The organism is Klebsiella sp. P1927, assembly GCF_018204675.1.
In the GTDB taxonomy this organism is placed as follows: Bacteria; Pseudomonadota; Gammaproteobacteria; order Enterobacterales; family Enterobacteriaceae; genus Klebsiella; species Klebsiella pneumoniae.
Window position 1 is genome coordinate 4,987,042 of record NZ_CP073377.1, and the last position, 57,671, is coordinate 5,044,712.

48 protein-coding genes, 2 tRNA genes, 2 rRNA genes and 1 riboswitch (2 of these 53 only partly in view) are annotated in these 57,671 nt (G+C 57.4%); of the genes, 25 read left to right on the forward strand and 27 right to left on the reverse strand.

Going from position 1 to position 57,671, the window contains the following annotated elements:
- From KB892_RS24855 to btuB, 6 genes are all read right to left on the reverse strand, one after another.
- Positions 1-1,427, reverse strand: a 23S ribosomal RNA gene (locus KB892_RS24855) (it extends 1,475 nt beyond the left edge of the window).
- Between the two features lie 169 nt (positions 1,428-1,596).
- A tRNA-Ala gene (locus KB892_RS24860) sits at positions 1,597-1,672 on the reverse strand.
- Between the two features lie 36 nt (positions 1,673-1,708).
- Positions 1,709-1,785: transfer RNA gene (locus KB892_RS24865), tRNA-Ile, on the reverse strand.
- Between the two features lie 69 nt (positions 1,786-1,854).
- A 16S ribosomal RNA gene (locus tag KB892_RS24870) occupies positions 1,855-3,394 on the reverse strand.
- The 16S and 23S rRNA genes sit together here with 2 tRNA genes alongside, the layout of an rRNA operon.
- A 396-nt stretch (positions 3,395-3,790) precedes the next feature.
- The gene (murI, locus tag KB892_RS24875) at positions 3,791-4,642 is read right to left on the reverse strand and encodes a glutamate racemase (RefSeq protein ID WP_002883026.1); all 852 of its coding nucleotides are present in this window, start codon (positions 4,640-4,642) and stop codon (positions 3,791-3,793) included.
- Positions 4,587-6,425: a TonB-dependent vitamin B12 receptor BtuB gene (btuB, locus tag KB892_RS24880; RefSeq protein WP_002883025.1), complete on the reverse strand. Its 1,839-nt coding sequence runs from the start codon at positions 6,423-6,425 to the stop codon at positions 4,587-4,589. The genes murI and btuB overlap by 56 nt, the downstream gene beginning before the upstream one ends.
- A gap of 64 nt (positions 6,426-6,489) precedes the next feature.
- A riboswitch (cobalamin riboswitch) is annotated at positions 6,490-6,677 on the reverse strand.
- Positions 6,678-6,791: 114 nt separating this feature from the next.
- Here btuB and trmA point away from each other — a divergent pair.
- Positions 6,792-7,892: a tRNA (uridine(54)-C5)-methyltransferase TrmA gene (gene trmA, locus KB892_RS24885; RefSeq protein WP_002883023.1), complete on the forward strand. Its 1,101-nt coding sequence runs from the start codon at positions 6,792-6,794 to the stop codon at positions 7,890-7,892.
- A gap of 51 nt (positions 7,893-7,943) precedes the next feature.
- On the opposite strand, the gene KB892_RS24890 is transcribed toward trmA, so the two are convergent.
- A complete protein-coding gene (locus KB892_RS24890) occupies positions 7,944-8,303 on the reverse strand; it encodes a YijD family membrane protein (protein WP_002883021.1) in 360 nt (119 codons plus the stop codon).
- 15 nt (positions 8,304-8,318) lie between these two features.
- Positions 8,319-8,954: an HTH-type transcriptional repressor FabR gene (fabR, locus tag KB892_RS24895; RefSeq protein ID WP_004151856.1), complete on the reverse strand. Its 636-nt coding sequence runs from the start codon at positions 8,952-8,954 to the stop codon at positions 8,319-8,321.
- Between the two features lie 196 nt (positions 8,955-9,150).
- On the opposite strand from fabR, the gene sthA reads away from it, so the two are divergent.
- Entirely contained in the window at positions 9,151-10,551 is a 1,401-nt protein-coding gene (gene sthA, locus KB892_RS24900; RefSeq protein ID WP_002883016.1) for a Si-specific NAD(P)(+) transhydrogenase, read from the forward strand.
- On the opposite strand, the gene oxyR is transcribed toward sthA, so the two are convergent.
- The 4 genes from oxyR to argC form a co-directional block, all read right to left on the reverse strand.
- The gene (oxyR, locus tag KB892_RS24905; protein ID WP_002883015.1) at positions 10,534-11,451 is read right to left on the reverse strand and encodes a DNA-binding transcriptional regulator OxyR; all 918 of its coding nucleotides are present in this window, start codon (positions 11,449-11,451) and stop codon (positions 10,534-10,536) included. The genes sthA and oxyR overlap by 18 nt on opposite strands.
- A gap of 258 nt (positions 11,452-11,709) precedes the next feature.
- Positions 11,710-13,083, reverse strand: coding sequence for an argininosuccinate lyase (gene argH, locus KB892_RS24910; protein WP_004146283.1), 1,374 nt, complete (start codon positions 13,081-13,083; stop codon positions 11,710-11,712).
- A gap of 99 nt (positions 13,084-13,182) precedes the next feature.
- Positions 13,183-13,959 (reverse strand): acetylglutamate kinase, encoded by a 777-nt coding sequence (gene argB, locus KB892_RS24915; protein ID WP_085955164.1) that lies wholly within the window; start codon positions 13,957-13,959, stop codon positions 13,183-13,185.
- Between the two features lie 6 nt (positions 13,960-13,965).
- The gene (gene argC, locus KB892_RS24920; RefSeq protein ID WP_002883013.1) at positions 13,966-14,970 is read right to left on the reverse strand and encodes an N-acetyl-gamma-glutamyl-phosphate reductase; all 1,005 of its coding nucleotides are present in this window, start codon (positions 14,968-14,970) and stop codon (positions 13,966-13,968) included.
- Positions 14,971-15,083: 113 nt separating this feature from the next.
- Here argC and argE point away from each other — a divergent pair, with 113 nt between their 5' ends.
- Together argE and ppc are read left to right on the forward strand one after the other, a co-directional pair.
- On the forward strand, positions 15,084-16,235 hold the full coding sequence (gene argE / locus KB892_RS24925; protein ID WP_002883011.1) for an acetylornithine deacetylase: 1,152 nt from the start codon (positions 15,084-15,086) through the stop codon (positions 16,233-16,235).
- Between the two features lie 258 nt (positions 16,236-16,493).
- A complete protein-coding gene (gene ppc, locus KB892_RS24930) occupies positions 16,494-19,145 on the forward strand; it encodes a phosphoenolpyruvate carboxylase (RefSeq protein WP_004151857.1) in 2,652 nt (883 codons plus the stop codon).
- Between the two features lie 43 nt (positions 19,146-19,188).
- Here the strand turns inward: ppc and zinT are convergent, their stop codons facing one another.
- Positions 19,189-19,839, reverse strand: a complete 651-nt coding sequence (gene zinT, locus KB892_RS24935) for a metal-binding protein ZinT (RefSeq protein ID WP_002882986.1) — start codon at positions 19,837-19,839, stop codon at positions 19,189-19,191.
- Between the two features lie 24 nt (positions 19,840-19,863).
- On the opposite strand from zinT, the gene KB892_RS24940 reads away from it, so the two are divergent.
- The 3 genes from KB892_RS24940 to gldA all read left to right on the forward strand — a co-directional run bounded on the left by KB892_RS24940 (position 19,864) and on the right by gldA (position 22,876).
- The gene (locus KB892_RS24940; RefSeq protein ID WP_004220885.1) at positions 19,864-20,850 is read left to right on the forward strand and encodes an AraC family transcriptional regulator; all 987 of its coding nucleotides are present in this window, start codon (positions 19,864-19,866) and stop codon (positions 20,848-20,850) included.
- Positions 20,851-21,055: 205 nt separating this feature from the next.
- The gene (gene fsa / locus KB892_RS24945) at positions 21,056-21,718 is read left to right on the forward strand and encodes a fructose-6-phosphate aldolase (RefSeq protein ID WP_002882982.1); all 663 of its coding nucleotides are present in this window, start codon (positions 21,056-21,058) and stop codon (positions 21,716-21,718) included.
- A gap of 54 nt (positions 21,719-21,772) precedes the next feature.
- Positions 21,773-22,876, forward strand: a complete 1,104-nt coding sequence (gene gldA, locus KB892_RS24950; protein ID WP_004146274.1) for a bifunctional L-1,2-propanediol dehydrogenase/glycerol dehydrogenase — start codon at positions 21,773-21,775, stop codon at positions 22,874-22,876.
- Between the two features lie 63 nt (positions 22,877-22,939).
- Here gldA and KB892_RS24955 read toward each other — a convergent pair whose 3' ends face one another.
- The 3 genes from KB892_RS24955 to KB892_RS24965 all read right to left on the reverse strand — a co-directional run bounded on the left by KB892_RS24955 (position 22,940) and on the right by KB892_RS24965 (position 25,989).
- A complete protein-coding gene (locus tag KB892_RS24955) occupies positions 22,940-23,821 on the reverse strand; it encodes a DMT family transporter (RefSeq protein WP_002882956.1) in 882 nt (293 codons plus the stop codon).
- Positions 23,822-23,964: 143 nt separating this feature from the next.
- The gene (gene metF, locus KB892_RS24960; RefSeq protein WP_002882952.1) at positions 23,965-24,852 is read right to left on the reverse strand and encodes a methylenetetrahydrofolate reductase; all 888 of its coding nucleotides are present in this window, start codon (positions 24,850-24,852) and stop codon (positions 23,965-23,967) included.
- Positions 24,853-25,080: 228 nt separating this feature from the next.
- Positions 25,081-25,989: a LysR family transcriptional regulator gene (locus tag KB892_RS24965; protein WP_002882948.1), complete on the reverse strand. Its 909-nt coding sequence runs from the start codon at positions 25,987-25,989 to the stop codon at positions 25,081-25,083.
- Between the two features lie 91 nt (positions 25,990-26,080).
- On the opposite strand from KB892_RS24965, the gene KB892_RS24970 reads away from it, so the two are divergent.
- The gene (locus KB892_RS24970; protein WP_002882947.1) at positions 26,081-26,452 is read left to right on the forward strand and encodes a carboxymuconolactone decarboxylase family protein; all 372 of its coding nucleotides are present in this window, start codon (positions 26,081-26,083) and stop codon (positions 26,450-26,452) included.
- Positions 26,453-26,489: 37 nt separating this feature from the next.
- Here KB892_RS24970 and KB892_RS24975 read toward each other — a convergent pair whose 3' ends face one another.
- Entirely contained in the window at positions 26,490-28,046 is a 1,557-nt protein-coding gene (locus KB892_RS24975) for a bifunctional metallophosphatase/5'-nucleotidase (protein ID WP_002882946.1), read from the reverse strand.
- 138 nt (positions 28,047-28,184) lie between these two features.
- Between KB892_RS24975 and KB892_RS24980 the strand changes: the two genes are divergently transcribed.
- A complete protein-coding gene (locus KB892_RS24980) occupies positions 28,185-29,321 on the forward strand; it encodes an IS1/IS1595 family N-terminal zinc-binding domain-containing protein (protein ID WP_002882945.1) in 1,137 nt (378 codons plus the stop codon).
- Here the strand turns inward: KB892_RS24980 and KB892_RS24985 are convergent.
- Both KB892_RS24985 and metB read right to left on the reverse strand, forming a co-directional pair.
- A complete protein-coding gene (locus tag KB892_RS24985) occupies positions 29,296-31,728 on the reverse strand; it encodes a bifunctional aspartate kinase/homoserine dehydrogenase II (protein ID WP_002882944.1) in 2,433 nt (810 codons plus the stop codon). The two genes, KB892_RS24980 and KB892_RS24985, sit on opposite strands and share 26 nt — an antisense overlap.
- Positions 31,729-31,730: 2 nt before the next feature.
- Positions 31,731-32,891, reverse strand: coding sequence for a cystathionine gamma-synthase (gene metB / locus KB892_RS24990; protein WP_002882943.1), 1,161 nt, complete (start codon positions 32,889-32,891; stop codon positions 31,731-31,733).
- Positions 32,892-33,158: 267 nt separating this feature from the next.
- Between metB and metJ the strand changes: the two genes are divergently transcribed.
- On the forward strand, positions 33,159-33,476 hold the full coding sequence (metJ, locus tag KB892_RS24995) for a met regulon transcriptional regulator MetJ (protein WP_002882924.1): 318 nt from the start codon (positions 33,159-33,161) through the stop codon (positions 33,474-33,476).
- A 101-nt stretch (positions 33,477-33,577) separates the two neighbouring features.
- Here metJ and rpmE read toward each other — a convergent pair whose 3' ends face one another.
- Positions 33,578-33,790 carry a 50S ribosomal protein L31 gene (gene rpmE / locus KB892_RS25000; protein WP_002882922.1) on the reverse strand — a complete coding sequence of 71 codons (213 nt, stop codon included), beginning with the start codon at positions 33,788-33,790 and terminating at the stop codon, positions 33,578-33,580.
- Between the two features lie 252 nt (positions 33,791-34,042).
- On the opposite strand from rpmE, the gene priA reads away from it, so the two are divergent.
- From priA to rraA, 7 genes are all read left to right on the forward strand, one after another.
- Positions 34,043-36,238: a primosomal protein N' gene (priA, locus tag KB892_RS25005; protein WP_004151858.1), complete on the forward strand. Its 2,196-nt coding sequence runs from the start codon at positions 34,043-34,045 to the stop codon at positions 36,236-36,238.
- 150 nt (positions 36,239-36,388) lie between these two features.
- The gene (gene cytR, locus KB892_RS25010; RefSeq protein ID WP_002882921.1) at positions 36,389-37,417 is read left to right on the forward strand and encodes a DNA-binding transcriptional regulator CytR; all 1,029 of its coding nucleotides are present in this window, start codon (positions 36,389-36,391) and stop codon (positions 37,415-37,417) included.
- A gap of 93 nt (positions 37,418-37,510) precedes the next feature.
- Positions 37,511-38,479, forward strand: a complete 969-nt coding sequence (gene ftsN, locus KB892_RS25015) for a cell division protein FtsN (RefSeq protein ID WP_002882919.1) — start codon at positions 37,511-37,513, stop codon at positions 38,477-38,479.
- 91 nt (positions 38,480-38,570) lie between these two features.
- A complete protein-coding gene (gene hslV, locus KB892_RS25020; RefSeq protein ID WP_002882918.1) occupies positions 38,571-39,101 on the forward strand; it encodes an ATP-dependent protease subunit HslV in 531 nt (176 codons plus the stop codon).
- Between the two features lie 9 nt (positions 39,102-39,110).
- Positions 39,111-40,445 carry an HslU--HslV peptidase ATPase subunit gene (gene hslU / locus KB892_RS25025; protein ID WP_002882917.1) on the forward strand — a complete coding sequence of 445 codons (1,335 nt, stop codon included), beginning with the start codon at positions 39,111-39,113 and terminating at the stop codon, positions 40,443-40,445.
- Between the two features lie 69 nt (positions 40,446-40,514).
- Complete coding sequence (gene menA / locus KB892_RS25030; protein ID WP_002882914.1) at positions 40,515-41,435, forward strand: 1,4-dihydroxy-2-naphthoate polyprenyltransferase; 921 nt, start codon at positions 40,515-40,517, stop codon at positions 41,433-41,435.
- A 92-nt stretch (positions 41,436-41,527) separates the two neighbouring features.
- Positions 41,528-42,013: a ribonuclease E activity regulator RraA gene (gene rraA, locus KB892_RS25035; RefSeq protein WP_002882913.1), complete on the forward strand. Its 486-nt coding sequence runs from the start codon at positions 41,528-41,530 to the stop codon at positions 42,011-42,013.
- Between the two features lie 61 nt (positions 42,014-42,074).
- Here rraA and pfkA read toward each other — a convergent pair whose 3' ends face one another.
- The 3 genes from pfkA to cpxP form a co-directional block, all read right to left on the reverse strand.
- Positions 42,075-43,037, reverse strand: a complete 963-nt coding sequence (gene pfkA, locus KB892_RS25040) for a 6-phosphofructokinase (protein WP_002882911.1) — start codon at positions 43,035-43,037, stop codon at positions 42,075-42,077.
- Between the two features lie 196 nt (positions 43,038-43,233).
- Entirely contained in the window at positions 43,234-44,136 is a 903-nt protein-coding gene (gene fieF / locus KB892_RS25045; RefSeq protein ID WP_002882907.1) for a CDF family cation-efflux transporter FieF, read from the reverse strand.
- 158 nt (positions 44,137-44,294) lie between these two features.
- Complete coding sequence (cpxP, locus tag KB892_RS25050) at positions 44,295-44,798, reverse strand: cell-envelope stress modulator CpxP (RefSeq protein ID WP_002882903.1); 504 nt, start codon at positions 44,796-44,798, stop codon at positions 44,295-44,297.
- 149 nt (positions 44,799-44,947) lie between these two features.
- Between cpxP and cpxR the strand changes: the two genes are divergently transcribed.
- The gene (gene cpxR / locus KB892_RS25055) at positions 44,948-45,646 is read left to right on the forward strand and encodes an envelope stress response regulator transcription factor CpxR (RefSeq protein ID WP_002882901.1); all 699 of its coding nucleotides are present in this window, start codon (positions 44,948-44,950) and stop codon (positions 45,644-45,646) included.
- Positions 45,643-47,016, forward strand: a complete 1,374-nt coding sequence (gene cpxA / locus KB892_RS25060; RefSeq protein ID WP_002882898.1) for an envelope stress sensor histidine kinase CpxA — start codon at positions 45,643-45,645, stop codon at positions 47,014-47,016. Before cpxR ends, cpxA begins: the two co-directional genes overlap by 4 nt.
- A 66-nt stretch (positions 47,017-47,082) precedes the next feature.
- On the opposite strand, the gene yiiM is transcribed toward cpxA, so the two are convergent.
- A complete protein-coding gene (gene yiiM, locus KB892_RS25065) occupies positions 47,083-47,757 on the reverse strand; it encodes a 6-hydroxyaminopurine reductase (protein WP_002882896.1) in 675 nt (224 codons plus the stop codon).
- Positions 47,758-47,829: 72 nt separating this feature from the next.
- Positions 47,830-48,450, reverse strand: a complete 621-nt coding sequence (gene sodA, locus KB892_RS25070) for a superoxide dismutase [Mn] (protein WP_002882894.1) — start codon at positions 48,448-48,450, stop codon at positions 47,830-47,832.
- A 289-nt stretch (positions 48,451-48,739) separates the two neighbouring features.
- Between sodA and rhaT the strand changes: the two genes are divergently transcribed.
- A complete protein-coding gene (gene rhaT, locus KB892_RS25075; protein ID WP_002882892.1) occupies positions 48,740-49,774 on the forward strand; it encodes an L-rhamnose/proton symporter RhaT in 1,035 nt (344 codons plus the stop codon).
- A gap of 32 nt (positions 49,775-49,806) precedes the next feature.
- Here the strand turns inward: rhaT and rhaR are convergent, their stop codons facing one another.
- Together rhaR and rhaS (KB892_RS25085) are read right to left on the reverse strand one after the other, a co-directional pair.
- Positions 49,807-50,652, reverse strand: a complete 846-nt coding sequence (rhaR, locus tag KB892_RS25080; protein WP_002882891.1) for an HTH-type transcriptional activator RhaR — start codon at positions 50,650-50,652, stop codon at positions 49,807-49,809.
- A gap of 73 nt (positions 50,653-50,725) precedes the next feature.
- Positions 50,726-51,562: an HTH-type transcriptional activator RhaS gene (gene rhaS / locus KB892_RS25085; protein ID WP_002882888.1), complete on the reverse strand. Its 837-nt coding sequence runs from the start codon at positions 51,560-51,562 to the stop codon at positions 50,726-50,728.
- Between the two features lie 310 nt (positions 51,563-51,872).
- On the opposite strand from rhaS (KB892_RS25085), the gene rhaB reads away from it, so the two are divergent.
- The 5 genes from rhaB to KB892_RS25110 all read left to right on the forward strand — a co-directional run.
- The gene (gene rhaB / locus KB892_RS25090; RefSeq protein WP_002882885.1) at positions 51,873-53,339 is read left to right on the forward strand and encodes a rhamnulokinase; all 1,467 of its coding nucleotides are present in this window, start codon (positions 51,873-51,875) and stop codon (positions 53,337-53,339) included.
- Positions 53,336-54,595: an L-rhamnose isomerase gene (rhaA, locus tag KB892_RS25095; protein WP_004150375.1), complete on the forward strand. Its 1,260-nt coding sequence runs from the start codon at positions 53,336-53,338 to the stop codon at positions 54,593-54,595. The genes rhaB and rhaA overlap by 4 nt, the downstream gene beginning before the upstream one ends.
- Before the next feature lie 149 nt (positions 54,596-54,744).
- On the forward strand, positions 54,745-55,575 hold the full coding sequence (rhaD, locus tag KB892_RS25100) for a rhamnulose-1-phosphate aldolase (RefSeq protein WP_002882882.1): 831 nt from the start codon (positions 54,745-54,747) through the stop codon (positions 55,573-55,575).
- An 81-nt stretch (positions 55,576-55,656) separates the two neighbouring features.
- Positions 55,657-56,643 carry a rhamnose ABC transporter substrate-binding protein gene (gene rhaS / locus KB892_RS25105; protein WP_002882880.1) on the forward strand — a complete coding sequence of 329 codons (987 nt, stop codon included), beginning with the start codon at positions 55,657-55,659 and terminating at the stop codon, positions 56,641-56,643.
- Positions 56,644-56,788: 145 nt separating this feature from the next.
- Positions 56,789-57,671, forward strand: the 5' portion of a protein-coding gene (locus KB892_RS25110; RefSeq protein ID WP_004151860.1) for a sugar ABC transporter ATP-binding protein. It continues 629 nt past the right edge of the window; the window shows 883 of its 1,512 coding nt (coding positions 1-883); the start codon lies at positions 56,789-56,791; the stop codon falls past the right edge of the window.

Below are 57,671 nucleotides of genomic sequence, written 5' to 3' on the forward strand. Positions count from 1 at the left end.
CCGTCCCCCCTTCGCAGTAACACCAAGTACAGGAATATTAACCTGTTTCCCATCGACTACGCCTTTCGGCCTCGCCTTAGGGGTCGACTCACCCTGCCCCGATTAACGTTGGACAGGAACCCTTGGTCTTCCGGCGAGCGGGCTTTTCACCCGCTTTATCGTTACTTATGTCAGCATTCGCACTTCTGATACCTCCAGCATGCCTCACAGCACACCTTCGCAGGCTTACAGAACGCTCCCCTACCCAACAACACATAGTGTCGCTGCCGCAGCTTCGGTGCATGGTTTAGCCCCGTTACATCTTCCGCGCAGGCCGACTCGACCAGTGAGCTATTACGCTTTCTTTAAATGATGGCTGCTTCTAAGCCAACATCCTGGCTGTCTGTGCCTTCCCACATCGTTTCCCACTTAACCATGACTTTGGGACCTTAGCTGGCGGTCTGGGTTGTTTCCCTCTTCACGACGGACGTTAGCACCCGCCGTGTGTCTCCCGTGATAACATTCTTCGGTATTCGTAGTTTGCATCGGGTTGGTAAGTCGGGATGACCCCCTAGCCGAAACAGTGCTCTACCCCCGAAGATGAGTTCACGAGGCGCTACCTAAATAGCTTTCGGGGAGAACCAGCTATCTCCCGGTTTGATTGGCCTTTCACCCCCAGCCACAAGTCATCCGCTAATTTTTCAACATTAGTCGGTTCGGTCCTCCAGTTAGTGTTACCCAACCTTCAACCTGCCCATGGCTAGATCACCGGGTTTCGGGTCTATACCCTGCAACTTAACGCCCAGTTAAGACTCGGTTTCCCTGCGGCTCCCCTATACGGTTAACCTTGCTACAGAATATAAGTCGCTGACCCATTATACAAAAGGTACGCAGTCACACCCGAAGGTGCTCCCACTGCTTGTACGTACACGGTTTCAGGTTCTTTTTCACTCCCCTCGCCGGGGTTCTTTTCGCCTTTCCCTCACGGTACTGGTTCACTATCGGTCAGTCAGGAGTATTTAGCCTTGGAGGATGGTCCCCCCATATTCAGACAGGATACCACGTGTCCCGCCCTACTCTTCGAGTTCACAACCTGTGCATTTTGGTGTACGGGACTATCACCCTGTACCGTCGGACTTTCCAGACCGTTCCACTAACACACAAGCTGATTCAGACTCTGGGCTGCTCCCCGTTCGCTCGCCGCTACTGGGGGAATCTCGGTTGATTTCTTTTCCTCGGGGTACTTAGATGTTTCAGTTCCCCCGGTTCGCCTCGTTAACCTATGTATTCAGTTAACGATAGTGCAACGAATTGCACTGGGTTTCCCCATTCGGACATCGCCGGCTGTAACGGTTCATATCACCTTACCGACGCTTTTCGCAGATTAGCACGTCCTTCATCGCCTCTGACTGCCAGGGCATCCACCGTGTACGCTTAGTCGCTTAACCTCACAACCCGAAGATGTTTCACTTCTGATTGCGAAAATTTGAGAGACTCGAACACACATTAACTGTGTGTCGTTTCAATTTTCAGCTTGATCCAGATTTTTAAAGAGCAAAACTTCGCAGTGCACCTTTTCAGGTTCACTCTGAAGTTTTCTTGTGTTCGCAGTAAAGATGGTGGAGCTATGCGGGATCGAACCGCAGACCTCCTGCGTGCAAAGCAGGCGCTCTCCCAGCTGAGCTATAGCCCCATCGTTTGCAACCTCTTCAAATTTGCTTCGCAAATTTGGTAGGCCTGAGTGGACTTGAACCACCGACCTCACCCTTATCAGGGGTGCGCTCTAACCACCTGAGCTACAAGCCTGTAGAGGTTTTTACTGCTGTTTTTCATCAGACAATCTGTGTGAGCACTGCAAAGGCAGGTTCTTTAAGGTAAGGAGGTGATCCAACCGCAGGTTCCCCTACGGTTACCTTGTTACGACTTCACCCCAGTCATGAATCACAAAGTGGTAAGCGCCCTCCCGAAGGTTAAGCTACCTACTTCTTTTGCAACCCACTCCCATGGTGTGACGGGCGGTGTGTACAAGGCCCGGGAACGTATTCACCGTAGCATTCTGATCTACGATTACTAGCGATTCCGACTTCATGGAGTCGAGTTGCAGACTCCAATCCGGACTACGACATACTTTATGAGGTCCGCTTGCTCTCGCGAGGTCGCTTCTCTTTGTATATGCCATTGTAGCACGTGTGTAGCCCTGGTCGTAAGGGCCATGATGACTTGACGTCATCCCCACCTTCCTCCAGTTTATCACTGGCAGTCTCCTTTGAGTTCCCGGCCGAACCGCTGGCAACAAAGGATAAGGGTTGCGCTCGTTGCGGGACTTAACCCAACATTTCACAACACGAGCTGACGACAGCCATGCAGCACCTGTCTCACAGTTCCCGAAGGCACCAATCCATCTCTGGAAAGTTCTGTGGATGTCAAGACCAGGTAAGGTTCTTCGCGTTGCATCGAATTAAACCACATGCTCCACCGCTTGTGCGGGCCCCCGTCAATTCATTTGAGTTTTAACCTTGCGGCCGTACTCCCCAGGCGGTCGATTTAACGCGTTAGCTCCGGAAGCCACGCCTCAAGGGCACAACCTCCAAATCGACATCGTTTACGGCGTGGACTACCAGGGTATCTAATCCTGTTTGCTCCCCACGCTTTCGCACCTGAGCGTCAGTCTTTGTCCAGGGGGCCGCCTTCGCCACCGGTATTCCTCCAGATCTCTACGCATTTCACCGCTACACCTGGAATTCTACCCCCCTCTACAAGACTCTAGCCTGCCAGTTTCGAATGCAGTTCCCAGGTTGAGCCCGGGGATTTCACATCCGACTTGACAGACCGCCTGCGTGCGCTTTACGCCCAGTAATTCCGATTAACGCTTGCACCCTCCGTATTACCGCGGCTGCTGGCACGGAGTTAGCCGGTGCTTCTTCTGCGGGTAACGTCAATCGCCAAGGTTATTAACCTTAACGCCTTCCTCCCCGCTGAAAGTGCTTTACAACCCGAAGGCCTTCTTCACACACGCGGCATGGCTGCATCAGGCTTGCGCCCATTGTGCAATATTCCCCACTGCTGCCTCCCGTAGGAGTCTGGACCGTGTCTCAGTTCCAGTGTGGCTGGTCATCCTCTCAGACCAGCTAGGGATCGTCGCCTAGGTGAGCCGTTACCCCACCTACTAGCTAATCCCATCTGGGCACATCTGATGGCATGAGGCCCGAAGGTCCCCCACTTTGGTCTTGCGACATTATGCGGTATTAGCTACCGTTTCCAGTAGTTATCCCCCTCCATCAGGCAGTTTCCCAGACATTACTCACCCGTCCGCCGCTCGTCACCCGAGAGCAAGCTCTCTGTGCTACCGCTCGACTTGCATGTGTTAGGCCTGCCGCCAGCGTTCAATCTGAGCCATGATCAAACTCTTCAATTTAAGTTTGATGCTCAAAGAATTAAACTTCGTAATGAATTACGTGTTCACTCTTGAGACTTGGTATTCATTTTTCGTCCGAGGACGTTAAGAATCCATGTCACTTTGAGTGCCCACACAGATTGTCTGATAAATTGTTAAAGAGCAGTTGCAACGCGGCTTTCAGCTCACCGTTGCGAGGTCCCGTATAATACGTTTTCCTCATTCAGAGTCAAGCCCTTATTTTGCTTTTCTCTGTCAGTTTTTAGCGCTGAACTTCACCGCTAAAATCCTGCTGACCCGGCGGCTTGCTTGCCGTTGTTCCGTGTCAGTGGAGGCGCATTATAGGGAGTTCTGAGACGTTGACAAGCCCTGTTTTCAAAAAATTATTCAACCGTCTCTTTTTTGTGCAAAACGCCCTTAGAGCGGTAATTTTTCCAGCGTCGAGAAGCCATAGCGACGCAGAACGGGTAAAAGCTGTTCTGTTTCTGCCGTCAGCGCCATGCAGAATGCTTTATTCTCGTCGCTGGACTTCGCATCCGGCGCTTCATGCTCTAACAGCCAGGCGGTGCGACGGGCAATCGCCGCGCCAGAATCGATCAGCCGCGTGCCTTCCGGCAGAACGCGCTGCAGCTCCTCCTGTAAAAGAGGAAAATGGGTGCAGCCCAGCACCACCGTATCCGGCGGCTCCTGCATCCGCAGCCACGGGCGCAGGATACGGCGCAGCTCTTCTAACGGCACAGGCTCGCCGTGCAGCTTCGCTTCCGCCAGCTCCACCAGCTCCGCCGACCCCAGCATTTCAATCCGACATTCATTGGCAAAGCGGTCGATCAGCTCACGGGTATAAGGACGCTTTACGGTACCGCGCGTCGCCAGCAGGCCAACAATGCCGTTCGCCGTTAAACGGGCGGCGGGCTTGATCGCCGGCACCACGCCAACGACGGGGAAAGCGAACTTTTCACGCAGGGCAGGCAGGGAGACGGTACTGGCGGTATTGCAGGCGATCACCGCCAGCGCCAGGGGATAACGCTGCTGGACAGCGGTGACGATTTCCACAACGCGCTCAACGATAAACTCCTCGCTCTTCTCGCCATAGGGGAAGGCAACGTTATCGAAAGCATAGATGTAATGCAGATTCGGCAGCAGCTGCCGAATCTCATTATAAACCGACAACCCACCGACGCCGGAATCAAACACCAGCACGGTGGGACGTGGATCAGAAGGTGTAGCTGCCAGACAAGGTGTATTCCCGTCCTGCAGATTGGTAGCCATAAACTGTCTCGTAATCTTTATCGAACAGGTTGGCTATTTTACCACGAACTGTCAGGTGTGAGGTGACGGGATACGATAAACCGACATCCCAGAGGCTCAACCCACCCATATTGACGGTACGCGAGTTGTCGTAGTCATAATCGTAACGCTTGCCGATGTAGTGATACGTCACATCCCACCCCAGATCGTAGACCTGGCCGTTCAGCTCGTATTTCACCTGCTGCTTCGCCCGGCGATAGAGGATCTTATTGGTTTCATCATCGCGAGGGTCAACATACTGCAGCGTCAGATGGTGCTCCACCGGCCCGGTGGTTATATTCCCCGTCCACTCGAGCCCCTTAATCGTTGCCGACTTGACGTTGTAATAGGCGTTGTTGTCGTAATCGATGAGGTTTTGAATCTCATAGCGATACGCGGAGAGGCGCCAGTCGACCGGCCCCGTTAACCCTTCAAGGCCCGCTTCCCATTGCTTCGACTCCTCTGGCTTCAGATTCGGGTTAGAGGCGATGCCAAAGCGTTCTGCGCCGTACTGCTGCCCGAGGGAGGGGGCGAGGAATCCTGTGCCGTACGAGAGCGTTGTCCGATAACCGTCGATAAATTCCCAGCCTGCGGCCGTCTGCCAGGTACCGTGCCAGCCAAACTGCTCGTCATGATCCTCACGGCCGGAAGCTTCCAGCGTCACGCTGTCAATCTGCTGCTGTCCCGTCAGATAAAGACCGGTGGTGTCACGCTTATACACGTCGGTACTGGTCGTTCCGCTGGATTTCAGCTTCTCTTGTTTCCAGTCAACGCCGCCGCTCACTGCCCCATGGCCTACCACAACATTATTTCCCCACTGGATATAGCGCTGTTCCATATCATCCAGGGTGGTGCCCGCGGCATAGCGGCCAGCGTCGCTGCTGTAGTTGTAATCTTTGATGCGCTGATAGTTAGCAATCAGCTGGGAGGAGTAAATTCCGGAGTGGTAGTGCAGACCGGTATCCCAGGATTGGGTATAGGATTGATCTTCATCGTTTCCACCTGCGTAGCCCCAGTTACCCTGGTCATAGTCAGCGTTGGCGGAATAACCATAGCCGCGGAAGAACCCCGAGAAGTTGTCATCGAACTGATGCTGTACCCCGCCCCACAGCATTTTATTGCGGTAGCCGTCGCGATCGCTGTCGCCGCTGTAAGAGGAATTCGGCTGGACGTTAAACCCTTTGGTGGTCTGATAGGCGCCAGCAGCGGTAACCAACGTATCGCCAAACCGCTTGTTAAAGGCGCCGTCATAGGACTGATAGCCGTTCGTACCCGCGCCGGCGTTGATCTGCGAACGCTCAGCGTCGGTCATGGTGATGATGTTCACCACCCCGCCGATCGCTCCGGAGCCGTACACCGCGGAGCGCGGGCCGCGGATGTATTCCACCCGCTGGACCAGTGAGATAGGGATCTGACTGATATCTACGCCGTTGGAGATCCCAGGACGCGCCATCGGCACACCGTCGATCAGCACCAGCACGTGGCGAGCCTCCGTCCCCCGGACATACAGCGAAGCACTCTGCCCCATGCCGCCGTTGCGGGAAATATCAACCCCGGGAAGACGACGCATCACATCGTTTAAATCTTTGGACTGCCAGCGGTCGATATCATCGCGCGTCACAATGTCGGTCGGCGCCAGCACGGTATTGACCGGTTGTTGAAAACGGTTTGCTGTCACCACTAACGTATCTGAATTGCTATCCTGCGCCCAGCCGGAAAATGCCGTGACGGATAAGGCCGTCATCAGCGAAGCTTTTTTAATCATTGTAAAAGCATCCGAAACAGAAAAAGGATGCCGCAGGTTTTATCATTTGCTCGCGACGATAAAACCCAGTGCGACGTATTCCGGCAGGTCTTCGGGCTTGGAGGCTGTTTCAAGAAATAATGACTTCCCACGGCTAGCCGCAGTGTCTGCACCGAGTGCGCTCATTTCTCACCTTCCTTACCGCTGCGCGTCAGCCCCAGATTTCCACTGGGTTCCCTTTTAACTCACAGGACCGGTAGGCGAATGCTACAATTAGACTCATATAGATGTCCAGACTGCTAATTATATTTCCCGCCACATTCGAGGCTGGACATCCCCGGCGCTTTCCCTACAATCCCCGCGTACTTATTTTATTCAGGATGCATCATGACCCCCGAACACCTTCCTACCGAACAATACGAAGCGCAGCTGGCAGAAAAAGTCGTCCGTTTGCAAACCATGATGGCGCCTTTTGCCGCGCCGGTTCCGGAAGTGTTTCGTTCGCCGGTCAGCCACTACCGCATGCGCGCCGAGTTCCGTCTGTGGCACGATGGCGACGATCTGTACCATATTATTTTCGATCAGCAGACCCGGTCGCGGATTCGCGTTGACAGCTTCCCGGCCGCCAGCGCGCTGATCAATCAGCTGATGACCGCCATGTTGGAGGGCGTACGCAACAATCCCGTGCTACGCCAGAAGCTGTTCCAGATTGACTATCTGACCACCCTCAGCAACCAGGCGGTCGTGTCGCTGCTGTATCATAAAAAGCTGGACGATGCCTGGCGTGAGCAAGCGGAGGCGCTGCGTGACGCCCTGCGAGCCCAGGGGCTCAATGTGCATCTGATTGGGCGGGCGACCAAAACCAAAATCGAGCTCGATCAAGACTATATAGATGAACGCCTGCCGGTTGGCGGGCGGGAGATGATCTACCGTCAGGTGGAAAACAGCTTTACCCAACCGAACGCGGCCATGAACATTCAGATGCTGGAGTGGGCACTGGATGTCACCAAAGGGGCGACTGGCGACCTGCTGGAATTGTACTGCGGCAACGGTAACTTCTCGCTGGCGCTGGCACGTAATTTCGATCGCGTATTGGCCACCGAAATCGCCAAACCGTCGGTGGCGGCGGCGCAGTACAACATCGCCGCTAACCATATCGACAACGTGCAGATTATCCGCATGGCGGCGGAAGAGTTTACTCAGGCGATGAACGGGGTGCGGCAGTTCAACCGGCTGCAGGGTATCGATCTGCATAGCTATCAGTGCGAAACCATCTTCGTCGATCCACCGCGCAGCGGGCTGGACAGCGAGACGGAAAAAATGGTGCAGGCCTATCCGCGTATTTTGTACATTTCGTGCAACCCGGAAACGCTGTGTCGCAATCTGGAAACGCTAAGCCAGACGCACAACGTTACCCGGCTGGCGCTGTTCGACCAGTTCCCGTATACCCATCACATGGAGTGCGGCGTCCTGCTGACCCGCAAATAGGCCCAAAAAAACCGGCAACGTCATATTGCCGGTTTTTTTACCACTGGCGGCTTACTCGGCTGCGGTATCTTTGCGGTTACGCATCTTGTAGCCGATCCAGAAGACCATCGCGACGGACAGAACGGCCGGGAAGAAGTTAGAACCGATATCCGGGTACTCCGCACGCACGACGGTGCTGTACAACAGCACCCCGAGAATAAAAAAGGCGGCGGCCAGGCCCGGTAGCCCAACGGGCATACTGCGATTCTGATAGCGCTGATGCAGACAGTAGACCGTCAGCAGCAGGGATAAAATGGGGAAGACGGAAAACGGAACTATCGAACTGAACAGCGCCGCAAAGGCGCCATTAATGGATAACCCGGCAATCAGCGCCAGCAGCAGCGTACCTTTATCTTGAACTGAGTGTTTCATTGCTCGTCCTTCACGTTATTCGGAATGATGTGACATTTTTTCTTGTTCACGGCGATACCAGTAATACGCGCCTTTCGAGATCATTCGAAGCTGCAGTACCAACCGTTCCTCCAGCTGCCGGCGCTGCTCAGGGCCGACATCCAGCGCTTCCGCGCCAGCGCTAAAAACGATGGTGACCATAGCTTCAGCCTGCGCTTCGGTAAAGGCGCGCGGCATATGGTTTTCGAGTTCTAAATAGTCGGCGAGTTCCGCAATAAAGTGCTGGATCTCGCGTGCGACGGCGGCGCGAAACGCCGCAGAAGTTCCCGAGCGCTCGCGCAGCAGCAGGCGGAAGGCGTTCGGGTTGTTACCGATAAATTCCATAAAGGTGGAGACCGAGGTGCGGATCACGCTGCCGCCTTTGGCTATCCGCTGGCGCGCCTGGCGCATCAGCTGGCGCAGCATCAGTCCGCTCTCATCGACCATCGTCAGGCCCAGCTCATCGACGTCGCGAAAATGACGATAAAAGGACGTCGGCGCGATCCCTGCTTCCCGGGCCACTTCACGCAAGCTCAGGCTGGCGAAACTCCGCTCAGCGCTAAGTTGACTGAATGCCGCTTCCACCAGCGAACGGCGGGTTTTTTCTTTTTGTTGTGCTCTTACGCCCATCACGATGTATGAATCCTTCCAATAGCCCTGCTGGCACTATACCAGAGATTAAAACTAATCGGTTTGCCCTGGATTGTGAATGATTGTTTACGAGCCGTTTCTGCTTTTATGCTGCAAAAAAGCACAACGATAATTGGGTTAAAGCGCAGCGAATGTTATCATCGTGTTTATTTTATGTATAAAACAGGTGAGTAATGCCATGTCACACTCTTGGGATTATGATGCAATAGTGATTGGTTCCGGTCCTGGCGGGGAAGGCGCCGCCATGGGACTGGTGAAACAGGGAGCACGCGTTGCCGTCATCGAGCGCTACCATAATGTCGGCGGCGGTTGCACCCACTGGGGCACCATCCCGTCGAAAGCCCTCCGCCATGCCGTCAGCCGTATTATCGAGTTTAACCAAAACCCCCTCTACAGCGACCACTCCCGCCTTCTTCGCTCTTCTTTCGCCGACATCCTTAACCATGCCGACAGCGTCATCAACCAGCAGACTCATATGCGCCAGGGATTCTATGAGCGCAACCACTGTGAAATTCTGCAGGGCAATGCCCACTTCGTGGATGAGCATACTCTGGCGCTGGAGTGCCATGACGGCACGGTCGAGACTGTGACCGCGGAGAAATTCGTTATCGCCTGCGGATCGCGCCCCTACCATCCGGCGGATGTCGATTTCCACCACCCGCGCATCTATGACAGCGATTCGATTCTCAGCCTGCAGCATGAGCCGCGCCATGTGATCATTTACGGCGCCGGGGTGATCGGTTGTGAATATGCGTCGATCTTCCGCGGCATGGAGGTGAAGGTCGATCTGATCAACACCCGCGATCGTCTGCTGGCCTTCCTCGATCAGGAGATGTCAGACTCGCTCTCTTATCACTTCTGGAACAGCGGCGTGGTTATTCGCCACAACGAGGAGTATGAGAAAATTGAAGGGGTGGATGACGGGGTGATCATGCACCTGAAGTCCGGCAAAAAGCTGAAGGCCGATTGCCTGCTGTACGCTAACGGCCGCACCGGCAACACCGACACCCTGGCGCTGGAAAATATCGGTCTGCAGACCGACAGCCGCGGTCAGCTGAAGGTCAACAGCATGTATCAGACCGCCCTCCCGCACATCTATGCGGTTGGCGATGTCATCGGCTATCCAAGCCTGGCTTCTGCCGCTTACGATCAGGGACGCATTGCCGCCCAGGCGCTGGTGAAAGGCGAAGCCTCAGCGCATCTGATTGAAGATATCCCGACCGGGATCTATACCATTCCGGAAATCAGCTCCGTCGGGAAAACCGAGCAGCAGCTGACGGCGATGAAAGTGCCGTATGAGGTGGGCCGCGCCCAGTTTAAACACCTGGCGCGGGCGCAAATCGTCGGTATGAGCGTTGGTACGCTGAAGATCCTGTTCCATCGTGAAACCAAGGAGATCCTTGGCATTCACTGCTTTGGCGAGCGCGCGGCCGAAATTATTCATATCGGCCAGGCGATCATGGAGCAGAAAGGCGGTGGCAACACCATTGAGTACTTCGTCAACACCACCTTTAACTACCCGACCATGGCGGAAGCGTACCGGGTTGCCGCGCTGAACGGCTTAAACCGCCTGTTTTAACGCCTTGTCGAAATGGCCATCCATCGTGCCGCGGATGGCCTCCGCCAGATGTTCATAGCGGCTGCGCAGCGGGGAGCCTGGACGATAAACCAGACCGATGGTGCGTCTTGGCTCTGGCTTAATGCACGGCAGGTAGACTACGCCATCGCGTTTTCTCTCCTGCGGCACCGCCAGCGCCGGCAGCAGGGTAATGCCGCTGCCTGCCGCCACCATATTGCGCAGCGTTTCCAGGCTGGTCGCGCGGAAGTGGGTATCCTCATCCGCCCCCGCTTCAAAGCAGAAGCCCATCGCCTGATCGCGCAGACAGTGGCCATCCTCCAGCATCAGCAGCTTTTCACCGGCCAGATCCGACATCGGCACCCGATCGCGGTTCGCCCACGGATGATCTTCATAGATAGCCAGCATCATCGGCTCATCGAACAGCGGCACCTCGATAAAGGCCTCGCTCTCTTTGACCAGCGCCAGGATGGCGCAGTCGAGCTTACCGCTGTCGAGCTGAGCCAGCAGCTGATGGGTCTGCGCTTCGTGCAGATACATTTCCAGCTTCGGGAAGGTCTGATGCAGCATCGGAATGATGTGCGGCAGCAGGTACGGGCCAATTGTCGGGATCAGGCCGATATGCAGCGGCCCGGACATGGTTTCCCCTTGTTGGCTTGCCATTTCCTTGAGCACTTTTACTTCGCGTAACACGGTACGCGCCTGATCCACCAGCAACAGCCCCGCCTGGGTAAACAGAACCTTACGGCTGGTGCGCTCCAGCAGCATGACGCCAAGCTCATCCTCCAGCTTGCGGATCTGTCCGCTGAGCGTCGGTTGGCTCACATGGCATGAGTCAGCCGCCCGCCGGAAGTGGCGGTGTTCGGCGAGCGCTACCAGGTATTCAAGATCGCGAATATTCATTATTCATCCTCCATCGCCACGATAGTCCATGGCGATAGATAGCATAGCAACGAACGATTATCCCTATCAAGTTTTCTGTTCAATAATACGCCCATAAAGACGGTCTACCTGTGAAAATCACTGACCCGTCACACTGTTTCTCTACCCGAACAACTAAAGCCAACGTGAACTTTTGCGGACCTTGCGTCCGCTTTTTTTTGCATAAAAAACCCGGCGTCGCTGGGCTTGGCCGGGTCAGGGAGGGCAGATATCTAAGGATTAGCTTAAACGAGCCTTCGCCTCGTTGATAGCCTGGGCTACCTGCTGCGGCGAGACGCCGCCTTTCGCTGCGCGTTTCTCGAGGCAGGACTGCAGCGACAAGATCGGATACACATCGTCCGCAATCACCGGGCTGAATTTCTGCAGATCGGCCAGGGTCAGCGCTTCCAGCGGTTTCCCTTGCGCAATGGCTTCCACTACCGCTTCACCGACAATATGGTGCGCCTCGCGGAACGGTACGCCTTTCGCCACCAGATAATCCGCCAGCTCAGTGGCGTTGGCATAGCCCTGCTGCGCCGCTTCCGCACAGCGCGGGCGTTTTACCTGAATGCCGTCCAGCACCAGGGCCGCCATATGCAGGCAGTCGAGCCAGGTATCCAGGGCGTCGAAAAGCCCCTCTTTATCTTCCTGCATGTCTTTGTTGTAGGCCAGCGGCAGTCCTTTCAGCGTCATCATCATGCCGGTCAGCGCACCCTGCACGCGGCCGCATTTGCCACGGATAAGCTCCAGGGCGTCCGGGTTTTTCTTCTGCGGCATCAGCGAGGAGCCGGAGGTCACGCGGTCGGAAAGCTCGACGAAGTTCGCCTCGCCGGAGTTAAAGAAAATCAGATCTTCCGCAAAGCGCGACAGATGCACCATACCGATAGCCGCATCGGAAAGCAGCTCCAGCACATGATCGCGATCGGACACGCTGTCGAGGCTGTTACGGGTGGCGGAGGCAAAGCCCAGCCAGCCGGCCAGCTGCTCGCGGTCGATCTCATACGCCGTCCCCGCCAGCGCGCCGCAGCCCAGCGGGCTGACGTCGAGGCGCTTCAGCGCGTCCTGCAGACGGCTTTCGTCACGCGCCAGCATTTCAACGTAGGCCAGACACCAGTGCGCGAAGGTCACCGGCTGGGCGCGCTGCAGGTGGGTGTACCCCGGCATTACCGCGTCCTGATTCTGCTGGGCGGTCTCCACCAGCGCGCTCTGCAGCTGGCGGTTCGCCGAGAGCAGTTCGACAACGGTATCTTTGCACCACAGTTTAAGATCGGTGGCGACCTGGTCGTTACGGCTGCGCCCGGTGTGCAGTTTCTTGCCCAGCTGGCCCACTTTATCGATCAGCTTGCCTTCCACCCAGCTGTGAATATCTTCGGCATCGCTGGCGAGGATTTGCTGCGGATTGGCGCGCACCTCTTCCAGCAGCACGTTCAGCGCTTCTTCCAGCTGCTGCTGTTCAGCGGCACTCAGAACGCCGACCGTTACCAGCGCTTTCGACCAGGCGACAGAGCCAACGATATCCTGCTCCGCCAGACGATAGTCGAAGCGCAACGAGTCGTTGAACTGTTTGAACCGTTGATCTGCTGCCTGTGTAAAACGCCCGCCCCAAAGTGCCATAACATGCTTCCTTTATTCGTTAGTTCCGCCGGCGGCATTGTGCCGCCCGGCCTACGGTCTTGTAAGCCCGGCAGACGACGCGCCGCCGGGCATGAAATCTTAAGCCAGAATACGTGTGCCGATCGGCGTGCCGTTAAATAACGCCGGCAGCTGCTCGGCGTGACGCCAGGAGGCGATATCCACCGGACGACCCAGAGCACGTGCGGCGTCAAGGGCCGCATTCACTTTAACAATCATGCCGTCGGTGATAATCCCCTGCTCGATCAGCTGCTCCGCTTTCTCGGCGGTCATCTCGGCAATGCGCTGCCCTTTACCGTCGAGGATACCGCTAACGTCAGACAACAGGATCAGATCCGCCCCCAGGGTAGCCGCCAGCGCCGTCGCCGCCTGGTCAGCATTGACGTTCATCAGCTGGCCCTCATCGGTCACGCCGATAGAGCTCACCACCGGCAGGTAACCGCCCGCCAGCAGGGTGTTGATCAGCGTCGGAGAGCCCGGCTGCGCCAGCCCGACATGGCCCAGCTCAGCATCCAGCTGCGTCACCTTCACGCTATCGCCATCGCCGAGGAACAGGCCGACAGAGGCCAGACCGTGCTTTTTCGCCCACGCCAGCAGCGTCTTGTTAGCGGTTCCCGCCAGCGCGCCGGTGATGATGTCGATTTGCTCAGCCGGCGTCACCCGCAGACCATTTTTCTTCTGCACCGGCAGATTGAGCTGCTTCATCAGCTCATCCACCACGCAGCCGCCGCCGTGGACGATAATCAGCGGACGCTGGTGCGCTTCACGGTAATTGACCAGCGCGGTAAACAGACGCTCCAGCGCTTCTTCGCTATCGAGTAATACGCCGCCGAGTTTGATAATTAATGGGTTCATCATCACACCTTAAATAAGAGACTGCGTCTCAGCGAAGCCGAAACGAATATTCGCGCACTGCACCGCCTGCGCTGCGGCGCCTTTCAGCAGGTTATCTTCTGCCGCGACGACGATGAGATGATCGTCCTGCACGGCAAAACCGATATCACAGAATGGCAGACCTTCGACGCTTTTCACTGCGGGCACGCCTTTATCATATAAACGTACCAGCGGTTTATCGGCGTAAGCCTGCTGGTAAACCGCCGCGATCTGCGCATGGCCAACGCCCGGCTTCAGGCGGCAGGTAATGGTTTCCAGAATACCGCGTTTAAAATTACCCAGGTGCGGGGTAAAAATTACCTTTGCCCCGAGGTGGCTGGCAATCTCCGGCTGATGACGATGGTTAAATATGCCGTACGGCTGCAGGCTGACTTCACAGAAGCTGTTGCCGATCGCGGCTTTGCGTCCCGCGCCGCTCACCCCGCTGGTGGCGTTGATCACTGGCCACTGGTTGAGATCCAGCAGACCGGCATCGATCAGTGGCTTCAGCGACAGCTGCGCCGCCGTCGGGTAGCAGCCAGGCACCGCGATTAACTGCGCTTCTTTAAGCGCATCCGCGCTCCACTCCGCCAGACCATACACCGCCTGTTTGAGCAGCTCGGGATGCTGATGAGTGAAACCATAATATTTTTCGTAGAACGCCCCATCGTTAACGCGGAAGGCACCGGAGAGATCGAACACCACGCAGCCGGCGGCAAGGAACTGCGGCGCCAGATCGTGACTCACTTCGTGCGCGGTGGCGAGAAACACCACGTCCACGCCAGCGCTGAATTCGCTGATATCGGACATCGGCTGCAGCGGCATATCGACAATGCCTTTGAGCTGCGGATGCAGGTCGGAAATTAATTTTCCCGCATCATTGCTTTGCGCGGAGACCGTCAAAGCGGTTATGTTCATATGCGGATGACGATTGATATAGGTCACCAGCTCTGCGCCGGCATAACCACTGGCACCCACAATCAGCGTATTTAACATTGGAAGCGCATCTCCTTACATTCGATGGGTTTTCTTACGCTCAACGATATTGTATTTTTATTCACAATAAATGCATGAATATTGATACTATCACGACCCAAGGTGTGTCAACAATGAAAAACAATTTACCGCCCTTTATCGAGATCTACCGCGCGTTGATCGCCACACCGTCCATCAGCGCGACCGAAGAGGCTCTCGATCAGAGCAATGAGTCTTTAATCAATTTGCTGGCCGGCTGGTTCCGCGATCTCGGCTTCAACGTCGAGGTACAGCCGGTGCCGGATACGCGCCATAAATTCAATCTGCTGGCCAGCACCGGACACGGCGCCGGCGGCCTGCTGCTCGCCGGGCATACCGATACCGTGCCGTTCGATGATGGCCGCTGGACGCGCGACCCGTTCACCCTCACCGAACACGATAACAAACTCTACGGCCTCGGCACGGCCGATATGAAAGGCTTTTTCGCCTTTATTCTCGACGCCCTGCGCGATGTCGACGTCACCACGCTGAAAAAACCGCTGTATATTCTGGCCACCGCCGACGAAGAGACCAGCATGGCTGGCGCGCGCTATTTTGCCGAAACCACCCAGCTGCGCCCGGACTGCGCCATCATCGGCGAGCCCACCTCCCTGCAGCCAATCCGCGCCCATAAAGGACATATGTCCAACGCGATCCGTATTCAGGGCCAGTCCGGCCACTCCAGCGATCCGGCGCGCGGGGTCAACGCGATCGAGCTGATGCACGACGCCATCGGCCGGATTATGCAGTTGCGCGATCTGCTTAAAGAGCGCTATCACTTCGAGGCGTTTACGGTCCCTTACCCAACCCTCAACCTGGGCGCTATCCATGGCGGCGATGCCTCAAACCGTATCTGCGCCTGCTGTGAACTGCATATGGATATCCGCCCGCTGCCGGGGATGACCCTAAACGATCTTAATGGTCTGTTGGGCGAGGCGCTGGCCCCGGTCAGCGAACGCTGGCCGGGCCGCCTGACGTTCTCTGAGCTGCATCCGCCGATCCCCGGCTACGAGTGCCCGCCGGACCATAAGCTGGTGCAGGTGGTCGAGAAACTGCTTGGCGCGCAGACCGACGTGGTGAACTACTGCACCGAAGCGCCGTTTATCCAGACGCTGTGTCCGACGCTGGTTCTCGGCCCGGGCTCCATCAATCAGGCCCATCAGCCTGACGAGTTTCTGGAGACGCGCTTTATCAAGCCGACGCGGGAGCTGATTAGCCAGGTGGTCCACCACTTCTGCTGGCACTAAAATCGCCCTCTTTTTCCGCCCCGTTCTCCCGGGGCGGAACGGTGACGATCGTCACATTTCCATAAGCGATGCTTATCCAGCGCCCCCTGAGTTAAATTTCGCAAATTACGGGTATTTACTCGTTTGCTGAAGCGATTTCGCAGTAATTGACGTGGGGGTATTTACGTGGCTTTATAAAAGACGGGTTGCTTATCCGTTGCTCACGTTCCAGCGCAGCGGATATAACAAAATAAAATGAGATGGGGTGTCTGGGGTAACATGAACGAACAATATTCCGCATTGCGTAGTAATGTCAGTATGCTCGGCAAGGTGCTGGGCGATACCATCAAGGATGCATTGGGAGAAAATATTCTTGATCGTGTCGAAACTATCCGTAAGTTGTCCAAATCTTCACGCGCCGGCAACGAAGCTAACCGCCAGGAGCTGCTGACCACGCTGCAGAATTTGTCTAACGACGAACTGCTGCCGGTAGCCCGTGCCTTCAGCCAGTTCCTGAATCTGGCTAACACCGCTGAGCAGTACCACAGCATTTCGCCGAATGGCGAAGCGGCCAGCAATCCGGAAGTCATTGCGCGTACCCTGAGAAAGCTCAAAGACCAACCCAATCTCAACGAAGAGACCATCAAAAAAGCGGTGGAATCTCTGTCCCTGGAGCTGGTGTTAACCGCCCACCCGACCGAGATCACCCGCCGGACGCTGATCCATAAAATGGTGGAAGTGAACAACTGCCTCAAGCAGCTGGATAACAAAGATATCGCGGACTACGAGCACCACCAGCTGATGCGCCGTCTGCGCCAGCTGATCGCCCAGTCCTGGCATACCGATGAAATTCGTAAGCACCGCCCTTCCCCGGTCGATGAAGCCAAATGGGGCTTCGCGGTGGTGGAAAACAGCCTGTGGGAAGGGGTGCCTAACTACCTGCGCGAGCTGAACGAACAGCTGGAAGCCAACCTCGGCTATCAGCTGCCGGTGGACTTTGTCCCGGTGCGTTTCACTTCGTGGATGGGCGGCGACCGCGACGGCAACCCGAACGTGACCGCCGATATCACCCGCCACGTGCTGCTGCTCAGCCGCTGGAAAGCGACCGACCTGTTCCTCAAAGACGTGCAGGTGCTGATCTCCGAGCTGTCGATGGTGGAGTGTACCGACGAGCTGCGCGCCCTGGCTGGCGCCGAGGGCGCTCAGGAACCGTACCGTTATCTGATGAAAAAACTGCGCTCTCAGCTGATGGAGACCCAGGCCTGGCTGGAAGCGCGCCTGAAAGGCCAGAAGCTGCCGAAACCGGCGGGACTGATCACTCAGAACGAGCAGCTGTGGGAGCCGCTGTACGCCTGCTATAAATCGCTGCAGGCCTGCGGCATGGGCATTATCGCCAACGGCGAGCTGCTCGACACCCTGCGCCGCGTGAAGTCTTTCGGCGTACCGCTGGTCCGTATTGATATTCGTCAGGAAAGCACCCGCCATACCGAAGCGCTGGGTGAAATGACCCGTTACCTCGGGATCGGCGACTACGAAAGCTGGTCGGAAGCCGACAAACAGGCTTTCCTGATCCGCGAACTGAATTCCAAACGTCCGCTGCTGCCGCGCCAGTGGGAGCCAAGCGAAGAGACGCGTGAAGTTCTCGACACCTGCAAGGTGATCGCCGAGGCGCCGCGCGGATCGATCGCTGCCTACGTGATCTCGATGGCGAAAACGCCGTCCGATGTGCTGGCGGTTCATCTCCTGCTGAAAGAAGCCGGGATTGGCTTTGCTCTGCCGGTGGCCCCGCTGTTCGAAACGCTGGATGACCTCAACAACGCCAACGACGTCATGACCCAGCTGCTGAATATCGACTGGTACCGCGGCTTTATCCAGGGCAAGCAGATGGTCATGATCGGCTACTCTGACTCCGCTAAAGATGCCGGCGTGATGGCCGCCTCCTGGGCGCAGTACCAGGCGCAGGACGCGCTGATCAAAACCTGCGAAAAAGCCGGTATTGAACTGACGCTGTTCCACGGTCGCGGCGGCTCTATCGGCCGCGGCGGCGCGCCGGCCCACGCCGCGCTGCTCTCGCAGCCGCCGGGAAGCCTGAAAGGCGGCCTGCGCGTTACCGAGCAGGGCGAGATGATCCGCTTTAAGTACGGCCTGCCGGAAGTCACCATCAGCAGCCTGTCGCTGTATACCAGCGCCATTCTGGAAGCCAACCTGCTGCCGCCGCCGGAGCCGAAAGCAGAATGGCGCGACATCATGGCCGAGCTGTCCGACGTGTCGTGCAAGATGTATCGCGGCTACGTGCGTGAAAACAAAGATTTCGTCCCTTACTTCCGCTCTGCGACCCCGGAGCAGGAGCTGGGCAAACTGCCGCTGGGTTCGCGTCCGGCAAAACGTCGTCCAACCGGCGGCGTCGAGTCGCTGCGCGCCATTCCGTGGATCTTCGCCTGGACCCAGAACCGCCTGATGCTGCCGGCCTGGCTGGGCGCTGGCGCTGCGCTGCAGAAGGTGGTCGAAGGTGGAAAACAGAGTGAACTGGAAGCCATGTGTCGCGACTGGCCGTTCTTCTCTACCCGCCTCGGCATGCTGGAGATGGTTTACTCGAAGGCCGACCTGTGGCTGGCGGAGTACTACGATCAGCGCCTGGTGAAGCCGGAGCTGTGGGCGCTGGGTTCCGAGCTGCGCAAGCTGCTGGCTGCCGATATCAACGTCGTGCTGGCCATCGCCAACGACTCCCATCTGATGGCCGACCTGCCGTGGATCGCCGAGTCTATCCAGCTGCGTAATATCTATACCGACCCGCTGAACGTCCTGCAGGCGGAACTGCTGCACCGTTCACGCCAGGCTGAAGAAGAGGGCAAGGACCCGGATCCGCGCGTTGAACAAGCGCTGATGGTCACCATCGCCGGCGTCGCCGCCGGTATGCGTAACACCGGTTAATCTATCTCCCCCCGGCCGCCCGGCCGGGGGTTTTCCGCCCGTTCTAGTGGTGCAGCATCTCATCAACGATCTGTTCTTTATGCAGCGCATACGGATAATAGGTCGGCCAGTTATCCATCTCTTTCAGCAACGCCTCCTGTGATTCATTGCCCATGAAAATATGGAAATGCTGTGATTTACGCGGGTCAATGATATGGTCGCTGAATTGCACAAATTTCGGCGCGTTGGCATCGCCCTGCTGGCACTCGAACAGATAACGCACGCCCTTCTTACCGGAGGCGTAATGCAGAATTTTATAGCCTGAATAGCGGTATTTGCAGCTATTGACGGTCTGGCCAACGTGGAACTCAATCACGTCATCTTCAATGCCAATCTGCTCCACATCGGTGGCGTAGCCCTTCTTATAATAGGCGCGATACTCCTCCACGCTCTTGCCGCCGGGCTTTTTCGCCTTCTGCTCCAGCACCGGATCGAGATCGCCGTTGAGCAGATACGGGTTCACCGACTGCCAGACGCCCTCCCAGTCGCTCAGCGCGCGGTCCTGCACATCTTTATCCGCAAAAATGCCTTCGCTGGCCTGACGCTCCACTTCGGTTAACGCCGGGCCATGGCTATGGTTGCCGTGGGCGAACGCCTGGGCGCTGGCTAAAGCCATGCCGAATCCTAAGGCCAGCAGGGGGATCTTTCTGGTCATTACTCTCTCCTGAGTTTGCTATCAATGGCGACAAATTGTTACGATATAACATATCTTATCTGGGAGGCAAGAGCGACAGGCAAGCGCTTTTACCGCTGGAATAATGTCCGGTATGATGAAAAGGGTGATGCGCTGAACGGAAGAATGATGGACAACGATATCAATCAACTTATTGATGCATTGCTAAAAAAGCAGACCAGCCTCGGCCGGGTTTATTTCGCCGGCGAGACGCGCTCGCCTGCTGAGCCGGTGGTGCAGGTGGATTTTCCCCGTCTGAATATCCTCCTCGATGGGCAGTTGCCCGACCAGGCGCTCGGCGATAACGCCCCGCTCCTTGAGGCCCATGACGTGCTCTATATCCCTGGCGATAGCTGGAACTGCCCGCAGTGGCAAGCGCCTTGCCTGCTGTTAAGCATCCTGTTCGCTAAGCAGCAGCTGGAGTGCTCGCTGCAGCACTGGAATGGCAAGGCGATAACTGTTGTCGACAAGCGGCAGGCGCTGCGCCGCGGGCCGCGCGTCGGATCATTTCTGCTGCAGGCGCTCAATGAACTCCGGATGCAACCGCAGGAGCAGCAAACCGCCCGCAGCATCGTCGTCAGCCTGCTCAGCCACTGCCATGATCTTCTCGGCAGCCAGGCGCAAACCTCCTCGCGCAGCCAGGCGTTGTTCGAAGCGATCCGCCAATATATGGACATCCATTATGCGGAACCGCTGAGCCGGGAATCGGTGGCCCAGGCGTTCTACCTCTCTCCCAACTATCTTTCCCATCTGTTCCAGAAATGTGGGCCAATGGGCTTCAATGAATATCTAAACCATATTCGTCTCGAACAGGCCCGTATGCTGCTGAAGGGCCACGATATGAAAGTGAAAGACATCGCCCACGCCTGCGGCTTCGCCGACAGCAACTACTTCTGCCGCCTGTTCCGCAAAACTACGGAACGCTCGCCGTCTGAATACCGCCGCCAGTACCATAGCCAGCTGACGGAAAAAGCATCCCCGGTAAAAAACTAGATTTTTGTGTGTTAAACCTGACTTTTGTGCGCGCTATAGTTACCTCCCATCCCAGCCAGCACCGATAAATGTGATCTAAATCATCCTTAATCACGATGCGTACATTTATCCAGTTTTTGGCAAATTTGTCATCTGGCGATCCTTCGAACGAAAGCCGTATGCTTACCTCAACGACAGCACCGAATTAAGCATTGAGGAAAACACAATGGAACTCTATCTGGATACCGCCAACGTCGCCGAAGTGGAACGCCTGGCCCGCATCTACCCGCTGGCCGGGGTAACCACCAACCCGAGCATTATCGCCGCCGGTAAAGTCCCGGTCTGGGATGTGCTGCCGCGCCTGCAAAAAGCCGTCGGTCCGAAGGGCACCCTCTTCGCGCAGACCATGAGCCGCGACGCGCAGGGCATGGTGGAAGAGGCCAAACGTCTGAGCAATTCCGTGCCGGGCATTGTGGTCAAAATCCCGGTCACCGCCGAAGGGCTCGCCGCTATCAAACTGCTGAAGAAAGAAGGCATCCCGACCCTTGGCACCGCCGTCTACAGCGCTTCGCAAGGCCTGCTGGCCGCGCTGGCCGGCGCAAAGTACGTCGCGCCTTACGTTAACCGCGTCGACGCCCAGGGCGGGGACGGCATCCGCATGGTGCAGGAGCTGCAATCCCTGCTGGAAATGCATGCGCCCGAGAGCAAAGTTCTGGCGGCAAGCTTCAAAACGCCACGCCAGGCGCTGGATTGTCTGCTGGCTGGCTGCGAAGCAATCACCCTTCCACTAGATGTAGCGCAACAAATGCTCGGCACCCCTGCGGTAGAGTCAGCCATAGAGAAGTTTGAACAAGACTGGAATAACGCCTTTGGCACGCTGAATCTGTAACCGGATCCGCGAGCCGCCTGCGGGCGGCGTCACGGTCATCGAGGAGGAATCGAAATGGATCGCATTATTCAATCACCAGGCAAATATATCCAGGGCGCAGGCGCCATCAAGCGCCTCGGCGACTATCTGAAACCGCTGGCCGAGCGCTGGCTGGTGGTCGGTGATAAATTCGTCCTGGGGTTTGCGGAAGAGATGCTGCGTAAAAGCCTGGCCGACGCTGGCCTGGCGGCCGAAATCGCGCCGTTTGGCGGTGAGTGTTCGCATAATGAAATCAACCGCCTACGCGATATCGCCGGCAACGCGAAGTGCACCGCCGTGCTGGGGATCGGCGGTGGCAAAACCCTGGATACCGCGAAAGCGCTGGCCCACTTTATGAATGTGCCGGTGGCGATCGCCCCCACCATCGCCTCCACCGATGCGCCGTGCAGCGCGCTGTCGGTGATATACACCGACGAAGGGGAATTCGACAGCTACCTGATGCTGCCGCGCAACCCCAACATGGTCATTGTCGATACGCAGATCGTTGCCGGCGCGCCGGCCCGCCTGCTGGCCGCCGGGATTGGCGATGCGCTGGCTACCTGGTTCGAAGCCCGCGCCTGCTCCCGTAGCGGCGCCACCACCATGGCGGGCGGGAAGTGCACCCAGGCGGCGCTGGCGCTGGCCGAGCTATGCTACAACACCTTACTCGAAGAGGGTGAAAAAGCGATGCTGGCCGCCGAACAGCACGTGGTCACCCCGGCGCTGGAGCGGGTGGTGGAAGCCAACACCTATCTGAGCGGCGTGGGTTTCGAAAGCGGTGGTCTCGCGGCGGCGCACGCGATTCATAACGGCATGACGGCCATCCCTGACGCCCATCACTATTATCACGGGGAAAAAGTGGCGTTCGGAACCCTGACGCAGCTGGTGCTGGAAAATGCGCCGGTGGACGAAATAGAGACCGTCGCCGCGCTGTGCCACAGCGTTGGGCTGCCGATCACCCTGGCGCAGCTGGATATCAAAGGTGATATCCCGACCAAAATGCGTCTGGTGGCGGAAGCCGCCTGCGCTGAAGGCGAAACCATTCACAATATGCCGGGCGGCGTTGATTCCGACCAGGTCTACGCCGCGCTGCTGGTGGCCGACCAGTATGGTCAGCGCTTCCTGCAGGAATGGGAATAAACCAGAGCAAAACACCCGGCGACAGCCGGGTGTTTTTTATGCATCTCTGCAGGCCGGAGCAGGCTATGCCCCTCGTCTCTTGATACTGATCATCGCCAACGCCAGTACTATCAACGCAATGCCACAACCTTCCACCTTTCCTGGATTTTCATGTAGTGGCCACCAGGAAAATAGCACGCCACAGACCGGTACGGCCAGCGTACTCAGACCGGCTATACTTGCCGGTAAATTACGCAGTACAAAAAGCCACAGACTCCAGGCCAGCGCCGTTGCAAGGATTGCGCTGTAAGCCAGGGCCCAGAAAACGTCGGGCTGCCAGTCTACCGCTCGTTGCGGGACGAGCCAGGCCACTACGCTCATTACTACGGCGGCATATAGCATCTGCCATGTCGTTAGTGCCAGCAAATCAACCTGCGGATACCGGGTATACATACGCTTCGCGACGATCGCACCTGCCCCCCAGCTCACGCCGGAGAGGATCGCCAGCAAGGCGCTTTTCAGGGAGGTAAAATCGAGTTGCCAAGGCTGAAGTACGAGTATCAGGCCCACGCATGCCACCCCGATGGCGATATACTGCCATCGCCGCATGCGCTCACCTAAGAATAACGCGGCCATCACCACTACCCAGAATGGCATGGTATAACTCAGGATCGCCACTTTACCGGCGCCACCGCTCATTAGCGCCCACTGTGCCAGACCGACCATGCCGCAGGTTTGCAATAACGCGATCGCCAGGGTGTAGCCGAAAGGCGTCGGCTTGAGCGCTTTACCGCGGATCAACATCACTATCCATAGCACCACGGCGCCAAAAATACAGCGCAGCGCCGTGAAGTCAAAAGCGCCGATATAGCTCGTCACTTGCTTCATCGCGATCCAGCTAAAGCTCCAGATCAGCGTTAATAACGCCAAACCGCCAAACGCCAGTGGATCGCTCTTCCTTGCCATTGCATAACCCATCCCTGTCAATTATCAGGCTGGCACTATACGCGCTTTATCTTCTGCTCTCCCCTGACCTGTATCAGCGTTTTGGGCAAAAAAAAGCGATGGCGAATACCGGCTTCGCCATCGCACTAAACGTTAATGAAAACTCAGGCCGGGCGTACGCCCAGCGTATGGCAGATGGCGTAGCTCATCTCGGCGCGGTTCAGGGTGTAGAAGTGGAAATCCTTGACCCCTTCCCGGCTTAAGATCTTCACCATGTCCATGGCGATATTCGCCCCCACCAGTTGACGGGTTTCGGCGTCGTTATCCAGCCCTTCGAACATTTTTGACATCCACACCGGGATACGGACATTGGTCATATCCGCAAACTTTTTCGCCTGTTTAAAGTTGGAGACCGGCAGGATACCGGGAATGATTTCCACGTCGATGCCTGCCGAGACGCAGCGATCGCGAAAACGCAGGTAGCTTTCCACATCGAAGAAGAACTGGGTGATCGCGCGGTTGGCCCCTGCTTCTACTTTGCGTTTCAGGTTCAGTAAATCCGCCTGCGCGCTTTTCGCCTCCGGATGCACTTCCGGATACGCGGCGACAGAGATATCAAAATCGCCTACCTCTTTCAGCAACGTCACCAGATCGGCGGCGTACATATCCGGTTTACCGCTGCCCGGCGGCAGGTCGCCGCGCAGGGCGACGATATGGCGGATACCGTTGTTCCAGTAATCCTGAGCGATAGTGCGCAACTCATCGCGGCTGGCATCGATACAGGTCAGGTGCGGCGCTGCTTCCAGACCAGTTCGCTCTTTAATGCCTTTGATGATGCTGTGGGTGCGATCGCGCTCGCCAGAGTTCGCGCCATAGGTTACCGAAACAAACTTCGGTTTCAGACTGCTCAGGCGATCGATGGATTTCCACAGGGTTTGCTCCATTTCACTGGTGCGCGGCGGAAAGAATTCAAAAGACACATTAATCTGGCCCTGGACTTCCGCCAGGCTCTGATTCAGGGCTTCCCGCTGATTGGCGTGAAAAAAGCTCATACCTTACCTCATCAATCGCATGTAATGGCTGTTATATTGCGAACTTCTATACGTTTAGACGTCCAGATGTAAAAATGACGGAAAAGCGCGCGGGCGTCAATAGAAAAATCTGCGTAAAGAGTGAGGAATAGGTCACCTACATGAAAAAATTTCATCTTCCGATCACCTGGCCACGCACAGGAAGCGGCTCGGTGGGCAATATAAGGTGGCTCGCGAGTCAGCCTGAGACTAGCCAGTCGCCAGAATGCCATCCAGCAGAGAAAGCCATTGCTGCACGGACTCTGCCTGGTGAGGCGGATAAATCACCCCAAGGCTTAACGGCATCGCGTCGCCCTCAGCCACCGGGCAGAACGCCACCCCCTGACGCTGAATCGCGGAAAAGGACGCCGGCAGCAGGATCATGCCTTCCCCGCGCGCAATACGCGCCAGCAGCACATCATGCTCGGCCGGCTCTTCCACATACGTCGGGGCATAGCCAGCCCGGTCGAAAATGCGGCGCGTGTAGTCAAAGAAACCAGGATTACGCTCGCGTTTAAACCAGAACAGCGGCCGATGATTGAGCGCGCTTAACGTCAGCCCTGGCCTGCCGGCTTCCGGCCAGGAGGCCGGTAATGCCGCAATGAGCGGCTCATGATACGGCAATGGGTGCAGGTGCAGCCCTTCAGTATTGAGCGGCAGCGCGACCAGCGCCGCATCGAGTTTGCCTTTGCGTACCTGCTGAGCCAGCGCCGGTGAGGCGTGGCGGGTGATATGCAACGCGCGGGTATGTTCGCTCAGCGCAGCCTCAACGGCGGCGAAAATGCCCTGTTCGAAGGCCGTCGTCACGCCCAGACGTAGAGCCTGCGGCGAGTGAACGGCGAGCTCACTCAATGCCGCCAGCGTGCGTTCCTGGAGCGCCAGCAGAGGTTGAATCATCTCCAGCACCTCTTTACCCGCGTCGGTCAGGATCAGGCCTTTGCTATGGCGCTGAAACAGCGTCACCCCCAGCTGCGCTTCCAGATGGCGGATATGGCGGGTCAGCGGCGGCTGCGAGATAAATAACCGCTGCGCCGCCCGGCTGATGTTATTTTCCTCCGCTACCACGGCAAAGGCGCGCAGCAGGCGAATATCCAGAGAATGTAATCTTGAAGTTGTCATACTGAAAAGGTATCACGAAAAGGGTATTACTCAAGTCCGGCACACTTCCCTACCCTTCCTCTTAACGCACCATCACAGAGAGGGAAAAACGATGTCCAGCGAACGTTATATCATCGGTCAGGAAATGCTTCAGCGGGTGGATGGTAAGGGCGGGGAAGCTGTCGTCGACAGCCTGCGGGATATCGCCCCCGATTTCGCCCGCTATCTGATTGAGTTCCCCTTCGGCGATATTTACGCCAGGCCAGGGCTCGATTTACGCAGCCGGGAAATCGCCACCATCGCCGCGCTCACGGCGTTGGGTAACGCCGAGCCACAGCTGAAAGTACACATTGCCGCGGGATTAAACGTCGGCCTGACGCAAGAGGAGATTACGGAAGCGATCATGCAGATGGCAGTCTATGCCGGATTCCCGGCGGCCCTCAACGGCCTGTTTGCCGCCAGGGCGGTATTTGCGGCCCACTGATCGCTTAAGGCCGGGCTGACTGCCCGGCCTTAAAAACTTATTTCTTCACATCGACAACGCGCTGCCCGTTAAGCTGCTCATCCGTTATCTTTTGCCCGGCTTTGAAATAGTCTACGACCGCATTTGAAACGTAATAGCCGCCGGAGGTATTACGCGCCTGCCCCTCGGTAAACGCGACAAAACCATCGCCGCCATCTGCAAGGAAGCTGTTGGTGGCAATATGGTAAACCGTCGTATCGTCAATCGGTTTACCGTTTAGCCTGAATAACACAACGCGCTGGCCCACAGGTTTGCTGCTGTCATACATCATTTCCAGTCCCCGGGAGACCTGCAGCACGCCGTTGCTCAACCCGGCGCCATGCTCCATCAGGCTACGCAACTGCTTCCCGGTTAGATCCATGGTGACCAGCTCGTTGGGAAATGGGAAGGTGCTGATAACGGCGCCCATGCTCACCGCCCCGGCGGGGATCTCATTCCGGATCCCGCCCGAGTTGGTTAACGCCATCTGCGTACTCCTACCTGCTGCCAACAGCAAGGCGTCAGCGGCAAGATTGCCCAACGGCGAAGAGATGCCATACGCACGGGTCAGTTCAACGGGCGATTGTGTAATGACCTGCTGCACCAGTTGATCAAGTTGCTTATTCCAGCCGTCGATGACCTGTTTTGTCTGCGGATCAGGCTTCCACTCATCGGCATAAAGCGTCTTCAGCTCAAAGTGCTTCACCGTGAATTGGTGCGGTTTCTCCTGATAATCCAGCACCAGTTTACCCACATCGATGCCGCCGCTATCGGTAGAAAGGATCAACGTATTACCCACTTTAATGGGCTCCGGTGTGCCAACGTGAGCATGGCCGGTAATTAAAACGTCCAGGCTTTTCACCTGACCCGCAGTCTGAATATCTTTATCCAGCGCACGACGCACATCGGTTCCCCCCTGGCTCGACTGACGCGCCGGGACGCCTTCATGGATCAGGGCCACGGTCAGATCCACTTTACCGTTAAGTTCATCGATATAATGCTGTAGCCATTTCACCTCATCGCGCGCTTCGATACCCACTCGCGTCGCGGCAGAAACGGTGTCATTAAAAGCAAACACGCCGTGCAGGCCAATCACGCCAATTTTCACGCCATCTTTTTCGATAATGGTATAGGGCTTATCCCAGAACGATTTATCGCTGTTCTGATAAAAAATATTGCCCTGAACAATCGGGAATGTCGCCTGGCTAAGCTGAAGCAACGTATTATCCCAGCCGTGATCGAACTCATGATTACCGATAGTCACCGCATCGTAGGACATCGTATTCATAATATCGATTATCGCTTTGCCCTTCGTCAGGCTACTGATGTAAGGCCCGGAAAAATAATCTCCGGCATCAAAAAACCAGGTCGCGTTATTTTTCGCTTTTTCCTGTTTCACCATCGTCGTGATATTCGCCCAACCGCCAATATCTCGTTTACCATCCGCAATCCATGGCACTTTATAAGGTTCGACATGGGCATGAAGATCGTTGGTATAAATTATGGTGACATCTTTGGCGCAGGCCCAGAAAGGCAAAGTTAACAGAAGTGCTGCGCTCATTGTTTTTAGTTTCATCGGAGTTCCTTTCAGAGTGATAAAGAACCGCTAAGTTACGTTCTGAAAGACTTTTTTATGTGAGAGCATTCACAGTTGTATGCAACCTGAGCAGGACAAAATTAACGACCTGTAAAAATCGTTGGTATTGACCTGCCAGTGGATACTCTCTTTACCATTAACGCCTGTAAAACTTTTGGCTGCCGCAATTTAGGTTTACCGTCTGCGGCTGAGTATCATTTCCCGAATTTTCGGCTGGGCTACCCGGCGCTCTACTGCGCAGCCTGCGGCAGCTATCCCCCCCTGTTTAACGAACGGGAATTCCGCCCCTGGCTGGCGGCTTATCTGACGGATCATGCCCGCCGCTACGGCTATTTTTGCCCGGTATGCTATCAGCGGGATATTATTCGCTACGGCCGCAATCCGCAGGGTACGCAACGCCTTCAGTGCCGCCACTGTAAAAAGGTCTGGACGCCAAAATTCCCACACATCGCCCCAATTGAAGCCCCACGACGTATTTGCAGCGTACCGTTGATAGCGCTATTCCAGGGTAATGCCGCCGGGCAAAAGCTCTATTTTTTATTAAGCTTTGATGCCGTGCGCGGTAATGTTATTCATCTTACCTCTAATTTCACTCCTTTCGCGGTAGGCGAATCATTACGCTATCACTGGCGCGGCGGACAAGCCGACAGGGAGGAGACTGACGATATTATTCAACGTATTTCTCTCACTGAAATGCGCTTTTTACAACGCAGTCAGTTCGATGAAATCCAGTACGGCAGCGCAATGCAAAAGCGCCATGCCCGCGGCAATATATTGCGCCCGGTTATCGCCGCGCACGGTCATTTCAAACTGCTCAGCCAGCGGTTTCCAGAGGTGAAAACGCACGTTATTGCGCATGAATGCTTTTTACGCGGCGCGGCGATCGTTGCCTGGGCGCCGCTTTTTCGTCAGCGGCAAGGCGATCTATGGTATGTGGAAGAAGAGATAAGGAACCCAGCCAGCCCGGCTCCGTGGCAGCTACAGGGGAAAACCCATCATGGCTGGTGGCAAAATTCATGGCAGCGTTGGACGCAGGAAGAGAATCAGAAAATGGTCTGCCGGCTTGCCGGCACTGCAGAAGAGAACGCCTTTCTACCAGACCTTGCGGCCAGCCGACGGTTTACAATATGGCTGAAAAACAGACCCGCGTTTGCGCAGAGCGCCCTGTATTCCGCAGGGCGCGTAACGCAAATAGTGGTCTCACTGGTTCAAGAGTATAACGCGACGCTTACAGCAGCTGCGCCAGGCGGTTAATATCCGACTGGATCGCCCCGGCGGTCACATCGCGCCCGGCGCCTGGCCCGCGGATCACCAGCGGGTTATCGCGATACCAGCGGCTTTCGATGGCAAACACGTTATCGCACGGCAGCAGCGCCGCCAGCGGGTGCTCTTCGCGTACCGCTTCCACACCGACGCGTGCTTTGCCGTTGGCATCAAAGCGCGCCACGTAGCGGAGCACCAGTCCCATCTCGCGGGCCGCTTCCAGACGCTGCAGCATCTGCTCGTTCAACTCTTCGCCATTCTCAAAGAAGTGATCGACCGACCCCTCTTCACAGTGCGCCGGCACCAGTGATTCCACACGCACCTGATCCGGTTCGATGTCATAGCCCGCTTCCCGCGCGAGGATCACCAGCTTACGCATCACATCCTTACCGGACAGATCGACGCGCGGATCCGGCTCGGTCAGCCCCTGCTGCCACGCCTGATCCACCAGGTCGGTGAACGGCACGGTGCCATCGAACTGCAGGAACAGCCAGGAGAGCGTTCCCGAGAAGATACCGCTCAGGCCGAGAATAGTATCGCCGCTGTCGATCAGGTCGCGCACCGTATGGTTCACCGGCAAGCCGGCGCCCACGGTGGCGTTATATAGCCAGTGGCGCCCCGTCTTCTCAAACGCGTCGTGGATCTGACGATATTTATCACTGCTGCTGGCGCCCGCCAGCTTGTTGGCGCTAATGACGTGGAAGCCATGGCTGGCAAAATCAAGATACTGGTCGGCCAGCTGTTCGCTGGCGGTGACGTCCAGCACCACTAAATCATCATACGGGTGCGCGCGCATCCACAGGAACAGCGACTCTTCATCCTGCTCCACCGCTTCATCGTTGAAGAAAGCCAGCGCCCGGCTGGCATCCAGCCCGTCGTAATTCAGCAGGCTGCGTTTACTGTCGACTACGCCGGCGAGAATAAACTCGAAACCGGTACGCGCCGAGAGCGTAGTTTGTTCACGGGCGAAAAGCTCCAGCCAGCGGGAACCAATGTTCCCTTTGCCGAACAGCATCAGGCCAATACGCTTTTCGGCGCGAAACAAGGACTGATGCAGCCCCTGGATCAGGCTTTCCGTCGGCCCGGCGCGTAGCACCGCCACCAGGCTGATCCCCTCTTCAGACTGCCAGGTGAACTCCACCGGCTGCCCTTTGAGCTGCTGCCAGAAACGGTGGCAGTGCAGCGGGTTACGGGTGACTCCCGCGCCCACCATCGCCACCAGCGCCAGCTTCTGACGCAGACGCAGCTCGCCCGGCAGACCGGCTTCATCGAGCAATTTCAGCGCGCTGTCGGCCACCTCGGAGGTATAGCAGAACTGCAGCAGCTTACGGTCGGCATGGACGCCAACGGCTAACGGGCGCAGCTGGGCGCGTTTGAGCAGAGCGTCCAGCTCTTTATGCGCCAGTTTGAAATCGTGACCGGCCGGCACCTGGAACTCCACCAGGCAGACGTCGTCATGGCTGGTGACAATCCGTGCGCCGGTACCGGAGGCCAGCACGCGCTCAATGCGCGTGGAACCCTGTTCCGGCGTGTAGCTGCAGCGTAACTGCAGATCGATATCACTGGCGGAAACCGGCTGTAGCGTGCGGGCATGGAGCACCGGCGCGGCCAGGCGCGCCAGCTCGCTGGCTTCGTCCAGACGCAGCAGCGGCAGCAGGCAGGCGTCTTTCACCTTGCGCGGATCCGCGCTGTACACCCCGGCAACGTCACTCCAGATAGTGACCCGGGAGGCGCCCGCCAGCGCGCCGATCTGGGTGGCAGAGTAGTCAGACCCGTTACGGCCCAGCAGGACGGTTTCGCCGGCCTGGTTGCGGGAGATAAAGCCGGTCACCACCAGACGTTTGTTAGGATGCTGCGCCATCAGCTGCTGCAGCAGTGGGTAAGATAATCCCTCATCCACCTGCGGCTGCGCGGCGCGTTCCGCGCGCAGGAACGCGCGCGCGTCCAGCCAGGCGGCTTCCATACCCAGCTGGTTGAGAACCGCCGCCATCAGGCGCGCGGACCACACTTCCCCATGGCCGACCACTTCCGCATAGACCGCTTCGGAAACCCCGCCGTCCAGCAGACCAGCCAGACGCTCAAGGTCGTGGATAAAGGCGGCTATCAACGTATCCGCCGCCGCAGGCTCCAGCAGACCGCCAATCAGCTCGGTGTGATAGCGGCGAAGCGACTGCTGAACCTGATGCGCAGCAAGGCGATCGCTCTGGCTAAGCTTAAGCCAGCTGATCAGCTGGTTGGTGGTGCTGCCAGCGGCGGAGACGACCATCATATCCCCCGCCTGCGAATACTCCTTCATGATCCCCGCGACGCGCAGGTAACATTTCGCATCCGCTAAACTACTCCCACCAAATTTGTGCAGCTGACGACCCTTCGCCCCTGCCTGCGCAATCACACTCATCTTTATTCCTCGTTTGCTGCCCGGAAGCCATTTTCCAGGTCGGCAATTAAATCTTCACCATCTTCAATACCGGTCGATATACGCAGGAGCGTTTCTGAAATTCCGGCGGCGGCACGCGCTTCAGGCGCCATGCCGGCATGCGTCATCGTTGCCGCATGGGAAATCAGGCTTTCAACGCCCCCCAGCGATTCCGCCAGTGTAAACAGCGACAGCCCGCTCAGAAAACGGCGCAGCGTCTGCTCGTCACCGTCAAGCTCGAAGCTTAACATTGCGCCAAAACCTTTTTGCTGACGCGCCGCAATTTCATGCCCCTGGTTTTCCGGCAGCGATGGATGATACAGCTTTTTCACCAGCGGCTGGGTTTTCAGATACTCAACGATCGCCAGGGCATTTCGCTGCGCCACTTCCATCCGTGGAGACAGCGTCCGCAGCCCGCGCAACAGCAGATAGCTGTCGAAGGCGCTGCCGGTGACGCCAATATTATTCGCCCACCATGCCAGTTCGGTGACAGTTGTTGGATCTTTGGCAATCACCACCCCGGCCACCACATCGGAGTGACCATTGAGGTATTTGGTACAGGAATGCAGCACCAGATCGGCGCCCAGCGCCAGCGGGTTTTGCAACGCCGGGCTCAGGAAGGTGTTGTCCACCACGCTAATTGCCCCGGCCTCACGCGCCAGACCACAGATTTTCGCAATATCCACCACCCGCAGCAATGGATTACTTGGGCTTTCCACCAACACCAGCTTCGGTTTTTCCGCCAGCGCCGCCCGCAGCGCCTGCTCATCGCTTTGATCGACAAACTGGACGCGATAGCAGCCGCGCTTCGCCAGGCTGTCGAACAGACGGTAGCTGCCGCCGTAGCAGTCGTGCGGCGCCACCAGCAGATCGCCCGGTTTAAGGAACACCGTCGTCACCAGCAGGATCGCCGACATTCCGGTATTGGTCAGCACCGCGCCGGCGCCGCCCTCCAGCTCCGCTAAGGCGCGCTGCACCACATCGCGCGTCGGATTGCCACGACGGGAGTAGTCGTGGGCGCGCGGTTCATTAAAGCCGGTGAAGTTATAGGTACTGGAGAGGTGAATCGGCGGGACAACGCAACCGTACTGCTCGTCGTCATTTAAACCGCTACGCACTGCGATGGTGGCCTGTTTACGCGTCATGTTGGGAAGTTCCTGGGCTGAATCGGTGAAAAGTCAGGCTCCAGAGTAATCATTGTCACAATAGACGTCAATACATCTGGACATCTAAACTTCTTTGCGTATAGATTGAGCAAAGTGCAAATAGCCGTTAAAATTATATGCATTAGCGCACGTCGTCGGCGGCTTATCTCATGTCAGAAAGCCCGCGCATACGGTAAACTACGCGCAATTATAGCCCGGGCGGAATATTCTGGCCCTTCACTAATAAACAGAGGATTAAGGTATCTCATGGCTGAATGGAGCGGCGAATATATCAGCCCATACGCTGAGCACGGTAAGAAGAGTGAACAAGTAAAGAAAATTACGGTTTCCATTCCTCTGAAGGTGTTAAAAATCCTCACCGATGAACGCACGCGTCGTCAGGTGAATAACCTGCGTCACGCGACCAACAGCGAGCTGCTGTGCGAAGCGTTTCTGCATGCCTTTACCGGACAACCGTTGCCTAACGATGAAGACCTGCGTAAAGAGCGCAGCGATGAGATCCCGGAAGCGGCGAAAGCGATTATGCGTGAACTGGGAATCGACCCGGATACGTGGGAATACTGAGACGATAAAAAGGGCGGAATAATCTTCCGCCCTTTTTTCTTTCCCGCCCAGGCAGGCGGGAGAGACAAAAAAGCCGCCCTGAGGCGGCTTCTTCTGGCAACTTACTTGCTGCCCGGGATGCTGAAGCGCTTGTTGAAGCGGTCAACACGGCCACCGGTAGCAACATCACGCTGTTTGCCGGTGAAGAACGGGTGGCATTTGCCGCACACGTCGAGGTTCAGGTCGTGACCAACGGTGGAGCGGATTTTCATGACATTACCGCAAGAACAGGTAGCAGTAATTTCGTCGTAATTTGGGTGAATACCTTTTTTCATGGGAGAACCTCAGTTAAGGCCGCGTCGCTCTTCCAGCCCTAACGCCAGACACCACGCGATATTAGTAATTTCCCGTCGCCTTCTACGCTGCTGACAGCGTGAAGCACGCGGTAATGGTCAATCTTCAATGCGATATAAAGCGCATCAAAGGCGGCGAATCATACAGAATTTGACCAGCATATGCAAACTGATCCGCGCCGCCTTATCGTAATGTGTATACTATCCCGCCAGATTTCAAGTCAGGAAGATGACATGTCCGTCGCCCACGTTGCCCTACCCGTTCCGCTACCGCGCACTTTTGACTACCTGCTGCCTGAAGGCATGGCGGTCAAAGCGGGCTGTCGGGTGCGGGTGCCGTTCGGCAAACAGGAGCGGATCGGCATTGTCGCGGCGGTGAGCGAGCGCAGCGAACTGCCGCTGGATGAGCTAAAACCGGTCGCCGAAGCGCTGGACAACGAGCCGGTCTTCTCCACGACTGTCTGGCGACTGCTGATGTGGGCGGCTGAGTATTACCATCACCCGATCGGCGATGTGCTGTTCCATGCATTACCCGTTATGCTGCGCCAGGGCAAACCCGCCAGCGCCACGCCGCTGTGGTACTGGTTCGCCACCGAGCAGGGGCAGGTTGTCGACCTTAACGGTCTGAAACGCTCCCGGAAGCAGCAGCAGGCGCTGGCGGCGCTGCGCCAGGGCAAAATCTGGCGTCATCAGGTTGGCGAACTGGAATTCAATGAAGCGGCGCTGCAGGCGCTGCGCGGCAAAGGGCTGGCGGAACTGGCCTGCGAAGCGCCCGCCCTCACCGACTGGCGCAGCGCGTATTCGGTTGCCGGCGAACGCCTGCGCCTGAATACCGAGCAGGCCACCGCCGTCGGGGCGATCCACAGCGCCGCCGATCGTTTCTCCGCCTGGCTGCTGGCGGGTATTACCGGCTCCGGGAAAACGGAAGTCTATTTGAGCGTGCTGGAGAATGTGCTGGCGCAGGGGCGCCAGGCGCTGGTGATGGTGCCGGAGATCGGCCTGACGCCGCAAACCATCGCCCGATTTCGCCAGCGCTTTAACGCGCCGGTGGAAGTGCTGCACTCCGGGCTCAATGACAGCGAACGTCTCTCGGCCTGGCTGAAGGCGAAAAATGGCGAAGCGGCCATTGTGATCGGCACCCGCTCCTCGCTGTTTACCCCATTTAAAGATCTCGGCGTCATCGTCATCGACGAAGAGCATGACAGCTCCTACAAGCAGCAGGAAGGCTGGCGCTACCATGCCCGCGACCTGGCGGTATGGCGCGCCCACAGCGAGCAGATCCCGATAATTCTCGGCTCGGCGACGCCGGCGCTGGAGACTCTGCATAACGTCCGCCAGGGTAAATACCGCCAGTTAACCTTAAGCAAACGCGCGGGCAATGCGCGCCCGGCCCAGCAGCACGTGCTCGATCTCAAAGGGCAACCGCTGCAGGCGGGCCTGTCTCCCGCGCTGATTAGCCGTATGCGCCAGCACCTGCAAGCGGATAACCAGGTGATCCTGTTTCTTAACCGCCGCGGCTTTGCGCCAGCGCTGCTGTGCCACGATTGCGGCTGGATAGCGGAATGCCCGCGCTGCGACAGTTACTATACGTTGCACCAGGCGCAGCACCATCTGCGCTGCCACCATTGCGACAGCCAGCGCCCGATCCCGCGCCAGTGTCCTTCCTGCGGCTCCACGCATCTGGTGCCGGTAGGGATCGGCACCGAGCAGCTGGAGCAGGCCCTGGCGCCGCTGTTCCCTGAGGTGCCTATCTCGCGTATCGACCGCGATACCACCAGCCGCAAAGGAGCGCTGGAGGAGCATCTCGCCGCCGTCCATCGCGGCGGGGCGCGTATTCTGATTGGCACCCAAATGCTGGCCAAAGGGCACCACTTCCCGGACGTCACTCTCGTCTCCCTACTGGATGTCGACGGGGCGCTGTTTTCCGCTGATTTCCGCTCCGCAGAGCGTTTCGCTCAGCTTTATACCCAGGTCTCCGGACGAGCGGGCCGGGCAGGAAAACAGGGCGAGGTCATTCTTCAAACCCACCATCCGGAACACCCTCTACTGCAGACCCTGCTGTATAAAGGCTACGACGCCTTTGCCGAACAGGCGCTGGCAGAGCGGCAGACGATGCAGCTGCCGCCGTGGACCAGCCATGTGCTGATTCGTGCGGAAGACCATAACAACCAGCAGGCGCCGCTGTTTTTACAACAGCTGCGCAATCTGCTGCAGGCCAGCCCGCTGGCCGACGAAAAGCTATGGGTGCTCGGTCCGGTTCCGGCGCTGGCGCCAAAGCGCGGCGGCCGCTGGCGCTGGCAAATATTGCTGCAGCATCCTTCGCGGGTGCGTCTGCAACATATCGTTAGCGGTACGCTGGCGCTGATCAATACGCTTCCGGAGGCGAGAAAAGTGAAGTGGGTGCTGGATGTCGATCCGATTGAAGGATAAGCCTTCTCTTGCGAGCCGGATCGAAAAATTTAACAAGCATCACGTTTTTCATGAAAATTCTGTAACTCACTGCCGCGACTATCTGATAAAAATGATGCAGCAGTTAGCGCCCAAGGGAAATGCCAGCGCCATTCAGCGAGGAGAAACCAGGTGAAGCCCAAAAAACAAGTGGTTGCCGCCACCATGAAAGACGTCGCCCTCAAGGCAAACGTTTCCACGGCAACCGTGTCCCGAGCGTTGATGAACCCTGATAAGGTGTCGCAAGCCACCCGTAACCGGGTCGAGCAGGCGGCGCTGGAAGTCGGCTATTTACCGCAGTCGCTCGGACGCAATATGAAGCGCAACGAATCGCGGACGATCCTCGTGATCGTCCCGGATATCTGCGATCCCTTCTTTAGTGAAGTGATCCGCGGTATTGAAGTCACTGCCGCCGAGCACGGCTATCTGGTGTTAATCGGCGATTGCGCCCACCAGAATCAGAAAGAAAAAACCTTTATCGACCTTATCATCACCAAGCAGATCGACGGCATGGTGCTGCTCAGCTCGCGCCTGCCGTTTGACGCCAGCGTGGAAGAGCAGCGCAATTTGCCGCCAATGGTCATGTCGAATGAGTTTGCGCCGGAGCTGGAGCTGCCCACCGTCCATATCGATAACCTGACGGCGGCCTTTAACGCGGTAAATTATCTCCACGAGCTGGGACATCAGCGTATCGGCTGTATCGCCGGCCCGGAAGATATGCCGTTGTGCCATTATCGCCTGCAGGGTTATGTGCAGGCGCTGCGCCGCAGCGGTATCACCGTCGATCCGCACTATATTGCTCGCGGCAACTTTACCTTCGAAGCCGGCGCCAATGCGCTGGAGCAGCTGCTGGCGCAGCCGGTGCCGCCCACGGCGGTCTTTTGCCATAGCGATGTGATGGCGCTGGGCGCCTTATCGCTGGCAAAACGTCGCGGTCTGAAAGTGCCGGACGACCTGTCAATTGTCGGCTTCGATAACATCGCGTTGTCTGAATTTTGCGATCCGCCGTTGACCACGGTTTCACAGCCACGGTTTGATATCGGCCGTGAAGGAATGCTGCTATTACTGGAGCAAATGCAGGGGCATAACGTGAACAGCGGCTCGCGTCTGCTCGATTGCGAACTGATTGTTCGCGGCAGTACGCAAAAAATCAGACGATAACCATCAGGCTTTCGGGCCTGCTCTTCTGGTCAAAGGCCCGCCGCTTAAGTAACATGGCGGGCTGACGAACGAATATAAGACAGCGAAACGATAGTGGCACAACGAGATTATGTACGCCGCAGCCAACCGGCTTCTTCGCGGCGCAAAAAGAGCACGACCCGAAGCTCAAGGAATAAGCAAAGCAGCCTTCCGGCGATTTCACCGGCGATGGTGGCGATCGCGGCGGCTGTGCTGGTGGCCTTTATCGGTGGCCTCTATTTCATTACGCATCATAAGAAAGAAGAAGCGGAAGCGATGCAAAATCGCCAGGCCGCCGGCAACGGCTTGCCGCCCAAACCGGAAGAGCGCTGGCGCTATATTAAAGAGCTGGAAAGCCGCCAGCCTGGCGTCCGCGCGCCGACCGAACCGACCGCCGGTGGCGAAGTCATGAAACCGGAACAGCTGACCGACGAGCAGCGCCAGCTGCTCGCCCAGATGCAGGCCGATATGCGCCAGCAGCCGACCCAGCTGACCGAAGTGCCGTGGAACGAACAAACGCCGGCGCAGCGCCAGCAGACGCTTCAGCGTCAGCGTTTAGCGCAGCAACAGCAGCAGGCGCAGCAGCAACAGTGGGCGCAGACTCAGGCGCAGACCGTCCAACAGCAGCCGCCGCGCGTTCAGCAGCCGAAGCCGGTTCAGCAGCAACAACCGAAGCAGACCGCGTCAAACCAGCAGCCGTACCAGGATCTGCTGCAGACGCCAGCGCATACCAATACCACGCAGCCGCGTACCCAGGCCGCGGCGCCGGTAACTCGGGTGGAAGAAGCGCCGAAAACCACCGCCGAGAAGAAAGACGATCGTAGCTGGATGATCCAGTGCGGCTCTTTTAAAGGCGCCGAGCAGGCCGAAACCGTCCGCGCTCAGCTGGCTTTCGAAGGGTTTGCTTCGCACATTACCACTAACAACGGCTGGAACCGCGTGGTTATTGGCCCGTTGAAAGGCAAAGAAAGCGCCAACGAGATGATCACCCGCCTGAAGATGGCTGGACACGCGAACTGCATTCGTCTCGCCGCCAGGGGTTGAAACCCTCAAAATCCCCCCCATCTATAATTGCATTCGGCCCCGCGGACAGCGCGGGGCCCCTGTTCCGCTTTTGCAACCAAGGGGTCTGCTCGTGACTACAATTGTAAGTGTTCGCCGTAACGGCCATGTTGTTATTGCCGGTGATGGCCAGGCCACGCTGGGCAACACCGTGATGAAGGGCAATGTGAAGAAAGTGCGTCGTCTGTACAACGACAAAGTGATTGCCGGTTTCGCTGGCGGCACCGCCGACGCCTTCACGCTGTTCGAACTGTTTGAACGTAAACTGGAAATGCACCAGGGCCATCTGGTGAAGGCCGCCGTTGAGCTGGCCAAAGACTGGCGAACTGACCGGATGTTGCGCAAACTGGAAGCGCTGCTGGCCGTCGCGGACGAAAACGCGTCGCTTATCATCACCGGTAACGGTGACGTGGTACAGCCGGAAAACGATTTGATTGCTATCGGCTCCGGCGGTCCTTACGCCCAGGCCGCGGCCCGCGCGCTGTTGGAAAATACCGATATGGGCGCGCGCGACATCGCCGAGAAAGCGTTGGATATTGCAGGTGATATCTGCATCTATACCAACCATTTCCACACCATCGAAGAATTACCTTCTAAAGCGTAAGGATCTCCCATGTCTGAAATGACCCCACGCGAAATTGTCAGCGAACTGGACAAACACATTATCGGTCAGGACGCCGCCAAGCGTTCTGTTGCTATCGCCCTGCGTAACCGCTGGCGTCGGATGCAGCTTAACGAAGAGCTGCGTCATGAAGTCACGCCGAAAAACATTCTGATGATCGGCCCAACCGGCGTCGGTAAAACCGAAATCGCCCGTCGTCTGGCAAAACTGGCTAACGCGCCGTTTATCAAAGTTGAAGCGACGAAGTTCACCGAAGTGGGCTATGTCGGTAAAGAAGTGGACTCCATCATCCGCGATTTGACCGATGCGGCGATCAAAATGGTTCGCATGCAGTCCATCGATAAGAACCGTTACCGCGCGGAAGAGCTGGCGGAAGAGCGCGTGCTTGACGTGCTGATCCCACCGGCGAAGAACAACTGGGGCCAGACTGAGCCGTCGCAGGAACCGTCTGCAGCGCGCCAGGCGTTCCGTAAAAAACTGCGTGAAGGCCAGCTGGACGATAAAGAGATTGAAATCGATCTCGCTGCGGCGCCGATGGGCGTTGAAATCATGTCCCCTCCGGGCATGGAAGAGATGACCAGCCAGCTGCAGTCTATGTTCCAGAACCTCGGCGGCCAGAAGCAGAAACCGCGTAAGCTGAAAATCAAAGACGCGATGAAGCTGCTGATTGAAGAAGAAGCGGCCAAACTAGTCAATCCGGAAGAGCTGAAGCAGGAAGCCATCGACGCTGTAGAGCAGCACGGTATCGTCTTTATCGACGAAATTGACAAAATCTGTAAGCGCGGCGGCAACACCTCCGGCCCGGACGTCTCCCGCGAAGGCGTACAGCGCGACCTGCTGCCGCTGGTGGAAGGCTGCACCGTCTCCACCAAACATGGGATGGTCAAGACCGACCACATCCTGTTTATCGCCTCCGGCGCATTCCAGGTGGCCAGCCCATCCGATCTGATCCCGGAACTGCAGGGGCGTCTGCCGATCCGCGTTGAGCTGAAGGCGCTGACCACCCACGACTTCGAGCGCATCCTGACCGAGCCGAATGCCTCCATCACCGTGCAGTACAAGGCGCTGATGGCGACCGAAGGGGTGAACATCGAATTCACCGAAGACGGCATCAAGCGCATCGCCCAGGCCGCATGGCAGGTAAACGAAACCACCGAGAACATCGGTGCGCGTCGCCTGCACACCGTGCTGGAGCGCCTGGTGGAAGATATCTCCTATGATGCCAGCGAGATGAACGGCCAGACCGTCACTATCGATGCCGAATATGTGAGTAAACACCTGGATGTTCTGGTGGCAGATGAAGATCTGAGCCGTTTTATCCTATAATCCGGTGCAATGCATTTTCATCACTGTTGATGGGGGCTATCGCCCCCATTTTTATTGGCTAAAATAACTATGACTGATATCAGCCGTTCACAGGCGTGGCTGGAAAGCCTGCGTCCTAAAACGTTACCGCTGGCATTTGCCGCGATTATTGTTGGCACCGTCCTTGCCTGGGAGCAGGGCCATTTTGATCCCTGGGTTGCCCTGCTGGCGCTGATCACTGCCGGCTTGCTGCAAATTCTTTCCAACCTCGCCAATGACTACGGCGACGCGGTTAAGGGGAGCGATAAACCGGATCGCATCGGGCCGCTGCGCGGGATGCAGAAAGGGGTGATTACCCCCCAGCAGATGAAGCGCGCCCTGATCGTCACCGTCGTACTCATCTGCCTGTTTGGTCTGGCGCTGCTGTGCGCCGCCTGGCAGAGCGTCGGCGATTTCATCGGCTTCCTCGCCCTGGGAGGCCTGTCTATCGTGGCCGCCATCACCTACACGGTGGGCACCCGTCCGTATGGATATATTGGTCTGGGTGATATCTCAGTACTCGTTTTCTTCGGCTGGCTGAGCGTCCTCGGCAGCTGGTATCTGCAAGCCCATAATGTGGAAGCGGCCATTTTTCTGCCGGCGACAGCCTGCGGTCTGCTGGCGACCGCCGTGCTGAACATCAATAATCTGCGCGATATCGACAGCGACCGGCAGAACGGGAAGAACACCCTCGCCGTGCGCCTGGGCCCGGTCAATGCCCGCCGCTATCATGCCTGCCTGCTGCTCGGCGCCCTGCTGTGTCTGGCGCTGTTTAACCTGCTGGCGCTGCATTCAGCCTGGGGCTGGCTGTTTATTCTCGCCACGCCGCTGCTGGTGAAACAGGCGCGCTACGTCCTGCGCGAATCCGATCCGCTGGCGATGCGGCCAATGCTCGAAAAGACGGTCAAAGGGGCTTTACTAACCAACCTGCTGTTTGTTATCGGAATTATTGCCAGTAAGCTGATGGCTTAACTGACAAATATCAATTAACAATTGATGATTTTGCCAACAATGCGATTCGCGGGATATACTAAAAACTCTCGCAGCAACTGAACGTTAAGCCTATGAAATACGATACTTCCGAGCTTTGTGACATCTACCAGGAAGATGTCAACGTCGTGGAACCGCTGTTCTCTAACTTTGGAGGACGGTCGTCGTTTGGTGGACAGATCATTACGGTTAAATGTTTCGAGGATAACGGGTTGCTCTACGATCTGCTCGAGCAGAATGGCCGTGGTCATATTCTCCTGATCGACGGCGGCGGCTCAGTACGACGCGCGTTAATTGACGCTGACCTGGCGCGTCTGGCCGTCCAGAATGAATGGGAAGGGTTGGTGGTCTATGGCGCGGTGCGCCAGGTTGACGACCTTGAGGAACTGGACATTGGTATTCAGGCGCTGGCGGCGATTCCGGTCGGCGCGGCTGGCGAAGGCATCGGCGAAAGCGACGTGCGCGTCAATTTCGGCGGGGTGACTTTCTTCTCCGGCGACCATCTGTATGCCGATAACACCGGGATGATCCTGTCGGAAGACCCGCTGGATATCGAATAAACCTTCCGCCATAAAAAAGGCCTTCTCCATGAGAAGGCCTTTTGTTTATTCGGCGCGTAACTTAGTACAGTTTCTTCGCGCAATCCAGCCAGTCGTTCTTGAACGGACGCTTCATGTTCTCGATGGCATCGATTATGTCGTGGTGCACCAGCTTCTCGTTCTGGATGCCGACGCAACGGCCGCCATGGCCCTGCAGCAGCAGCTCAATCGCATAGGCGCCCATGCGGGAAGCCAGGATGCGGTCGTAAGGAACCGGGGAACCGCCGCGCTGAATGTGGCCGAGGACGGTGGCGCGAGTTTCACGGCCAGTCTCTTTCTCGATGTAGCTTGCCAGCTCGTCAACGTCGCACATGTGCTCGGTGATGGCCACGATAGCGTGTTTTTTCCCTTTCGCGATACCGGCTTTGATTTCTGCCACCAGATCGTCACGGGTATATTCCACTTCAGGCACCATGATGAACTCACAGCCGCCGGCAATCGCCGCCGCCAGGGTCAGGTCGCCACAGTAACGGCCCATCACTTCCACCACGGAGATACGCTGGTGCGAAGAGGAGGTGTCGCGCAAACGGTCAATCGCTTCCACCACGGTGCTCAGGGCAGTAAAGAAGCCGATGGTGTAGTCAGTGCCTTTGATATCGTTGTCGATAGTGCCCGGCAGGCCGATGCATGGGAAGCCCATCTCGGTCAGGCGCATCGCCCCCATATAGGAACCGTCACCGCCGATAACCACCAGCGCGTCCAGGCCGCGCTTCTTCATGTTTTCGATAGCCACAGCGCGGATGTGTTCTTCGCGGAATTCCGGGAAGCGAGCGGAGCCCAGGAAGGTACCGCCGCGGTTGATCATGTCGGAAACGCTGTAACGGTCGAGCTGAACCATACGGTCTTCATACAATCCGAGGTAACCGTCATAGATTCCAAAAACTTCCAGACCTTCCGTTAATGCCGCGCGCACAACGCCACGAATTGCTGCGTTCATGCCCGGCGCATCACCGCCACTTGTCAACACACCGATTTTCTTAATCATGACTACCTCTGAACTTAGGAAGCAAAAAATAATTCTGTTGCCTGAAGCGCTCCCTCACCAGGAGTGCACGACGCTAATGACAATAGTATATCAAACGCCTCAAGCTGAATTGATTCAGGTCAGACCAAACGGCGGTAATTTATACAAAAAATGCCGATCTGCCCCACATTTTTACATCGAGTTTACAGACTATAACCTAACGCTCAAAAAAGCCCTGCTGCGCCGCTGGCACCACAGAGCTGGGATCCTGATGGATAATGACATCGGACCCCGGGAAACGGCGCAGAATCGCCTGCTCCACCTGGTCTGCAATCACGTGGGCTTGCACCAGCGGGAGGTTATCTTCCATTTCCAAATGAATCTGAATAAAGCGGGTCGGCCCTGACTGCCGCGTTCGTAGATCGTGCGCCCCGCGGATGCCGGGCCATGCGGTCACGATGGTGATAATGTCCTGACGCTCCTCGTCAGGCAAGGCGCGGTCGAGTAGTGACTGAACCGCCTCATAGCCCATCCGCAGCGCGCTATATAAAATATAGATGCCAATCCCCAGGGCAAACAACGCGTCGGCGCGATGCCAGCCGTACCAGGAGAGGCCCAGCGCCACCAGAATGGCGCCGTTCATCATAACATCAGACTGATAATGAAGCATATCCGCCCGCACCGCCTGGCTCTGGGTTTTTCGCACCACCCAGCGCTGGAAAGTCACCAGCGCCAGCGTACTAACGAGGGCGATCAATGTGACGACGACCCCGACGCCGGCGGCCTGCAGCGGCTCCGGACGCACCAGGTGCTGAATGCCGGTGAGAAACAGGAACAGCGCCGAGCCGGAGATAAACATGCTTTGCGCCAGCGCCGCCAGCGACTCCGCTTTGCCATGACCAAAGGTATGTTCTTCATCAGCAGGCTGTAGCGAATAGCGAACCACCAGCAGGTTGGTCAGCGAGGCGGCAATGTCCACCAGCGAATCCACCAGCGCAGCCAGAATACTGACAGAACCGGTATACCACCACGCAAAAATTTTGATCAAAAGTAACGCGGAGGCCATAGCCGTCGCGGCGATAGCGGCGCGACTGACCAACCGGCCATAAGATTGATTCATATAGGCTCCTTCTCCTGCAATTCGCTTAGTATAACCCGAACTTGTGACGCTCACGGGATAGGCGAAGGAGTTGATTTACCGTAAAAAGGGCAAAAAAAACCCCCACATCATGTGGGGGAAGACAGGGATGGTGTCTATGGCAAGGAAAACAGGGTTTGTTACTGGGGTTGCAGGGTGTTGCTACTACTCGAAAGCATCATCGCTGAGCCTTTCTGCATCCTTGCAACCTCACGCAACTGATCCATACGCTGCTGGTGCTTAGCATTTAAAACCGCTTGCTGCTCTGGCGTAAGCAGGTGGTACATCTGGTTGCGAACCTTAGCCATCTCGACCTGGCGGGCAACCTGTTCCTGCGCCATCTTTTCTGCCTGAGCGCGCACAGCGTTTTCATCAAAATTTTCTGCGGTGACAAGGCGATGCATTGTCTCCATTTCGCTAACATTAACGGGGAGCCTGTCGTGGCGTGCCCGTTGCATAAGATCCCGTAACTGCTGACGTTGCTGCTCGGTTAAACTTATGCCGTCAAACATATGGCTTTGGCTACCGCGCTGTCCCCCGTCGTCTCCGGGGAGCCAGTTAACGCTGGTAACGACTTCAGCGGCCTGGCTATATGCACTTAGCGCCAGCGTTGAGGCCATGACGGCAGCGATAACATTGCGCATCACATACTCCCAAAACGTTTGTGTCGCGATTCAACGAGAGACAGTCTACGATTCAGGCTGCAAACATGCGTCAGGGGGTGTAAAACAACGTAAAGTCATGGATTAGCGGGCCTTGATGACGTAATTTCTGCCTCGGAGGTATTTAAACAATGAATAAAATCCTGTTAGTTGATGATGACCGGGAGCTCACCTCCCTGTTAAAAGAGCTGCTCGATATGGAAGGTTTTAACGTGCTGGTGGCCCATGATGGGGAACAGGCGCTGGCCCTTCTGGACGACAGCGTTGATTTATTGCTGCTCGACGTGATGATGCCGAAGAAAAACGGTATCGATACGCTGAAAGAGCTGCGTCAGACACACCAGACTCCGGTTATCATGCTAACAGCGCGCGGAAGCGAGCTGGATCGCGTTCTCGGCCTCGAGCTGGGCGCGGATGACTATTTGCCTAAGCCATTCAACGATCGCGAGCTGGTGGCCCGTATACGCGCGATTCTGCGCCGTTCCCACTGGAGCGAGCAGCAGCAGACGACCGAAGCCGGCTCACCAACCCTGGAAGTGGATGCCTTAAGCCTCAATCCGGGCCGCCAGGAAGCCAATTTCGATGGCCAGACGCTGGAGCTCACCGGCACCGAGTTCACCCTGCTCTATCTGTTAGCGCAGCATCTCGGTCAGGTAGTCTCCCGTGAGCATTTAAGCCAGGAAGTGTTAGGCAAGCGCCTGACGCCGTTCGACCGCGCCATCGATATGCATATTTCCAACCTGCGGCGTAAGCTGCCGGAGCGCAAAGATGGCCATCCGTGGTTTAAAACGCTGCGTGGCCGCGGGTATCTGATGGTTTCCGCTTCATGATTGGAAGTTTGACTGCACGCATCTTCGCCATCTTCTGGCTCACGCTGGCGCTGGTGTTGATGCTGGTGCTGATGTTGCCCAAACTGGATTCCCGGCAGATGACCGAGCTGCTGGAAAGCGAGCAGCGTCAGGGCATCATGATCGAGCAGCACGTCGAGGCCGAGCTGGCCAACGATCCGCCAAACGACCTGATGTGGTGGCGTCGTTTGTTTCGCGCCATCGATAAATGGGCGCCTCCGGGACAACGCCTGCTGCTGGTGACCAGCGAAGGCCGCGTGATCGGCGCAGAACGCAACGAAATGCAGATCATTCGTAACTTTATCGGCCAGGCCGATAACGCCGATCATCCGCAGAAAAAACGCTATGGCCGCCTGGAAATGGTGGGCCCGTTTTCCGTCCGGGACGGGGAGGATAACTATCAGCTCTATCTGATTCGTCCCGCCAGCACCTCACAATCCGACTTTATCAACCTGCTGTTTGACCGGCCGCTGCTGCTGCTGATCGTCACGATGCTGGTCAGCGCCCCGCTGCTGCTGTGGCTGGCGTGGAGCCTGGCGAAACCGGCGCGTAAGCTGAAAAATGCCGCCGATGAAGTCGCCCAGGGCAACCTGCGCCAGCATCCGGAGCTGGAAGCCGGGCCGCAGGAGTTTTTAGCCGCTGGCGCCAGTTTTAACCAGATGGTGACGGCCCTGGAGCGGATGATGACCAGCCAGCAGCGGCTGCTGTCCGATATCTCGCACGAGCTGCGCACGCCGCTTACGCGCCTGCAATTGGGTACCGCCCTGCTGCGTCGCCGCAGCGGAGAGAGCAAGGAGCTGGAGCGTATCGAAACCGAAGCGCACCGGCTGGACAGCATGATCAACGACCTGCTGGTGATGTCGCGCAATCAGGCGAAAAACGCCCTGGTCAGCGAGACGGTGAAAGCCAATCAGCTATGGAACGAAGTGTTGGACAATGCGGCCTTTGAAGCTGAGCAGATGGGGAAATCTTTCACCGTTGAGTATCCGCCGGGCCCATGGCCGCTGTACGGTAACCCTAATGCGCTGGAAAGCGCGCTGGAGAATATCGTGCGCAACGCCCTGCGCTACTCGCATACGAAAATTTCCGTCAGCTTCTCGGTGGATAAAGACGGGATTACGGTTAACGTCGATGACGACGGCCCGGGAGTCAGCCCGGAGGATCGCGAACAGATTTTCCGGCCATTCTACCGGACCGACGAGGCGCGCGACCGCGAGTCCGGCGGCACCGGCCTGGGGCTGGCGATTGTCGAAACCGCTATTCAGCAGCACCGCGGCTGGGTGAAGGCCGACGACAGCCCGCTGGGTGGTCTGCGTTTAACAATCTGGCTGCCGCTGTATAAACGAACCTGACGCCGACCCGGCCTGCGCTGTGCGGCGCTGCGCCGGGAGCATCCCGGGAATACTTAATATGGGGGATTATTTCCCCCATAATCTCCGCGAACTATCCTCTATCTTGCCGCTTAAACGCCGTTTCTGCATCGTTCGGCTCCAGCTAACAGACAGGCCCGCTGCCGACAATAAGCGGTGGTACTGATCATCATCAAACGGCATCTGCCAGGCAATCGCCCCGGCCTCATGAACGCTGACATCACTCAGCCGGGAAACCAGCTCGAGCGGCGCATCGCTGGAAACTTGCCCTCCGGCAATCACCCGGTACAGCCAGCCGGTTTTTCCGCTGTTTTGCATCAGCTGCGCCATATCATTGATCGCAAAATGAAAGTTGAGCTTGAAGCACGGCGATCGCGGCTGGGTGACCTGGATCAGCGCCTCGCCCCAGCGAAAGATATCGCCGATATAAACGTTTTGCTCGGTAAGCCCGGTGGTGGAGAGGTTTTCGCCGAACGCCGGCGCGCAGAACCGCTCGGCCTGCTGGGGGAAGTCACGGATCCAGTCGGCATAGTGTTCGCGCGGATAATGACACAGCGCGCGGTCCGGCCCGCCGTGGATTTTCTTCTCCGCCTGCTGGTCCCCATCGAGACCGAGATCGCCGAGCTGCAATTCTCCGTCGACCTGGATTTTGTCGATCGCGCTGGGGCGACTGCCCGCGTAGTCCCTGATTTTGCCGACAAAGACATTCACCGGATAATGCATGGCTGCTCTCCTTGCTACAGATATAAAAAAAGCGAGTCATCAGACTCGCTTCTCTTTTAGCGCAATGCAACCTTATTTTTTGGCGGCAAAACGCGCTGCAGCTTCGTCCCAGTTCACTACGTCCCAGAAGGCTTTGATGTAGTCCGGGCGGCGGTTCTGGAATTTCAGGTAGTAAGCGTGTTCCCAGACGTCCAGGCCGATAATCGGGAAGCCGGAAGCGCCGGAAATGGCTTCGCCCATCAGCGGGGAATCCTGGTTGGCGGTGGAGACAACGGCCAGTTTATCACCTTTCAGGACCAGCCACGCCCAGCCGGAGCCGAAACGGGTAGCAGCGGCTTTTTCGAATTCCGCTTTGAAGTTCTCCACGGAACCGAAATCGCGCTCGATAGCCGCTTTCAGGTCGCCCTGCAGGGTGGTACCGGTTTTCAGGCCTTTCCAGAACAGGCTGTGGTTCGCGTGGCCGCCGGCGTTGTTACGCAGTACGGTTTTTTTGTCAGCCGGCAGCTGATCCAGCTTGGTAATCAGCTCTTCAGCGGACAGGTTAGCGAACTCCGGCAGGCTTTCCAGCGCGGCGTTGGCATTGTTCACGTAGGTCTGGTGGTGTTTAGTGTGATGGATCTCCATCGTCTGCTTGTCGAAGTGCGGTTCCAGAGCATCGTAAGCGTAAGGCAGGGATGGCAGGGTATAGCTCATAATCATCTCCATTATTGTCGAGCGGCTCAAGTGTTAACGCCGCGTAAGCAGTTTGTCCATTATAGTTAATTAAATGGTATTGAAAATGCTTATCAATGCCGTATTTTTCATATGGATATAACCAGAAGAAATACCCGTCGTTTTGTGATGTAGAACAACTAATTAAGCCCATGGTTGCCAGGGTTAGCCATCCTGTGGCAACGTCCTGAAGGCGGCCAAAGCGGCCAATTTTTACACTCATCCCATCGGAAGCCGCCGTCTCCGATAAAAAAAGATGAGGATAAAATCAATGAACCACGCGATTACGATGGGTATTTTTTGGCATTTGATAGGGGCCGCCAGTGCCGCCTGTTTCTATGCCCCGTTCAAGAAAGTAAAACACTGGTCGTGGGAAACCATGTGGTCGGTCGGGGGGATCGTCTCCTGGCTGATTCTGCCCTGGGCCATCAGCGCCACGCTGTTACCCGACTTCTGGGCCTACTACCGCTCTTTTAGCGCCTCCACGCTGCTGCCGGTCTTTCTGTTCGGCGCCATGTGGGGCATTGGTAATATCAACTATGGCCTGACCATGCGCTATCTTGGCATGTCGATGGGGATTGGCATCGCCATTGGCATCACGCTGATTGTCGGCACGCTGATGACGCCGATTATTAACGGTCAGTTTGCAGTGCTGATGCACACCCAGGGCGGTCAAATGACGCTGCTCGGCGTGCTGGTGGCGGTGATTGGCGTCGGCATCGTCACCCGCGCAGGCCAGCTGAAAGAGCGCAAAATGGGCATCAAAGCCGAAGAGTTCAATCTGAAGAAAGGGCTTCTGCTGGCGGTAATGTGCGGTATCTTCTCCGCAGGGATGTCGTTCGCGATGAACGCCGCCAAACCGATGCATGATGCCGCCGCGGCGCTCGGCGTCGACCCGCTGTACGCAGCGCTGCCAAGCTACGTGGTGATTATGGGCGGCGGGGCGCTGGTTAACCTTGGCTTCTGCTTTATTCGTCTGGCGAAAGTGAAGAACCTGTCAGTCAAAGCCGATTTCTCGCTGGCCAAACCGCTTATCATCAGCAACCTTCTGCTCTCCGCCCTCGGCGGTCTGATGTGGTATCTCCAGTTCTTCTTCTATGCCTGGGGCCACGCCAGCATTCCGGCGCAGTATGATTATATGAGCTGGATGCTGCACATGAGTTTCTACGTGCTGTGCGGCGGTGTGGTGGGTCTGGTGCTGAAGGAGTGGAACAACGCCGGCCGTCGTCCGGTGAGCGTCCTGAGCCTCGGCTGCGTGGTGATTATCATCGCCGCCAATATCGTCGGTCTGGGAATGGCCAGTTAATCACCGGATCATCTGCCTGACAACGACGCTCTTCAGGCGGCGGCGCGACTGCGCTGCCGCCACTGCCCCGGCGACATGCCGATTTCCCGGCTAAAAACCACCGAAAAGTAGTTACTGTCCTCAAAGCCGCACTGCATGGCGATATCGCCGATTAAGCGCTCGGTATGCTGCAGCAGATACTGCGCATGGCAGATCCGCAGCTGGCGTAAATAGTGATTGATGGTCATCCCGGTTTGCTGGCGAAACTGCTGGCGAAGCGCCCGCTCGCTGCCGCCCTCCTGCTCGCAGAAACGCTCCAGAACAAAGGGGCGGCTGAGGCTGGCCGCCAGCGCGGCCAGCAGTTTGTCCAGCAGCGCTTCGCGCTGCGTCGCCGCGGGATCATCCGTCGCGTAGCGATGGCGCTGCAACGTCAGCGCCAGCTGGGCAAAAAGCAGTTCGGCCATCGCATTTCCCTGCGCGTCGCGCCGGGCGCACTCATGCTCAAGCTGGCTAATCACCTGGCGCGCCTGCGCCATACCTGTGCTGCCCATGCGCCAGTGGGGCTTCCACGGCGTACCGAAGAGGCCAGGGATCGCCCCGGCCCAGTCAAAATTGAGCTGCAGCCGCTCCGGGCAATAGATGATGTTCTGCAGAACCAGATCGTTAACGGAAGCATAGGAGTGTTTATCTTCGGCGCGAATGTAGAACAGATCGCCGCGGGTAATGCGCCAGGGACGATCGTTAAGGACGTGCAGCCCGTTGCCTCGCCACACCAGCACCAGCTCGCAGAACTCATGGGTATGTTCGGCAAAGACATTTTGCGGGTAGCGGTCTGCCACCGCCACTGCCTGTGTGGCGGAAGGGAAAAACTCCTCTTTACGTAAAATCAGACCGGCCACGGCTCACACTCCAAACGCGGATAACGGCGCATTATTCGCGTTTTTAGTCTGCAATACGTTGACTCTTCTCGCGTTACTGAAGAATGGCGTCGCGCCCCTGGCGGATATCGCGCGGCGACCAGTCGAACTCCCGGCGAAAAAGCGTCGAAAAGTGGTTACTGTCGCCGAAGCCGCAGCGATAAGCGATATCAGTCACGCTTTCATCGCTGTGGCGCAGCAGGTGGCGGGCTTTCATCAGGCGCACCCGATTAAGATAGCGCTGTGGCGTCAGACCGGTCTGCTGCTTCAGCTGGCGGTGCAGCGTACGCAGCGACAGCGAAAACTGCGCCGCCACCTCCTCCCAGCAGATCTCCTGCGCAAAATGGTCTTCGAGCCAGGCCAACAGCTGATTCAGCCGCGCATCGTTGTTGGTGGCCTCTTCCGCAAGGCTGCTTTTACGTAACAGCACCAGCAGCTGCATAAACAGGATCTCACGGCTGGCGACGGCATGAGTATCCGTATCGCTCCCCACGGCCTCGATCTGCGCCACGATATGCCGCACCTGTTGCAGGACGGTTTGATTCACCCGCCAGTGCGAGGGGTAGTTTCCTTCCTGTTCCTGGGGCAGTAGTTGACTGACCCCGGCGAGAAAGCGAAACGCATCCGGCGCGCGATAGAGCACATTGGTCAGACACAGATTATCCGTGTGCTCGTAAAGATGGCGGTCGTGATCGCGGATAAAACAGACCGAACCGCCGCCAATGGTGTAGGGCTGGCCATTGAAGACGTGAATACCCGATCCCTGCTCCACGATAACTATTTCATGGAAATCATGGTGATGTTCCGGAAAGGCCGACTGAGGGAGGCGGGGTTCAATAGCCACCGTCGAGATCCCGGCCTTAAAGAAATCCGTACTGTGCAATATGGTCATGATGCCACCCTCGTAATGAGAAAAATTATCAGTCACCGGCTGATAGTAATGAAGGGTTGGCTATCCGGCCTTCAATTTTTGACCGCGAAATTCGTAAATCCTGCCGCTTTTTCAAGAATCAGCCGGAAAGATGCGGAACTGCGGAGGCCATCACATCCCCCTCGCCATCCCCTAAAACCGCAAACTGTGATGTCCCTCACGGTCACCTTTGCTTTCTTGCCAGCGGCCAGTTTTGGCTGTCCGTAGCGAGAAGGTGTCAGTAAACGGCCTTTTTTAGACTGCGGACAATGATTTTAAGAAGGATCGTTTCATGAGTATTCGTCATTGTGTCGCTGTCGATTTAGGCGCCTCCAGCGGGCGGGTGATGCTCGCCAGCTATCAGCCCGGGCCGCGCGCCCTGACGCTGCGCGAAATTCATCGCTTCACCAATAGTCTGCAGAAAGTAGACGGCTTCGACTGCTGGGATGTAGATAGCCTGGAAGGCGAGATCCGCCGCGGGCTGGAGAAAGTGTGTGAGCAGGGCATTCTGATAGACAGTATCGGCATCGATACCTGGGGGGTAGATTATGTCCTGCTGGATAAGCAGGGCCAGCGCGTCGGGCTGCCGATCTCCTATCGTGACGACCGCACCCAGGGCCTGCTGCGTCACGCTGAAGCGCAGCTGGGCCGGGCGGAAATCTATCGCCGCAGCGGCATTCAGTTTTTGCCGTTTAACACGCTTTATCAGCTGCGCGCGCTGGTGGAGCAGCAGCCGGAGCTGGTCAGTCAGGCTGCCCATGCCCTGCTGATCCCCGACTATTTCAGCTTCCGCCTGACCGGCAATCTGAACTGGGAATATACCAACGCCACCACCACCCAGCTGGTCAATATTAACAGCGATAGCTGGGATGAGACGCTGCTGAACTGGACCGGCGCGCCGTTGGCGTGGTTCGGAAAGCCGACCCACCCCGGCAATGTGATAGGCCACTGGATCTGCCCGCAGGGTAACCGAATTCCGGTAGTCGCTGTCGCCAGCCACGACACCGCCAGCGCGGTGATCGCCTCCCCGCTGGCCGACCGCCATGCCGCCTATCTCTCCTCCGGCACCTGGTCGCTGATGGGGTTTGAAAGCCTGACGCCGTACACCTGCGACGCGGCGCTGCAGGCCAATATCACCAACGAAGGCGGAGCCGAAGGCCGCTATCGGGTGCTGAAAAATATCATGGGCCTGTGGCTGCTGCAGCGGGTGCTAAAAGAGCAAAACGTCAGCGACCTGCAGGGGCTGATCGCCCGCACCGCCGCGCTACCGGCGTGCCGCTTCATAATTGACTGCAACGATGACCGCTTTATCAACCCGGCCAGTATGAGCGCCGAGATCCAGGCCGCCTGTCGCGACGCCGGGCAGCCGGTTCCTGAAAGCGATGCCGAACTGGCGCGCTGCATTTTCGACAGCCTGGCGCTGCTCTACGCCCGGGTGCTTAACGAGCTGGCGGCGCTGCGCGGCCACCCCTTCAGCCAGCTGCATATCGTCGGCGGCGGCTGTCAGAACACGCTGCTCAACCAGCTGTGCGCTGACGCCTGCGGGATCGCCGTCGTGGCCGGCCCGATAGAGGCCTCCACCCTCGGCAATATCGGCATCCAGTTAATGACCCTCGACGAGCTGGCCAATGTCGATGAGTTTCGTCAGGTAGTGCGCGGCAACGCGGCGCTCACCACTTTTACCCCCAATCCTGATAGTGAAATTGCCCGTTTCGTGGCGCAGTTTCAGCCACAACAGACCAAGGAGCTTTGCGCATGACCACTCAACTTGAACAAGCCTGGGAAATTGCTAAGCAGCGCTACGCCGCCGTCGGCGTGGATGTCGAGGAGGCCCTGCGCCAGCTGGACCGTCTGCCCGTCTCCATGCACTGCTGGCAGGGTGACGACGTCGCCGGTTTCGAAAACCCGGCGGGAAGCCTGACAGGCGGCATCCAGGCGACCGGCAACTACCCGGGCAAAGCGCGCAATGCAGAAGAACTCCGCGCTGACCTTGAGCAGGCGCTGAGCCTGATCCCGGGGCCAAAGCGTCTCAATCTGCACGCTATTTACCTGGAATCCGACGCGCCGGTAGCGCGCAATGAGATTAAGCCGGAGCACTTTAAAAACTGGGTTACGTGGGCGAAAGCCAACAAACTGGGGCTGGATTTCAACCCCTCCTGCTTCTCGCATCCGCTGAGCGCCGACGGCTTTACCCTGTCGCACGCCAACGATGAGATCCGCCAGTTCTGGATCGACCACTGCAAAGCCAGCCGCCGCGTATCCGCTTATTTTGGCGAACAGCTGGGCACGCCGTCGGTGATGAATATCTGGGTGCCGGACGGCATGAAGGATATAACCGTTGACCGCTTCGCCCCGCGCCAGCGGCTGCTGAACGCCCTTGATGAGGTGATCAGCGAGAAGCTCGACCCGGCGCACCATATCGACGCCGTGGAGAGCAAGCTGTTCGGCATCGGCGCCGAAAGCTACACCGTCGGCTCCAACGAGTTCTATATGGGTTACGCCACCAGCCGTCAGACGGCGCTGTGCCTCGATGCCGGCCACTTCCATCCGACGGAAGTGATCTCCGACAAGATCTCCGCCGCCATGCTCTACATCCCGCGCCTGCTGCTGCACGTCAGCCGCCCGGTGCGCTGGGACAGCGACCACGTGGTGCTGCTGGATGATGAAACCCAGGCCATCGCCAGCGAAATCATTCGCCATAACCTGTTTGACCGCGTGCACATCGGCCTCGACTTCTTCGATGCCTCCATCAACCGCATCGCGGCCTGGGTGATTGGCACCCGCAATATGAAAAAAGCGCTGCTGCGCGCCCTGCTGGAACCGACCGCCCAGCTGCGCCAGCTGGAGAACGACGGCGATTACACCGCCCGCCTGGCGCTGCTCGAAGAGCAAAAATCGCTGCCGTGGCAGGCCATCTGGGAGATGTACTGTCAGCGTCACGACACGCCGGCGGGCAGCCAGTGGCTGGACAGCGTACGGGCTTATGAGAATGCGGTTCTGAGCCAGCGCGGGTAATGCACGAGCTTCCCCGGGTCGCGGCTGACGCCTTACCCGGGCTACGAACCGGTAGCCCGGATAAGCCGTTTACGGCGCAATCCGGGGGCACGCACATATTTAGGGTGAGGGGGTCAACCCCGCACCGAATCAACAGGAAAGACAAGACTATGCAGACCATTATCGACGCCTGGTTCGTCCAGGGCATGATCAAAGCCACCTCCGACGCCTGGCTGAAAGGCTGGGACGAACGCAACGGCGGCAACCTGACGCTGCGTCTGGATGAAGCGGATATCGAACCTTACGCGGCGGATTTCCACGCCAAACCGCGCTATATCGCCCTCAGCCAGCCGATGCCAACCCTGGCCAACCAGCCGTTTATCGTCACCGGCTCCGGCAAATTCTTCCGTAACGTCCAGCTCGACCCGGCCGCTAACCTCGGCGTGGTGAAGGTCGACAGCGACGGCGCGGGATACCATATCCTGTGGGGCCTGACGGAGGATGCCGTCCCGACCTCCGAGCTGCCGGCACACTTCCTGTCGCACAGCGAGCGCATCAAACTGACCGGCGGCAAAGACCGGGTGATCATGCACTGCCATGCCACCAACCTGATCGCCCTGACCTATGTTCTGGAGAACCACAGCGATCTTTTCACCCGTAAGCTGTGGGAAGGTAGCACCGAATGTCTGGTGGTCTTCCCGGATGGCGTCGGCATTCTGCCGTGGATGGTGCCGGGCACCGATGAAATCGGCCAGGCGACCGCCGAAACCATGCAAAAACACTCGCTTGTGCTGTGGCCGTTCCACGGCGTCTTCGGCAGCGGCCCCACGCTGGATGAGACCTTCGGCCTGATCGATACCGCCGAGAAGTCCGCCGAAGTGCTGGTGAAAGTCTTGTCGATGGGCGGGATGAAGCAGACCATCACCCGCGACGAGCTTATCGCCCTTGGCAAACGCTTCAACGTGCAGCCGCTGCAGTCCGCTTTAGATCTTTATCCATAACAACATCGCGCCCCGCTCACCGAGACGGGGCGAAATATCACCTGCAAACCCTACAAAACTAACTCATGTGGAGTAAAAGCAATGAAAACAAAGACAAGCTTGATCCTCACCGTTGCCGCCCTGGCGTTGTCCGGTTCCGCCTTAGCCGAAGTTAAAATCGCCCTTGTGGCGAAATCGCTGGGAAATGGCTTCTTCGAAGCCGCCAACGTTGGCGCCCAACAGGCAGCCAAGGAGTTAGGTGATGTCAAAGTGATCTACACCGGCCCGACCACTACCACCGCCGAGGCGCAGATCGACGTGCTGAACGGGTTGATCGCCCAGGGGGTGGATGCGATCGCCATTTCCGCCAACGATCCGGACGCGGTGGTGCCGGTGCTGAAAAAAGCGATGCAGCGCGGCATCAAGGTGGTCTCATGGGACTCCGGCGTGGCGCCGGCAGGCCGTCAGATCCATCTTAACCCCTCAAATAACGCCTTAATTGGCGAAACCAACGTCAAGCTTGCCGCCGATGCGCTGCAGGCGCTGAACGTTGAGAAAGGCGAGGTGGCCGTGTTAAGCGCCACCCCAACCTCCACGAACCAGAACATCTGGATTGAGGAGATGAAAAAGGTGCTACCGCAGTATCCGTCGGTGCAGCTGGTCACCGTCGCCTACGGTGACGATCTGTCGGATAAAAGCTACCGCGAAGCGGTGGGTCTGCTGAAATCATATCCGGACCTGAAAGTCATTGTCTCGCCGTCGTCGGTGGGGATTGTTGCCGCCGCGCAGGCGGTGAAGGACCAGGGCAAAATCGGCAAAGTGTATGTCACCGGGCTGGGGCTGCCGTCGGAAATGGCCGGCGCGATCAAGTCCGGCGCCAGCAAAAGCTTCGCCATCTGGAACCCGATTGACCTGGGCTACGCCGCCACCTATCTGGCCGACGATTTAGTCAAAGGCACGGCGACCAAAACCGAAGCCAGTATGGGCAAGCTGGGCAAAGTGAAGCTGGACGCCGAGGGGAATGGCGCGATGGCCAAGCCGTTTGTCTACGATGCGAGCAACATCGATAAGTTCTCGAAAATTTTCTAATCCTTGTTCCCTCACCCCGGCCCTCTCCCGGAGGGAGAGGGGGAACGGCTGGCCCTCTGCGCGATGCGGCCAGCGGACGCCGGACCGTTCCCTCGCCCCTGTGGGGGAGGGTTAGGGTGAGGGGTGATTTTTGTGGAGAACTATCATGTCAGCATCAACGCCACTGCTGTCGCTGAAGGGGATCACCAAAATTTTTCCCGGTGTGCGCGCCCTTGAGAACGTGCAGCTTGATCTCTGGCCCGGCAAAGTGACCGCCTTAATCGGCGAAAACGGCGCGGGGAAATCCACGCTGGTCAAAGTGATGACCGGTATTTATCAGCCCGAAGAGGGCGAGATCCTCTATAAAGCGATCCCCATTCATCTGCCAACGCCGGAGTCGGCGCATAAGGTAGGGATCACCGCCATTCACCAGGAAACCGTGCTGTTTGACGAACTCTCGGTCAGCGAAAACATTTTCGTCGGCCAGTATCTGTATAAGGGACTGCTGAAAACGCTCGACTGGCCGGCGATGCACCGCAGAGCCAACGAGATCCTCACCCGGCTGGAAGTCCAGATCGACCCGCGAGCCACGCTGAAAACCCTCAGCATCGCCCAGCGTCACATGGTGGCGATTGCCCGGGCGCTGGCTTTCGACGCCCAGGTGGTGATCCTCGATGAGCCGACCGCCGCGCTTTCCCAGCATGAAATCCTCGAGTTTTATCACATCGTTGAGCGTCTGAAGCAGGACGGCAAAGCGATCCTGTTTATCTCGCATAAGTTCGATGAAATCTTCGAGCTGGCCGATTATTACACCATCCTGCGCGATGGGGTGTACGTCAGCTCCGGGGCGATAAGCGACATCACCGAAGAGCGGATGGTGTCGATGATGGTGGGCCGGGCGATCAGCCAAACCTACCCGAAAGTCGACTGCACACCCGGAGAAACGGTGCTGGAGGTGACCGATCTCTGTCATCCTACCGAGTTTGCCCATATCAGCTTCCGCCTGCGCAAGGGAGAAATTCTCGGCTTTTACGGCCTGGTGGGCGCCG

What these genes read in the sequence shown, in the direction of transcription:
- murI (WP_002883026.1), bottom strand. Translation starts at nt 4,642, where the DNA reads ATGGCTACCAATCTGCAGGACGGGAATACACCTTGTCTGGCAGCTACA.
- btuB (WP_002883025.1), bottom strand. Translation starts at nt 6,425, where the DNA reads ATGATTAAAAAAGCTTCGCTGATGACGGCCTTATCCGTCACGGCATTT.
- trmA (WP_002883023.1), top strand. Translation starts at nt 6,792, where the DNA reads ATGACCCCCGAACACCTTCCTACCGAACAATACGAAGCGCAGCTGGCA.
- KB892_RS24890 (WP_002883021.1), bottom strand. Translation starts at nt 8,303, where the DNA reads ATGAAACACTCAGTTCAAGATAAAGGTACGCTGCTGCTGGCGCTGATT.
- sthA (WP_002883016.1), top strand. Translation starts at nt 9,151, where the DNA reads ATGTCACACTCTTGGGATTATGATGCAATAGTGATTGGTTCCGGTCCT.
- oxyR (WP_002883015.1), bottom strand. Translation starts at nt 11,451, where the DNA reads ATGAATATTCGCGATCTTGAATACCTGGTAGCGCTCGCCGAACACCGC.
- argH (WP_004146283.1), bottom strand. Translation starts at nt 13,083, where the DNA reads ATGGCACTTTGGGGCGGGCGTTTTACACAGGCAGCAGATCAACGGTTC.
- argB (WP_085955164.1), bottom strand. Translation starts at nt 13,959, where the DNA reads ATGATGAACCCATTAATTATCAAACTCGGCGGCGTATTACTCGATAGC.
- argC (WP_002883013.1), bottom strand. Translation starts at nt 14,970, where the DNA reads ATGTTAAATACGCTGATTGTGGGTGCCAGTGGTTATGCCGGCGCAGAG.
- argE (WP_002883011.1), top strand. Translation starts at nt 15,084, where the DNA reads ATGAAAAACAATTTACCGCCCTTTATCGAGATCTACCGCGCGTTGATC.
- ppc (WP_004151857.1), top strand. Translation starts at nt 16,494, where the DNA reads ATGAACGAACAATATTCCGCATTGCGTAGTAATGTCAGTATGCTCGGC.
- zinT (WP_002882986.1), bottom strand. Translation starts at nt 19,839, where the DNA reads ATGACCAGAAAGATCCCCCTGCTGGCCTTAGGATTCGGCATGGCTTTA.
- KB892_RS24940 (WP_004220885.1), top strand. Translation starts at nt 19,864, where the DNA reads ATGGCGACAAATTGTTACGATATAACATATCTTATCTGGGAGGCAAGA.
- fsa (WP_002882982.1), top strand. Translation starts at nt 21,056, where the DNA reads ATGGAACTCTATCTGGATACCGCCAACGTCGCCGAAGTGGAACGCCTG.
- gldA (WP_004146274.1), top strand. Translation starts at nt 21,773, where the DNA reads ATGGATCGCATTATTCAATCACCAGGCAAATATATCCAGGGCGCAGGC.
- KB892_RS24955 (WP_002882956.1), bottom strand. Translation starts at nt 23,821, where the DNA reads ATGGCAAGGAAGAGCGATCCACTGGCGTTTGGCGGTTTGGCGTTATTA.
- metF (WP_002882952.1), bottom strand. Translation starts at nt 24,852, where the DNA reads ATGAGCTTTTTTCACGCCAATCAGCGGGAAGCCCTGAATCAGAGCCTG.
- KB892_RS24965 (WP_002882948.1), bottom strand. Translation starts at nt 25,989, where the DNA reads ATGACAACTTCAAGATTACATTCTCTGGATATTCGCCTGCTGCGCGCC.
- KB892_RS24970 (WP_002882947.1), top strand. Translation starts at nt 26,081, where the DNA reads ATGTCCAGCGAACGTTATATCATCGGTCAGGAAATGCTTCAGCGGGTG.
- KB892_RS24975 (WP_002882946.1), bottom strand. Translation starts at nt 28,046, where the DNA reads ATGAAACTAAAAACAATGAGCGCAGCACTTCTGTTAACTTTGCCTTTC.
- KB892_RS24985 (WP_002882944.1), bottom strand. Translation starts at nt 31,728, where the DNA reads ATGAGTGTGATTGCGCAGGCAGGGGCGAAGGGTCGTCAGCTGCACAAA.
- metB (WP_002882943.1), bottom strand. Translation starts at nt 32,891, where the DNA reads ATGACGCGTAAACAGGCCACCATCGCAGTGCGTAGCGGTTTAAATGAC.
- metJ (WP_002882924.1), top strand. Translation starts at nt 33,159, where the DNA reads ATGGCTGAATGGAGCGGCGAATATATCAGCCCATACGCTGAGCACGGT.
- rpmE (WP_002882922.1), bottom strand. Translation starts at nt 33,790, where the DNA reads ATGAAAAAAGGTATTCACCCAAATTACGACGAAATTACTGCTACCTGT.
- priA (WP_004151858.1), top strand. Translation starts at nt 34,043, where the DNA reads ATGTCCGTCGCCCACGTTGCCCTACCCGTTCCGCTACCGCGCACTTTT.
- hslU (WP_002882917.1), top strand. Translation starts at nt 39,111, where the DNA reads ATGTCTGAAATGACCCCACGCGAAATTGTCAGCGAACTGGACAAACAC.
- menA (WP_002882914.1), top strand. Translation starts at nt 40,515, where the DNA reads ATGACTGATATCAGCCGTTCACAGGCGTGGCTGGAAAGCCTGCGTCCT.
- rraA (WP_002882913.1), top strand. Translation starts at nt 41,528, where the DNA reads ATGAAATACGATACTTCCGAGCTTTGTGACATCTACCAGGAAGATGTC.
- pfkA (WP_002882911.1), bottom strand. Translation starts at nt 43,037, where the DNA reads ATGATTAAGAAAATCGGTGTGTTGACAAGTGGCGGTGATGCGCCGGGC.
- fieF (WP_002882907.1), bottom strand. Translation starts at nt 44,136, where the DNA reads ATGAATCAATCTTATGGCCGGTTGGTCAGTCGCGCCGCTATCGCCGCG.
- cpxP (WP_002882903.1), bottom strand. Translation starts at nt 44,798, where the DNA reads ATGCGCAATGTTATCGCTGCCGTCATGGCCTCAACGCTGGCGCTAAGT.
- cpxR (WP_002882901.1), top strand. Translation starts at nt 44,948, where the DNA reads ATGAATAAAATCCTGTTAGTTGATGATGACCGGGAGCTCACCTCCCTG.
- cpxA (WP_002882898.1), top strand. Translation starts at nt 45,643, where the DNA reads ATGATTGGAAGTTTGACTGCACGCATCTTCGCCATCTTCTGGCTCACG.
- yiiM (WP_002882896.1), bottom strand. Translation starts at nt 47,757, where the DNA reads ATGCATTATCCGGTGAATGTCTTTGTCGGCAAAATCAGGGACTACGCG.
- sodA (WP_002882894.1), bottom strand. Translation starts at nt 48,450, where the DNA reads ATGAGCTATACCCTGCCATCCCTGCCTTACGCTTACGATGCTCTGGAA.
- rhaT (WP_002882892.1), top strand. Translation starts at nt 48,740, where the DNA reads ATGAACCACGCGATTACGATGGGTATTTTTTGGCATTTGATAGGGGCC.
- rhaS (WP_002882888.1), bottom strand. Translation starts at nt 51,562, where the DNA reads ATGACCATATTGCACAGTACGGATTTCTTTAAGGCCGGGATCTCGACG.
- rhaB (WP_002882885.1), top strand. Translation starts at nt 51,873, where the DNA reads ATGAGTATTCGTCATTGTGTCGCTGTCGATTTAGGCGCCTCCAGCGGG.
- rhaA (WP_004150375.1), top strand. Translation starts at nt 53,336, where the DNA reads ATGACCACTCAACTTGAACAAGCCTGGGAAATTGCTAAGCAGCGCTAC.
- rhaD (WP_002882882.1), top strand. Translation starts at nt 54,745, where the DNA reads ATGCAGACCATTATCGACGCCTGGTTCGTCCAGGGCATGATCAAAGCC.
- rhaS (WP_002882880.1), top strand. Translation starts at nt 55,657, where the DNA reads ATGAAAACAAAGACAAGCTTGATCCTCACCGTTGCCGCCCTGGCGTTG.